Genomic DNA, 45607 nt, shown 5'->3' on the forward strand with positions numbered 1-45607 from the left:
CCATATCGTGCGCCCGCACCGCGGCCGGAGACCCGGCCGCCTGCCGCGCGGCGAGCTGACCCGCGGCCGCAAGCGCACGCACCTCCGCGACCTGCGCCGCCGTCAGCAACACCACCGCCGCCTCGACCTCACCCACGATCGACACCAGCGCGGCGACGTCTGCGTCGCTGCCCATCGACCCCGAATACTCGTCCATATCTTCGAGTGTATGGAGGGGGTCAGACATTGAGGGGCGTCGCGCAAAGTCAGCGATGAGCGGCCTCAGGACTGGTCGACAGCTGAGCCCGCGCGGTTCGCCTTCACCAACGAGATCGCGACGGTCCCGAAGAGGAGGACGACCACCGTCGCGGTGTAGCCGATCGCGACCGCGCCGCCGGTGACCAACGCGAGAAGCCCCGCGATCGCGACGAGCACCGACCAACGAGCCGGCCACCCCGCGCACCAGCGCCCGCAAACAGAACCGTCAGTCCGCGATCTCCTGATACGCGGCGAACAGCAGCGACTCGTCGGGCGCCTGCAGCACCGTCGGCTTGCCGATCTCGTCGAGCACGATGAACCGCAGCATCGAGCCGCGAGTCTTCTTGTCGCGCTGCATCGTCGCGAGCAGCTGCCGGAAGGCCCCGGCGCGGTAACTCGTCGGAAGCCCCAGCAGCTCGAGGATGTCGCGGTGGCGCTGCGCCGCGGCATCCGAGAGCCGTCCAGCCAGACGCGAGAGCTCCGCGGCGAACATCATGCCGACAGAGATGGCCGCACCGTGCCGCCACTGATAGCGCTCGGCGTGCTCGATCGCGTGCCCGAGCGTGTGCCCGTAGTTCAACACCTCGCGCAACCCCGCTTCGCGGAGGTCCTCGCCGACGACGCGCGCCTTCATCTGGATCGCCAGCTCGATGCACCGACGGAACGCGACGCTCTGCGGGTCGACCGCGGCTTCGGGGTCGGCCTCGATCAGATCGAGAATCTCGGGGTACCAGATGAACCCGGCCTTCACGACCTCGGCGAACCCGGCGACCCGCTCGTTGCGGCTCAGCGTGTCGAGCAGCGCGAGGTCGCAGATCACCGCGCGCGGCGGCCAGAACGCCCCCACGAGGTTCTTGCCTTCGTTGGTGTTGATGCCGGTCTTGCCGCCGACCGCGGCATCCACCATGCCGAGCACCGTCGTCGGCACCTGCACGACGGCGATGCCGCGCAGCCACGTGGCGGCGACGAAACCGGCGAGGTCGGTCACCGCTCCCCCGCCGAAGCCGACGACGACGTCGGTCCGCGTGAAATCGGCCTGCCCCATCACCTGCCAGCAGAACGCGGCGACCTCGACGCGCTTGCCCGTCTCGGCGTCGGGGATCTCGGCGAGCAGCACCTGCCGCTCCCCCGACTCCTGCAGCAGCATGCGCAGCTCCGCCGCCTGCGCGGCGAGGGTCGGCGGGTGAACGACGAGCACCTTGCGGGATGCCTCGGGCAGTGCCTCCCCCACGAGCGGCAGGATGCCTCGGCCGATCGTGATGTCGTACGGCTGCTCGCCGGCGACGGAGATGACGGTGGTCTCGCCGGACTGCTCGGGAGGCGTGGATGCGGGGGTCGGAGTGGTCATGCGGTCTCTTCCGTGGATGCCGGGGCGGACTCCTCGGCCCGCGCCCAGGCGACGATGGTCGCGACGACGTCGGACAGCGGTCCGGTCGAGGTGTCGAGGGCGAAGTCGGCGACGTCTTCGTAGACGCCGCGCCGCTCCTCGTAGATGCGGGTCCAGCGCGCGATGGGGTCCTCGCCGGCGAGCAGCGGACGTCCCCCGCCGCCGATGCGCGAGCCGACCGTGTGCGGCTGCACCGTCAGCAGCACGACGCGGTGCGCCCGCAGCCGCTCGCGGGTCTCGAGATCGAGCACGGCGCCGCCGCCGAGCGCGACGACGCCGCCCCGCCCGAGAGCCTCGGCCACGGCGTCGCGTTCGAGCGCGCGGAAATGCTCTTCACCGTGCCGTTCGAACAGGTCGGGGATCGGCCCGTGGTCGCGCGCGACGATCTTGTCGGTGTCGGCGAAGGGCACCTCGAGCGCGCGAGCGACCCGCCGCCCGACGCTCGTCTTGCCGGCCCCCATCGGGCCGATCAGCACGATCGCCCGCGCGCTCATGCGAGCGCGGCGTCGCTGTCCGCCGCCGTCTGCAGCTCCTCGGGAATGGCCGCGAGGTAGCTCTCGAGGTTCCGGCGCGTCTCGATAAGCGCATCGCCGCCGAACTTCTCCAGCACCGCCTCGGCGAGCACGATCGCGACCATCGCCTCGGCCACGACACCCGCGGCGGGCACCGCGCACACGTCGGAGCGCTGGTGGTGCGCGGTCGCCGCCTCGCCGGTCGAGACATCGATCGTGCGGAGGGCGTGCGGCACGGTCGCGATCGGCTTCATGCCCGCCCGCACGCGCAAGACGGTGCCGGTGGACATGCCGCCCTCGGTGCCGCCGGCGCGGTCGGAGGCGCGGGTGATGCCGCCGTCCGCGGCGAACAGCTCGTCGTGCGCGGCGGAGCCGCGGCGACGGGTGGTCTCGAAGCCGTCGCCGACCTCGACGCCCTTGATCGCCTGGATCGACATCAGCGCCTGCGCGAGGCGCCCGTCGAGCCGCCGGTCCCACTGCACGTGTGATCCGAGCCCGGGCGGCACGCCGTAGGCCAGCACCTCGACGATCCCGCCGAGCGTGTCGCCGTCCTTCTTCGCGTCGTCGACTTCGGCGACCATCGCCGCGGAGGTCGCGGCGTCGAAGCAGCGCAGCGGATCGGCATCCAGTGCGTCGACGTCGTCGGGGGTCGGCAGAGCGGCGCCGTCGGGCACCCGCACCGGTCCGATCGAGAGGGTGTGGCTCACGAGGCGGATGCCCAGCTCGCCGAGGAACGACCGGGCGATCGCGCCGAGGGCGACCCGGGCCGCCGTCTCGCGGGCGCTCGCGCGCTCGAGGATCGGCCGCGCCTCGTCGAATCCGTACTTCTGCATGCCGACGAGGTCGGCGTGCCCCGGCCGAGGCCGGGTGAGCGCAGCGCCCCGCCCGCGGGAGCGGTCAGTGAACTCGACGGGCTCGGCGCTCATCACCTCGGTCCACTTGGGCCATTCGGTGTTGCCGACGCGAAGCGCGATGGGGCTGCCGATCGACAGTCCGTGGCGCACACCGGCCGAGATCGTCAGCTCGTCCTCTTCGAACTTCATCCGCGACCCGCGGCCGTAGCCGAGCTTGCGGCGGGCGAGGTCCTGCTGGATGGCGGCGCGCGAGATCGGCACGCCGGCCGGCAGGCCCTCCATGAAGGCGACGAGTTCGGGGCCGTGCGATTCGCCGGCCGTGAGCACGCGGAGCATCTCTCTAGTCTTCCATGAGCGCGGAGCGCATGATGGCCACGACGTCTTGCTCCCGCGGCAGCGGTTCAGTGACCTCGCCGGTCGCGAACGCGCGGATCTGCCGCACCGCCTGCTGGAGCAGCATCCCGCGCCCGTCGACCGCCGGGGCGCCCGCGCGCTGCCAGGCATCCGCGAGCACCGTCGGCCAGTGGCCGTACACGACGTCGTACAGCAGCCCGCCGTCGCCCGCGAGGCGCGCCGCCGCGTCGGCGGGGAGCTCCGCCCCGCCCGGCAGCGTCGAGAGCGTGAGCGGGACCGGCCCCCCGTCGGACCCGAGCAGGGTGGCGACGGAGATCCCGACACCGAGACGCTCACCGAGGCCGACGAGCGGCGCCGCCGCCTCGGGTCGCCGGGCGAGCACCTCGACGCGGTCGGCGCCCAGGCGCGCGAGGGCCACGAGCGCGGAGGTCGCGGTCGCGCCCGCGCCGACGATCCGCGCCTCGGCGAGACCGGCCACGCCCTGCTCGGTCAGGTCGGCGACGAGGCCGTCGACGTCGGTGTTGAATCCGAGCCGCTCCCCGCCGCGCAGAACGAGCGTGTTCGCCGCCCCGGTCAGCACGGATGTCTCGTCGAGGCGCGTCGCCGCGGCGAACGCCTCGGCCTTCAGTGGGAACGTGATCGACAGCCCCCGGTAGGCGAGGCCCAGCCCGGCGATCTCGGCGGCGAACTCGTCCGCCGCCACCCGCCGACGCCCGTACTGCCACGCCCAGCCGAGCTCGCGATACGCCGCGGCGTGTAGGCGCGGCGAAAGGCTGTGCGCGATGGGGTCGCCCCACACCTCGAGGACGGATGCCTCCGCCCCGGGCGTTCCGGGCGCGTCAGCAGTCGTCGCTGTCATTGGCCGAGCACCACTCCTGCCACTGCGCCACGGCCTTCTCGTGTTCGGCGTAGGTCGTCGTGAAGACGGTCTCGCCGGTGTCGAGGTTGACGGTGACGAAGTACAGCCAGGGCCCGTCGGCGGGGTGCATCGCCGCATCGATGGCGACATCGCCCGGGTTCGCGATCGGCCCGATCGGCAGCCCGGGGTGGACGTATGTGTTCCACGGGTTGTCGTTCTCGAGTGCTTCGGCAGACGAGCTCGCGGTGCCCTTGTTGATCTCGTTGTACCCGTACTGGGCGGTCGAGTCCATCTGCAGGTAGCCGTGGGTCTCGTCGTTGTCCGGGGCGAGGCGGTTCTCGATGACGCGCGAGACCTTGTAGAAGTCGGCCGTGAACCGCGCCTCGCGCTGGATGATCGAGGCGACGGTCAGGATGCGCTCCCGCTGGTCGACGGGCACGCCGGCCGCGTCGAGCGACTGCACGGTGCGGTCGACCATCGTCTTGATCACCTCCTGCGGCGTCGTGTCGGGGTCGAACGTGTACGTCGCCGGGAAGAGCCATCCCTCGAGCGACGCGGCGGACACGCCGTAGACCGAGGGGTCGGCCGCGGCGGCCTGGAGGTCGGCGAGCGGGATGCCCGTGCCGTCGGAGACCCGGATGAGCGTCGACTCCATCGTGAGCCCCTCGGGCAGCTGCGCGGTGTTCTCGCGGCGGCTGCCCGGATCCTCGAGCATCGTCAGCGCGGCGGCCGAGGTCATCTTCTGCTTCAGCGTGTAGACACCCGGCTGGAACTCGGGGTTCTGCCCGGTCGAGATGAGGTAGTCGTAGAACGCCTCATCGGTCTTCGTGACCCCCGCCTGGTAGAGCGAGGTGGAGATGGATGCCCCGGTGTCGCCGGACACGATCGTCACGGTCGCCTCGCCTTCGGCGATCCCGTCCTCGTAGTCCTTCGGCTCTTCCCAGCCCATGAACGAGCGGATCTGGGATTCGTAGGTGTTCCACACCGCGAAGCCGCCGGCGACGATGCCCCCGAGGATCGCCAGCACCACGCCGAGGATCACCCAGGCAGCGATGCGCCCCTTGCGCCGCTCGCGGTGGTGACGTGCGGTCCGGGCGTGCTTGTCATCGTCGTGCGACGACTCGAACAGCGCGTCGAGGGTCTGCGGCGTGCGGCCTCCCGCCGCCGGGGCGGATGCCGCCGCCGCGGTGGGCAGCGGCGTCTTGGCCGGCGCCGGTTCTTCGGGCGCCGCGGCGGTGCGGCGTGCCGGACCGGCGGCGGGCGCCGCCGACACGGCGCGGGCGGGCTTCTCGGGGGGCGGCGCGGCCTGCGGGGCAGATGGGGCGCCGACCGCCGACGCGGCCGAGACGGGCGCCGGCGCGGCCTCCTGCGGCGCCGTCGCGGCGGGCTCCTGCGACTGGGGCGCTGCCGCCTCCCGCGGCGCCGTCGCGACGGACTCCTGCGACGCCGGTGCGGACTGATCGGCGGACGTCCGCTCCGCGGCCTGCGCGGCCTCACGCGCCGCGCGACGGGAGCGCGGCGCCGGGGCGGCGCGCTCGGCGGGGTCGGGCGAGGCGGACGCGGCAGCATCCGGAGAGCCGGCAGCGGTAGCCGCACCGCGCGCGGCGACGCGCTCACCGGCGGCGGGTGTGTCTTCACCCGCGCCAGGCGCGGTGTCAGCTCGCGCCGCGGCGCGCGGCGTGGCCGCCGCATCTCGCGACGGTGCGGTCGGCAAGCGGCTGAACAGCTCCGCGAACGGGTCGTCGTTCGGCGGCGTTTCGGGCATCAGGCGGGCTCCTGAGGGTCTGGCGAAGGTTCACCGGCCGGGGTACCGGTGCCCTTTTCGACGTCGATGGCCTGCTGGAGCAGCACCACTGCGGCGACTTGGTCGACAATCCTACGAGACGATCGCTGAGAGCGCCCGGCACCTCGCAGCGCCGCATGCGCCGTGACGGTGCTCAGCCGCTCGTCGACGAGGCGCACCGGAAGGCCCGACGCGGCTCCGAGCTCGGCCGCGAACGTGCGCGCGTCGTCGGTCGACGCGGTGTCGTTGCCCGTGAGACTCACCGGCAGACCGACGAGCAGCTCGAACGCGTCGTACTCCGACGCGAGCGCCGTGATGCGCGCGATGGATGCCTCGTTCCGCGGCACGGTCTCGACGGGAACCGCCAGCAGGCCGTCGGGGTCGCACCGCGCGACCCCGACGCGGGCCTTGCCGACGTCGATGCCGATCCGCACGCCGCGGCGGAAGCCGCTCACGCGCTCGCGGTCTCCAGTGCCGTGGCGACGGCCCGCAGCGCTGCGGGCAGCGCCGCGGCATCCGTACCACCGCCCTGAGCGACGTCGTCGCGTCCGCCTCCGCCGCCGCCGAGCGCGGCGGCCGCGGCCTTGGCGAGCACGCCCGCCTTGGCGCCGGCACCACGAGCCGCCTCGCCGGTGGCGACGACCACGACCGGGCGACCGGAGACCTCCGCGGCGAGGGCGATGACGGCGTCGGCGCCCACGCGCTCGCGCACCTGCAGCGCCAGCGTGCGCACGTCGTCTCCCGATGCCGCAGTGCCCACCGACTCGGTGACGACGCGGAACGGGCCGGAGGCAGTCGCCGCGGCGGCAAGGGCGGGGACGCGCCCCTCGAGGGCCTTGGCCTCGAACTGCGCGATCTTCTTCTCGGCGGCCTTCAGGTTCGCCGAGAGCTCGGCGATCCGCGCGGCGAGCTGGTCCTTCGGGGTCTTCAGCGACGAGGTCAGCTGCGCGACGATGGCGCGCTCGGTGGCGAGCTCGCGGAAGGCGTCCTGGCCGACGAGCGCCTCGACGCGACGGTTCGACGCGCCGACCGACGACTCGCCGATGACGTTGATGAGGCCGATCTCGGCACTGGAGGCGACGTGGATGCCACCGCACAGCTCGCGCGACCACGGCCCCCCGATGTCGACCATCCGCACCGTCTCGCCGTACTTCTCGCCGAACAGCGCCATCGCGCCGGCGGCCTTCGCCTCGTCGAGCGAGAGCACCCGGGTGGTCACCTCGAGGTTGTCGCGCACGGCGACGTTGGCGATCTCCTCGATCTCGCTCTTCGTGGCATCCGACAGCGCCTGACCCCACGAGAAGTCGAAGCGGAGGTAGCCGGCGCGGTTGAGCGAACCGGTCTGCGTCGCGCTCTTGCCGAGCGTGTCGCGCAGCGCCGCGTGCACGAGGTGCGTCGCGGAGTGCGCCTGCTGGGCGGCGCGGCGGTTCACCGCGTCGACGACGCTCGTCGCGGGCTGGTCGACGCCCACCTCGCCGCTCGTGACCTCGACGGTGTGGCTCACGAGGCCCGGCACGGGCCGCTGCACGTCGATGACCTCGAGCTCGTAGCCGGGGCCGACGATCACGCCCTTGTCGGCGACCTGTCCGCCGCTCTCGGCGTAGAGCGCCGTCTCGGCCAGGATGACCTCGACGATCTGTCCTGCCGACGCGCGCGTGACCGGCACCCCGTCGTGCAGGATGCCGAGCACCGTCGAGGCGGTCTCGAGGTCGGTGTACCCGGTGAAGACCGTCTCGCCCTGCGCGCGCAGGTCGCGGTAGACGCTCGTGTCGGCGAGCTGGCGCTTGCGCGAGCGCGCGTCGGCCTTGGCCCGCGCGCGCTGCTCCTGCATGAGCGTGTCGAACGCGTCGCGGTCGACGCGTAGCCCGGCCTCCTCGGCGATCTCCATCGTGAGGTCGATCGGGAAGCCGTAGGTGTCGTGCAGCAGGAAGGCCTCGGCACCGTCGATGCGCTCCCGGCCGGCGCCCTTCGCCGCGGCGATCGAGGCGTCGAGGTTCTCCGACCCGGCGGCGAGCGTGCGCAGGAACGTCGCCTCCTCGGCGAGGGCGTACTGCGAGATGCGCGGGTAGTCGATCTCGACGATCGGGTACGCCTCCTTCATCGCGTCGCGCGACGCGGCGAACAGCTCCGCGAACGTCGGGCCCTCGACGCCGAGCAGACGCATCGCGCGGATGACCCGGCGCATCAGGCGGCGAAGGATGTACCCCCGCCCCTCGTTGGAGGGCGTGACGCCGTCGCTCAGGAGCATCAGCGAGGAGCGCACGTGGTCGGCGACCACGCGGAAGCGCACGTCGTCGTCGTGGTTCGCGCCGTACGTCTTGCCGGAGAGCTCCACTGCCCGATCGAGCACGGGGCGCACCTGGTCGGTCTCGTACATGTTGTCGACGCCCTGCTTGAGGAAGGCGATGCGCTCGAGGCCCATGCCGGTGTCGACGTTGCGTGCGGGCAGCTCCCCCACGATCTCGAAGTCGTACTTCGAGCGCACGTTCGTGATCTCGTACTGCATGAACACGAGGTTCCAGATCTCGACGTACCGGTCGTCGTCGGTCGCCGGTCCTCCGTCGATGCCGTAGGCCGGGCCGCGGTCGAAGAAGATCTCCGAGCAGGGGCCGGCGGGGCCAGGAAGACCCGTCGACCAGTAGTTCGTGTCCTTGCCGAGCCGCTGGATGCGCTCCTCGGGAAGCCCGGCGATCTCGCGCCACAGGTCGTGGGCCTCGTCGTCCTCTTCGTACACCGTGACCCAGAGGTCCTTCGGGTCGAAGCCGAGGCCGCCGTCCGCTTCGGGGCTCGTCAGGAGCTCCCAGGCGTAGCGGATCGCACCCTCCTTGAAGTAGTCGCCGAACGACCAGTTGCCGAGCATCTGGAAGAAGGTGCCGTGGCGGGGCGTCTTGCCGACCTCTTCGATGTCGTTCGTGCGGATGCACTTCTGGTTGTCCGCGGCGCGCTTGTAGGGCGCCGGCACGTCACCGGAGAGGTAGGGGATGAACGGCACCATGCCGGCGATCACGAACATCAGCGCCGGGTCGTCGCTGACCAGCGGTGCGGAGGGCACGATCGTGTGCCCGTTCTTCTCGAAATAGGTCAGGTAGCGCTTCGCGATCTCGGCGGTCTTCATGAGTGGGTCCTCGGGCATGCGGCACCCGCGCCCCCCGTGGGGCGCGGCGATGTGCCGGGGTCAGTCGGTGAGCTGGGCGGCCGTCTTCTTGGCGGCGGAGGCGGCGGTGGATGCCGCGTCTCCCGCCGCGTCGATCGCGTCGGCGGCGGCGTCCTTCGCGGCGCCGAGGGCGTTCGCCGCGGCATCCTTCACCTCGGCGGCGATGCCGTCGATCTTCGCCTCCTGCGCGCGGTAGGCCTCGCCGATGCGGTCGGTGAACTCGGTGATGCGGGCGTCGACCTCCACGAGCGCTTCGTGGCCGCGCGGGTCCTTGTTCACGAGGTGGGCCGCGACGAAGCCCCCCACCAGTCCCAGCACGAACCACAGCAAGCTCTTCATGGCATCCATGTTAGGCCGTAAACGCCGGAAGGCGCCGGGGGTGAACCCCGACGCCTTCCGTGCACCTGTGCGGTGGAGCGGATCCGCTCAGCGCGCGGCGTAGTACTCGACGACGAGCTGCACGTCACACGTGACGGGCACCTCGGCGCGCTTGGGACGACGCACGAGCTTCGCGTGCAGCTTGTCGAGCTCGACCTCGAGGTAGCCGGGAACGTTCGGCAGCACCTCGGCGTGGCCACCGGCGGCGGCGACCTGGAAGGGCTCGAGCGCCTCGCTCTTCTCCTTGACGTGGATGAGCTGGCCCGGCTTCACACGGAAGGACGGACGGTCGACCAGCTGGCCGTCGACGAGGATGTGACGGTGCACGACGAGCTGGCGGGCCTGCGCGGTGGTGCGGGCGAAGCCGGCACGCAGCACGAGGGCGTCGAGACGCATCTCGAGCAGCTCGACGAGGTTCTCACCGGTCAGGCCGTCCTTGCGGCGGGCCTCGTTGAAGGTGTTGCGCATCTGCTTCTCGCGGATGCCGTACTGCTCGCGCAGACGCTGCTTCTCGCGAAGGCGGACGGCGAAGTCGCTGTCCTGCTTGCGCTTGGTGCGGCCGTGCTCACCCGGAGCGTACGGACGCTTCTCGAGGTATTTGGCGGCCTTCGGGGTGAGCGCGACGCCGAGGGCGCGCGACAGACGCACCTTGCGGCGGTCCTGAGACTTCGTAGCCACGAAGTGTTCCTTTCGTTACGCGGACGCGACTGTCGCGCCTCGCGGACGTATCGCCTCTCCTCGCCCTGTCCGGACTGCACGCCGGGGCATGCCGGAAGGTCGGTGAAGAAGAGAGGGGATGCCCGAAAACCGGTTTCGAGCCACCCCATGCTATCAGAGCGGGTCCCCGGGGCCTCAACCGGCGGTGGAGCGCAGCGCCGACCAGGCGAGGGTGAACAGCGGCACGTAGAGCAGCCCGATGAGAAGGGCGTGGGTCAGCACGAACCCGAACGCCTCGAGCGCCTTGCCGCGCTGTCCGAGGTGCGCGCGGAGCTTCCGCAGGAGCGAGCCCGGATGCCGCGCATCCCAGCTGTTCAGCCGCAGGTCGCGCCCGAGGTACACACCGACGGCGCCCAGCACGATGATCACGGCGGCGAAGACCCAGCTGCCGGCGGGGATCCCGCCCCCGGCCGCGTCGACCATCACGATGTACACGAGCTGCACCACGCCGAGGCTCAGTACGGCGTTGGCGATGCCGGAGAGCGTCAGGGCGAGGGTCTGCACGATGTCGTACCAGAGCGGCACGGGAGTGACCTCGGAGCGGTGACTGAAGTTCAGTTCGGTGATGAGGTACACCGAGTTCGGGAAGAGCAGCAGCCACACGACGGTCGCCGTCAGCAGGTACGCCCAGAGGAACACCGCGCCCGCTCCCGAGAGGCGTTCGGTGATCGCCCCGAACACCGGGGTCAGCACGATCAACCCCAGCCCGAACACGATCGCGAGCAGCACCGGCAGCGACGACAGCGCGACGTTCAGGAGCATCGGGCGGTACAGCGGCACGCCGTACACCCGCGATCGCAGCACGACGAGCACGACCGCGTAGAGGTTCAGCAGCACGACCGAGATCACGCCGAGAGCGAAGGCAGACACGCGGACAGCCTGACACACGCTCACCCGAGCAGGTCGAGCACTCCCACGGGGTACACGGACACGCCGCCGCGGCGGAGCGCGGCGAGGTCGTACCAGCCGACCGTCGTGTGGCTGTCCCGCACGGCGAGTCGATCCCCGCTCGGCAGGCCGGCGAGGTCCGCGCTCTCCACGGCGTAGACGTGCACGATCTCGTGGCCGCGCGCGCCCGCGCCGTCGAAGATGTTCTCCGTGACCGCGAGCGGTCGCACGTGCTCGAGCGTGGCATCCAGTTCCTCGGCGAACTCGCGGCGCAGCGCCTCCTCGGCCGACTCGCCGAAGTCGATCCCGCCGCCGGGCGCCCGGAGGAACTCGGCGTGCCGGTCGTTCGCCGGGTACGCCTCCAGCAGCACCTCATCGCCGCGGACGAGCACTCCGACGGAGATCGCGCGCACGCGGTCGGGCTTCGCCAGCTCTCCGGCGTAGGCGCCGACCGCCCGCTGGTAACGCGGCAGGCGCGGCGCCAGGGTCTGGAGCGCCACCCGCAGCGCGTCGACGGGCTTGTCGTCGGAGTGCAGGGCGAGGGCGAGGAACGCCCGCGCCGAGGCGATGAGCGGATCATCCCCCGGCACGTCGCGCAGCAGCGCAATCGCGCCGGACGCGTCGCCGACGTTCCGGAGCGTGCTGGCGAACTGGATCGTCGCCTGCGTGCGGAGGGCGGGTTCGAGGCCGCCCGCGAGCGCGGCGCGGTAGAGCGGCACCGCGGCATCCTCTTCGCCGAGCGAGTCGTGCAGCGACGCCCGCTCGTAGTCGATGCGCGCGGGGCGCGCCTCCGCGGCGCGGATCGTCTCCTCGAGGAGGGTACGGGCGGCATCCGCGTCGCTGAGGTCGACGTCACTCCAGAACGCATCGAACGGATCCCCGGCGTCAGTGTCCCCCGGCCGTTCGGTGGCGGGGTCGAGCAGTATGCGCACGCGCGCCTGCAGCGCGACGAGCGGCGGGTCAGTCAGCTCGGCGCGGGCGAACACGTGGAGGCCCCGCAGGGCGGCCCCGGCGTCGCTGAGCGCGCCGGAGAGCAGGTGCGGCACGAGGGCGGATGCCTCGAGCTCGCCGATCCTCCCGGTCTCGCCCGCTTCCCATCGGGGCTCGGCGACACGGCGGCATCCGGCGGCGATGACGACGGACTTCCGGCGGGTGGAGTTGGCGCCCGCCCATTCGCTGCCCGCGTCGAAGAGCGCTGCGGCCGCGAACCCCGTCTCTTCGAGGAGTTCGCGGGCGCCGGCCTCGAGCGCGTTCTCGCCGGGGTCGATCAGCCCGCCGGGCAGCTCGACGATCGGCCGGGCGGGGCCGACCCGGAACTGCTCGAAAACCAGCACGCTGGCCGCGGTGGTGAACGCGACGACCGCGACGGTGTCGCCCTGCTCGAGCACGTCCCAGTCCGACTCCGACCCGTCGGGGAGGCGGTAGGTGTCGTGCCGAACGCGCGTGTATCCGTCGAACATCGGGGTGCTGCCGAGGAGCTGCCAGTGCGGGATGCGAGCGTCGTCCATGGCATCGATCCTCGCACCGCGGCGCGCGTCGTCCCGTCTCGCCGGGCTCAGTCGCCGAGGATCTTGCGGATCTTCTCGACGCGCGCGGAGATGTCGCGCTCGAGGCCGCGCCCGGTCGGCTCGTAGTAGTGCCGTCCGCGCAGTTCGTCGGGCAGGTACTGCTGGGTGGCCACCCCGACCTCGAGGTCGTGCGGGTAGATGTACCCCTTGCCGTGCCCGAGCCGCTTGGCGCCGGGGTAGTGCGCATCGCGCAGCGGTGGGGGCACGCGGCCGAACCTGCCCGCACGCACATCGGCGATCGCCTTGTCGATCGCGACGTACGCCGCGTTCGACTTCGCGGTCGTCGCGAGGTACGCGGTCGCCTCGGCGAGCGGAATGCGCCCCTCCGGCATGCCGATGAACGCCACGGCGTCGGCCGCGGCCACCGCGATGACGAGGGCCTGCGGGTCGGCCAGGCCGATGTCCTCGGATGCCGAGATCACGAGTCGCCGTGCGATGAAGCGCGGGTCTTCGCCGGCTTCGATCATGCGCGCGAGGTAATGGATGGCCGCGTCGACGTCGGAGCCGCGGATCGACTTGATGAACGCGCTGATGACGTCGTAGTGCTCGTCGCCCTGCTTGTCGTAGCGCAGGAGCGCCCGATCGACGGCCTGCGCGACGACGTCGGCGGTGATCACCGGCCGATCCGTCGGGGCTCCTGCGGGGCTCTCGCCGTCCTCCGCGGCATCCGACGCCGGCGCGACCATCGCCGCCGCGGCCTCGAGCGAGGTGAGAGCCCGCCGGGCGTCGCCCGAGGCGAGCTGCACGATCGCGGAGCGCGCGGCAGGGTCGAGCGTCACCTCGCCGGCGAGCCCGCGTGGATCGCCGACGGCACGGTCGACGAGCGCGCCGAGGTCGTCGTCGGTGAGGGGCTGCAGGGTGAGCAGCAGCGAGCGGGAGAGCAGCGGCGAGATCACCGAGAACGACGGGTTCTCGGTCGTCGCGGCGATGAGGATCACCCAGCCGTTCTCCACCCCGGGCAGAAGGGCGTCCTGCTGGGCCTTCGTGAAGCGGTGGATCTCGTCGAGGAAGAGGATCGTCGACGCGCCGTAGAGGTCGCGCTGCGTCATGGCATCCTGCATCACCTCGCGCACGTCGCGGACGCCCGCCGTCACCGCCGACAGCTCCACGAAGCGCCGCCCCGACGTGCGCGCGATCGCCTGGGCGAGCGTCGTCTTCCCGGTGCCGGGCGGCCCCCAGAGGATCACCGAGACCGTGTTCTTCGAGGTGCCGGCCGGGTCGGCGAGAGCGACGAGCGGAGAGCCGGGCCGCAGCAGATGGCCCTGCCCGGCGACCTCGTCGAGCGAGGTGGGACGCATGCGCACGGCCAGCGGTGTCTGACCTTGGAAGAGCGCGGATGCCTGTGCCACCCGTCCAGGCTAACCGCGGGGGCCGACACCGGGCCGCACGGGCGACCGAGGCCCGCCGGGATAGGATTCATGCGGCTCCGACGACCGGGGCTGCGAGGAGGAATCCGTGGCGAACGGTGCAGGCAAGAAGCAGTCGCGCGACGAGCGGGAGCGCGCCCGCGCGTACCGTGCGCGTCAGGAGTTCCACGAGAGCCTGACCGCGCGCCGCCGCCGCGACAACCTCGTCGCGGGTGTCGCGGGCGGTGTGCTTCTCGTCGCGATCATCGCCGCGCAGGTCGCCTACTTCACCGTCGGCCCGGGCACCCCCGAGCCCACGCCCACGCCGTCGCCCACGTCGTCGACGACGCCGGCGCCCGAACCCACCACGACGGAGCTGCCGACTCCGACGCCGACACCCACGCCGTGATCGCGGCCCCCGCGGTGCGCGGGGCGCGCGACGTATAGGCTGTTGGCCGACCGAACTCCCGTGCCGACCGGACGGAGCACCTGCTGCGCCGCCCGTCGCTCGACCCCCACGCGGCGCGATCCGCGACGAGGTGCTACCTGTGACTGACGCCACTGCTCCCGCGAACGACGAAGCGGCCGCCGCCGAGCCCGTCGCACGCGAGTCCACCGACGACTCCGCCGCCGACGAGGCGCAGCCCGCGGCGACCGACACCTCCTCGACCGCGATCGACATCGTGCGCATCGAGGTCGTCGAGGGCGAGACCGAGGCCCCCGACGTCGTCGCCGAGGAGATCGTCGAGGGCGAGGTCGTCGAGCAGGCCGTCGAGCTCGAGGCCGCGCCGAGCCACGCCCCCGCGCCGGTGCCCGCACCTGCCCCGACCCCGGGTCGCGTTCCGGTCCCCCGCCCACCCGCACGCCGCGCTCCCGCGCCGCAGACGCCTGCCAGCGCGGAGCCCTTCGGCCGCGTCGACGACGAGGGCACAGTCTCGGTGCGCGAGGGCTCCGAATGGCGCGTCGTGGGCCAGTACCCCGACGGCACTCCTGACGAGGCCCTCGCCTACTTCGAGCGCAAGTTCGCCGATCTCGCCGGCGAGGTCACCCTGCTGGAGACCCGCCACCGTGCCGGCGGCGCCTCGGCGTCGGACCTCCGTGCGACCTCGCGCGCCGTGCGCGAGCGCGTCGTCGGTGCCGCCGCCGTCGGCGACCTCGCCGCACTCGAAGCCCGGCTCGCCGCGCTGGATGCCACGCTCTCGGAGGCCTCGGCGGAGGAGGCGCAGGCGCAGCGCGCCGCCGTCGACGCCGCCATCGCCGAGCGCACCGCGCTCGTCGAGCGCATCGAGGCGATCGCCGCGCGCGACCCGAAGTCGATCCAGTGGAAGCAGACGAGCGCCGAGGTGACGGCCCTGTTCGAGCAGTGGCAGGCCCACCAGGCATCCGGCCCGCGCCTGCCGAAGGCGACCGGCCAGCAGCTCTGGAAGCGGTTCCGCGACGCGCGGGCGACGCTCGACAAGCACCGCCGCGAGTTCTACGCCGGCCTCGACGAGCAGCACAAGTCGGCGCGCGACTCGAAGGCGCGTCTCGTCGAGCGCGCCGAGGCGCTCGCCAGCCGCGGCGAGGACGGCATCGGCGCCTACCGCACCCTGCTCGACGAGTGGAAGCTCTCGGGCCGCGCCGGCAAGAAGGCCGACGACGCACTCTGGGCGCGCTTCAAGGCGGCCGGCGACGCGCTCTACGCCGCCCGCGCCGGGCGCGAGCTCGCCGACGCCGAGGCGTCGAAGGAGAAGATCGAGGCCAAGCGGGCGCTCCTCGACGAGGCGGCCGCCGTCGGCGCCGAGAAGGACAACGCGAAGGCCCGCACGATCCTCACCGGCATCCAGCGGAAGTGGGACGAGATCGGCCGCGTCTACCCGCGCGAGGCCGAGCGTGCGCTCGACGACGACCTGCGCAAGATCGAGCAGGCGCTGAAGGCGCGCGAAGACGCCGCGTGGAAGAACAACAACCCGGAGACCACGGCGCGTCAGAACGATATGACGCAGCAGCTGCGCGATGCGATTTCGGGGCTCGAGGCCGATCTCGAGACGGCGAAGGCGTCGAAGAACGCCGCCGCCATCGCGAAGGCGACCGAGGCGCTCGAGGCCCGCAAGAGCTGGCTGAAGGCGCTCGGCGGCTGAGCGCTCGGCGCGCGTTCCTCCACAGATCCATCGCCGAGACCCTCTGGGCGCGCCCGCGGTGGCACACTGCCAGACATGTCCTGGCCGTTCCTGTATTTCGCCGATGACCCCCTGTCGCGTGCGGAGCTGACCGGCGCGCGCCTCGACGGCGACCTCGTCGAAGTCGGCGAGGCGTACATGCCCGCCGACGCCGTGGAGACCCGCGAGCTGCGTGCCGCGTCCCTGCGCCGGCTCATCCCGCCGTTCCTCACCGTCGTGCGCGCGAGCGCGGCGTGGGTGCACGGCGCGGTGATGGATGCCCCGACCCGGCACGCCGTGCAGCGCCGGTCCGCCGTGCGACCGCACCAGCTGCTCGACGCGCGGCTGGTGTACCACGACCATCCGCTCCCGCCCGGGGTCGACGAACGGGTCGGCGGCATCTGGGTGACCACGCCCGCCCAGACCCTCGCCGACCTCGCCCGCGCTCAGCACAGCGGCGAGGTCTCGGGCGCCCACGTCGACGCGCTGCTGCGCTGGCGCCCCGAGCTCGCCGCCGAGGCGGTGGCGGTGCTCGAACGCGCGGGCGCCGTGCACTTCAAGCGCGCCGCGCTGGCGATGCTGCGCGAGCGTGCGGACGCGGTGACTCCCGCGGCCTCCGAGACGGTCAGGACGACGTGACGCGGTAGACGTCGTAGACCGCGTCGATGCGGCGCACCGCGTTCAGCACCCGGTCGAGGTGCACGATGTCGCCCATCTCGAAGACGTAGCGACTGAGCGCCAGGCGGTCGTCGTTGGTCTGCACCGAGGCGGAGAGGATGTTGACGTGGTGCTCGCTCAGCACCCGCGTGATGTCGCTCAGCAGACCCGACCGATCGAGGGCCTCGACCTGGATGTGGACGAGGAAGACGCTCTTGGTGGTCGGCGCCCAGCTGACGTCGATCATCCGCTCGGAGTCGTCCATCAGCGAGCGCACGTTCGTGCAGTCGGCGCGGTGCACCGACACCCCGCTGCCGCGGGTGACGAAACCGACGATCTCATCGCCCGGCACCGGCGTGCAGCACTTGGCGAGCTTCACGAGGATGTCGGGCGCCCCGCGCACGAGCACGCCCGAGTCGCCGCCGCGCGGCGCCTTCGACCGCCCGACGTGCGGGATCTCGATGGGCCCCGTAGCGGTGTCCTCCTGCGAGCTGACGAGCGCGGTGACCTTCTCGATCACGGACTGCGTCGAGACGTGCCCCTCGCCGACCGCGGCGTACAGCGCGGTGACGTCTTCGTAGCGCAACTGGTGGGCGACGTCGGTGAACGAGTCCTGGTTCATCAGGCGCTGCAGGGGCAGGTTCTGCCGCCGCATCGCCCGCGCGATGGCATCCTTGCCCTGCTCGACCGCCTCTTCGCGGCGCTCCTTCGTGAACCAGCCGCGGATCTTGTTGCGCGCGCGCGTCGACTTGACGAACGTCAGCCAATCCTGGCTCGGGCCGGCGTCGGGGTTCTTCGAGGTGAACACCTCGACGACGTCACCGGAGTTCAGCGGCGTCTCGAGCGGCACGAGCCGGCCGTTGACCTTCGCCCCCATCGTGCGGTGCCCGACCTCGGTGTGCACGGCGTACGCGAAGTCGACCGGGGTGCCGCCGGCGGGAAGCCCGATGACGCGCCCCTTCGGCGTGAAGACGTAGACCTCTTTCGCGCCGATCTCGAAGCGCAGCGAGTCGAGAAACTCGCCCGGGTCGGCTGTCTCGGCCTGCCAGTCGGAGATGTGTGCGAGCCACGCCATGTCGGCATCGACCGACTTGGTGTGGGGCGTCTTCCCCGCCATCCGCTCCTTATACTTCCAGTGCGCCGCCACGCCGTACTCGGCCTGTTGGTGCATCTCGTTGGTGCGGATCTGGATCTCGACCGTGCGGCCGCCGGGGCCGATTACCGTCGTGTGCAACGACTGATAGAGGTTGAACTTCGGCGTCGCGATGTAGTCCTTGAACCGGCCGGGGATCGGCGTCCAGCGCGCGTGGATCGAACCGAGCACGGCGTAGCAGTCGCGGACGGTCGCCACCAGCACCCGGATGCCGATGAGGTCGTAGATGTCGTCGAACTCGCGCCCACGCACGACCATCTTCTGGTACACGGAGTACAGCTGCTTCGGCCGCCCCACGACCTTTCCACGGATGCGGAGATCGCGCAGGTCCGACTCGACCGCGTCGATGACGGTGTGCACGTACTCTTCGCGCTGCGGCGTGCGCTGCTTGACGAGGCTGTCGATCTCGGCGAAGAGCTTCGGGTGCAGGACCGCGAAGGAGAGGTCTTCGAGCTCGCTCTTGACGGCCTGGATGCCGAGGCGGTTGGCCAGCGGAGCGTAGATCTCCAGGGTCTCGGTCGCCTTCTTGGCGGCCTTCTCGGGCGGCACGAAGCCCCAGGTGCGCGCGTTGTGCAGCCGGTCGGCGAGCTTGATGAGGAGCACGCGGATGTCCTTGGACATCGCGACGATCATCTTGCGCACGGTCTCGGCCTGCGCGGCGTCGCCGTACTTGACCTTGTCGAGCTTGGTCACCCCGTCGACGAGCATCGCGACCTCGTCGCCGAAGTCGGCGGTCAGCTGCTCGAGGCTGTAGTCGGTGTCCTCCACCGTGTCGTGCAGGAGCGCGGCGGCGATCGCGCGCGGACCGAGCCCGAGGTCGGCGAGGATCTGGGCGACCGCGAGCGGGTGGGTGATGTACGGCTCGCCGCTCTGGCGCTTCTGACTCGCGTGCGCGCGGGAAGCAGTCTGATATGCGCGCTCGATGATCGCGACGTCGCCCTTGGGGTGGTGTGTGCGGACGATCCGCACGAGCTGCTCGACGCCGTTGCGCGAGGGCGTGCGCGAGAAGATCCGCGGCACGAGACGGCGAAGCGACGAGCCCTGCGGCGCGGGGGCGCTTCCCGGGGCGGCCGAAGCGGGCACGGGCACCGTCTCGGTCATCCGCTCACCTCCCCTTGCGATCCGACAATCCTATGCCCGGGCGAACGTCGGTCCGCTCACACCTCGACGGCGGCGCGCTCGCGCGCGGCGAGCACCCGTGCGTCGCGTTCCTTGATCGCCGGCTCGTTCTCGCGCAGCAGCGAGTAGAGCGGTGCCGCGACGAACAGCGTCGAGTACGCGGCGACGATCGTGCCGACGAAGATCGACAGCGAGATGTCGGTGAGGGTCTGCGCACCGAGCCACAGGGCGCCGATGAACAGGATCGCTCCGGTCGGGATCGCGGCGACCACCGTCGTGTTGATCGAGCGGATGAGAGTCTGGTTCACCGCGAGGTTCACCGACTCGCCGAAGGTGCGCCCCGACGATTCGCCGGCGCGGGTGTTCTCCCGGATCTTGTCGAACACAACGGTCGTGTCGTACAGCGAGTACGACAGGATCGTGAGGAAGCCGATCACCGCCGCCGGCGAGATCTCGAAGCCGAACAGCGCGTACACCCCGATCGTGATGACGAGCACGTCGATCAGGCCGATGATGGCGGCGACCGACATCTTCCAGGTGCGGAAGTACAGCGCGAGGATCACGAAGGTGAGCGCGAGGAAGATAGCGAGGCCCCAGAGCGACTGGCGCGTGACATCCTGCCCCCAGCTGGGGCCGATGAACGACGAACTGACCTCGTCGGCGGGCACCTGAAACGCCTCGGCGAGAGCCGCGCTGACCGCCCGCGTCTCGGCGTCGGTCATCTGGTCGGTCTGCACGCGGAGCGACTGCTCGCCCTCGGTCGTGCCGATCGTCGTGACCTTCGTGTTCGCGCCGGGAACGACCTCGCGCACCGCGTCGGTGGCGACGGTCTGATCGGGGCTCGACAGGCCGCTGACGGTGAACTGCGATCCGCCGGTGAACTCGATCGAGAACTGCACGGGGCGGATGAGCGGCACGAGGGCCGCACCGATCACGAGAACCGCGGCGATGATGAACCAGAGCTTCCGTCGCCCGACGAACGGGAAGGAGGTCTTGCCGGTGTAGAGGTCGTTGCCGAGCTCGTTCATGGAGCGCATCAGTCGTCCCCCTCCGTCGCCTTGCGACTACTGGCGGCGAGCTCCGCGTGCTTGCGTTCCGCGATGGTCTGGCGCCGCTCGGCCTCGCCGCGCGAGCGCCCCGCACGCCGTGCCGCGCCGCCGGTTCCGACGCCCGCCGCGACCGGCTGACGGAACTGCGCGCGACCGCGGTACACCGCGCCGAGCGCCTCCGGGTCGAGCCCCGAGAGCGGGTGACCGCCGCCGAAGAAGCGCGTGCGCGCGAGCAGCTGCATCACCGGGTGGGTGAACAGGATGAAGATGAGAATGTCGATCACCGTCGTGAGGCCGAGCGTGAACGCGAAGCCCTTCACCGTGGCATCCGCGAGGATGTAGAGCACCACGGCGGCGAGGATGTTGATCGACTTCGAGATGTAGATCGTGCGCTTGGCCCGACCCCAGCCGTCCTCGACCGCTGCCGTGATCGACTTGCCGTCGCGCAGCTCGTCTCGGATGCGTTCGAAGTAGACGATGAACGAGTCGGCCGTGAAGCCGATCGTGACGATGAGGCCCGCGACGCCGGCCAGCGACAGGCGGAAGCCCATGCGCCAGGCCAGGATGCACAGCGTGATGTAGGTCAGCACGCCCATCACCACGAGCGACGCGATGATCACGAAGCCGAGCGCGCGATAGACGATCAGCGAGTAGAGGGCGACGAGCGCCAGACCGATGAGGCCGGCGATGAGACCGATCTGCAGCTGCTGCGAGCCGAGGGTCGCCGAGATCGAGTTCGAGCTCTGCACCTCGAAGCTGAGCGGCAGCGCGCCGTACTTCAGCTGATCGGCGAGCACCTTCGCGCTGTCCTGGTCGAACGACCCGCTGATCTGCGGCTTGCCGTCGAGGATCACGCCGTTCATCGACGGGGCGGAGATCACGCTGCCGTCGAGCACGAACGCGAACTGGTTCTGCGGCGTGATGCCGGCCTGCGTGTAGGCGTACAGGCGCTGGCTGACCTCGCCGAAGGTCTTCGCGCCGTCCGCGTCGAACACCACGTTGACGACCCACTGGCCGTTCTGCGTGTTCATGCCCGCCGTGGCGTCGGTGATCGACGATCCGTCGAGCTCCACCGGCCCGAGGATGTATTTCTCGGTTCCTGCGGGGTTGCAGGCGATGAGCGGCTGGTCCTTGGGCTCGTTGCCCGGGTCGTTCGCCTCGTCGGCGCAGTCGTACGCGAGGAAGCGGGCCTGCAGGGCCGGCGTCACCCAGTTGAGGTCGCTGCCGTTGGTCGGCGACGCCGTCGGGGTCGACGCGAGTCCCGGGTCGGGGGTGGGGTACGGCGTCTGGTTGCCGTCCTCGCCCACGTACGACGTGCTCGCGGCGGTCGTGTAGAGCACGGCGCGCAGCTGCATCTGCGCCGAGGCGGTGATGCGGTCGCGGGTCTCGTCGTCGGCCTGGCCGGGGATCTGCACGACGATCTGGTTGCCCGCCTGCGTCGTGATGTCGGTCTCGCCGACACCCGAGGCATCCACGCGCTGCCGGATGATCGACGCGGCCTGATCCATCTGCTCCGACGTCGGGTTCGAGCCGTCGGGCGTCTTCGCCTCGAGGATGATCTGCGTGCCGCCCTGCAGGTCGAGGGCGAGGGACGGCAGCCACGAGCTCTTGCCGACGACGTACACTCCGATCGCGTTGATGCCGAACAGCACGACCACGATCGCGAGCAGCGCAGTCAGTGCGCGCCACGCGTGACGCACAGGGGTGGGAGTGGCCACGAAAGGCTCAGCTTTCTTCGGGGGGACGCCGCCGCGGCGGCGCGCGTCAGGACTGGGGCTTGTCGCGAGGGTCGACGTCGGAGGCGGTGAGGTCGCTCGCCGCCGCGTCGGTGGATGCCGAGGCATCCGCGCCCTTCGCGCGCTCGCGCTCCTGGTCGTCGCTCAGCGACGACAGACCGCCGTCGGCGACATCGGCCGCGTACTCGGCCTGGTCGGACTCCGCCTGCAGGTACTCGTCCTCGCTGACGGTCTCCTCGGTCTCGTCGACCACGCGGAGGATGGCCTGGCTGTGCACCTCGACCTCCATACCGGGGGCCAGCTCGACACGCGCCGACTTGGAGAGGTCCTCACCGTCGTACTCGACGAGCGTGCCGTACAGGCCGCCCTGGAGGAGCACCTTGACGCCGGGCACCATCGCCCGCGACTTCGCCTCCTGCTCGGCCTTCATCCGGGCCGCGCGACGGCGCGAGCTCCAGAACATGAAGACGAGCAGCGCCGCCATCGCGACGAGCAGGATCCAATCCATGGGAACGACCTTTCGAGTGCGCGCCGATCGGCGCGAAGAGGGCGGCAGAAGCCTTCAGCGATTATAGGTCATCGAAGATCGCGGCCTCGCCCGGCTGTGGCACGCGCAGGTGCGCGTAGGCCTCGGGCGTCGCGATGCGCCCGCGCGGGGTGCGGCCGAGGAATCCGATGCGCACGAGGTAGGGCTCGACCACCGACTCGATCGTCTCCGCCTCCTCGCCGACCGTGACGGCGAGGGTCGACAGGCCGACCGGGCCGCCGCGGAACCGGCGCACCACGGCGTCGAGCACGGCGCGGTCGAGCCGGTCGAGGCCGATCGCGTCGACGTCGTAGAGGTCGAGGGCCGCGTGCACGTCGCTCTCGGTCGCCGCCCTACCCCCTGCCGCTCCGCGCGTCGAGGTCGATGAGGTCGTCGACTGATCGCCGTGCACGATGACGTAGTCGCGCACGCGCCGGAGCAGGCGGTTCGCGATGCGGGGTGTGCCCCGCGAGCGTCGGGCGATCTCGTCACGCGCGGCGGGCGGCACCTCGACGCCCAGCACGTTCGCCGAGCGGGCGATCACCCGTTCGAGCTCGTCCGGCTCGTAATACTCGAGGTGCGCGGTGAAGCCGAAGCGGTCGCGGAGCGGGTTGGGCAGCAGCCCCGACCGCGTCGTCGCGCCCACCAGGGTGAACGGCGCCAGATCGAGCGGGATGCTCGTCGCGCCCGCGCCCTTTCCGACCATGATGTCGATGCGGAAGTCCTCCATCGCGAGGTACAGCATCTCCTCGGCGGAGCGCGCCATGCGGTGGATCTCGTCGATGAACAGCACCTCGCCGGGCACGAGGCTCGACAGGAGCGCCGCGAGGTCGCCGGCGTGCTGGATCGCGGGCCCCGACGAGAGCCGCAGCGGGCGGCCGCTCTCATAGGCGACGATCATCGCGAGGGTCGTCTTGCCGAGGCCGGGAGGTCCCGACAGCAGGATGTGGTCGGGCGGGCGCTGCTGGATGCGGGCGGCGTCGAGCAGCAGCTGCAGCTGCCCGCGCACCTTCTGCTGACCGACGAACTCGGCGAGCGAGCCCGGGCGGAGCGCCCCCTCGACGGCGAGCTCCGACTCGTCCTCGGGAGCGGCGGGGTCGTGCGGGGCGTCGCGGTCGGCGTTCCCGGGGAATGCGTCAGACACCCGTGCGCTCCGTCCTGCTCGGGCCCAGCTGAGCGAGGGCGAGCTTCAGCAGAGCGGGCACGGCGGCGCGCTCGGCCGCCGAGGCTCCGCCGACGATCTCGTGCACCGTCTCGGTGCTGACCCGCTCGCTCCAGCCGAGCGCGACGAGCGCGGCGACGACCTGCGCCGCGATCGCGGTGGGCGCGGCGCCGCCCGCATCGCCCCCGCCGCGCGGTGCGGCGTGCAGCTTTCCCGCCAACTGGACGACGATGAGCTTGGCCGTCTTCGGCCCGATGCCCGACACGCGCCGGAACGGCGCGTCGTCCTCTGCCGCGACCGCATCGGCGATCTGGTCGACCGACAGCGCCGACAGCACCCCGAGGGCCGATTTGGGTCCGACGCCAGACACGCTGAGCAGCAGCGCGAACGTCTCGAGCTCGCCGCGCTCAGCGAAGCCGAACAGGGAGAGCGCGTCGTCGCGGACGACGAGGTTCGTGTGCAGAAACGCCTCGTCGCCGACCCGCAGCGTGCGGGCCAGCGGGGCGGGCACGGCGACGGCGAACCCGACGCCACCCACCTCGACGATGGCCAACTCGGCATCCACATGCAGCACCGAGCCGCGCAGCGAGGAGATCATCCCGTCAGCCTACGACCCGGTTCGGACGTTTGTTCGAGCGACACGCGTCGGGGCGTCTCGAGGTGCAGGACTGACCGCATCGGAGCGCGTCCACCGCCACGATCATCGCCGGGCGGCCGCGCGCTCGGCGTCGGCCCACGCGCGCTGCGCGGGGGTGAGCGCGCCCGAGGCGACCGGCGTCGCAGAGCCGCGACGCCACGCGTGGCAGAGCGCGATGGCGAGGGCGTCGGCGGCGTCGGCCGGCTGCGGCAGCGCGTCGAGGCGCAGCACACGCGCGACCATCGTCTGCACCTGCAGCTTGTCCGCCGAGCCGTAGCCGGTGATCGCGGCCTTCACTTCGGAGGGCGTGTGGGTCGCCGCCGGCAGGCCGTGCTCGGCGGCGAGCAGCAGTGCGACCCCGCTCGCCTGGGCGGTGCCCATCACCGTGGCGCGGTTCTGCTGCGCGAACACGCGCTCCACGGCCACGACGTCGGGGCGGTGCGCGGCAAGCACCGATCGAAGGCCCGCCGCGATCACGGCCAGGCGTTCGCCGATCGGCAGCTCGGTGCCCGATCGCACGGCACCGACGTGCACGAGCGTCGCCGAGCGGTCGCGCGCGACGTCGACGACGCCGACGCCGCAACGGGTGAGGCCCGGGTCGATGCCGAGCACGCGAAGAGCGGATGCCACTCCCCCACGCTACGTGCGGGCGCGCCGCCTCGGCGGCGTGACGCGCCGCGGCGCAGCACGCCAGACGCGAGACGCGCCGCACCGGCGAGGTGCGGCGCGTCTGCGCATCAGGGTTGCGGCGTCAGCTCCTACTCGTCGTCCTCGAGCTCCGCCTGCACGTCGACGGAGAGGTCGAAGTTGCTGAAGACGTTCTGCACGTCGTCGCTGTCCTCCAGCGCGTCGATCAGGCGGAACACCTTGCGCGCGGTGTCGGCGTCGATCTCGACCTTGAGGTTCGGCACGAACTCGACATCGGCCGACTCGTACTCGATGCCCGCGTCCTGCAGCGCGGAGCGCACCGGCACGAGGTCGGTCGCCTCGGTGATGACCTCGAACCCGTCGGCGTGCGACTCGACCTCTTCGGCGCCGGCCTCGAGCACGGCGAGCATGACATCGTCCTCGGTGGTTCCCTCACCCGAGACGACGATGACGCCCTTGCGCGTGAAGTTGTAGGCGACCGAACCGGGATCGGCGAGCGTCCCGCCGTTGCGGCTGAGGGCGGTGCGCACCTCCGCGGCGGCGCGGTTCTTGTTGTCGGTCAGACACTCGATCATCAGGGCGACACCGTTCGGGCCGTATCCCTCGTACATGATCGAGGTGTACTCGACCGACTCGCCGCCGATGCCCGCGCCGCGCTTGATCGCGCGGTCGATGTTGTCTTTGGGGACCGAGGTCTTCTTCGCCTTCAGTACGGCGTCGTACAGGGTCGGGTTGCCGGCCAGGTCGGCGCCGCCGAGCTTCGCGGCGACTTCGATGTTCTTGATGAGCTTCGCCCACGACTTGGCACGGCGCGAGTCGATGACCGCCTTCTTGTGCTTGGTCGTGGCCCATTTGGAGTGTCCGGACATGACGCCCAGTTTACGGGCCCGCGGCCCTCGGCATCATCCGCCCGTCGTCGGCGTCACCCGACGATCTTGGCCAGCGTGCGAAGGTTCCGCGTGGTCGTCGTCTGCCGGTAGGCCGCTTTCGCGACGATCTTCCCGAACGGGCTGTCCACCGTGTGACCCTTCACCGGGCTCCAGTAGACGACGCCGAACCCGGCGCCGGTCGGATCCTCGGCGGGATCGACCGTCGCCGCGGCATCCATCAGCGCGTCCCGCACGCCGGCATCGGCGCAGAAGATGACATACGGCTGGCGGTCGGCGTCCGCGGCGTCGAACGGGAAACCCTCGAGCGCGGCAGCGAGCTCGTCGAGGGTGACGAGCACGATCCACGCGTCGTAGTCGAACCGGCGGCGCAGCGCGGCCTCGATCGACGCCTTCAGTGCGGAGCGATCGGCCGCCTCGGCCTGCGCCCTGAACCGGACATTCCCGCTCGCGAGTACGGTCACGACGTCCGCGTGCCCCTCGTCGCGGAACACCGCGGCGAGGTCGGCGTTCCGGATCGTCACGCCGTTGACGTTGACACCGCGCAGGAGCGCCACCCAGCTGGTCATGACTGCAGGCTAGCGGCCGCCGCCGACCTCACGCCCGCGGATGCGCGCGAGGAGCATCTCGTGGAACCGGGTGTCGCCCGACACCTCGGGGTGGAAGGCTGTGGCGAGGAGGTTCCCCTGCGCCACGGCCACGATGCCTCCGCCGGCCGACTCGGGCAGCGACGCCAGCACCTGGACGTCGGGACCCGTCTCGACGACGACCGGCGCGCGGATGAAGGTCGCGTGCACCGGCGCGTCGAAGCCGTGCGCGACGAGATCGGTCTCGAACGACTCGACCTGACCGCCGAACGCGTTCCGGCGGACGGTGACGTCGAGACCGCCGAAGCTCTCCTGCCCGACGATGGGGTTCGCGATGCGATCGGCGAGCAGGATGAGGCCCGCGCAGGTGCCGTAGACCGGCATCCCCTCCGCGATCGCCGCCCGGATCGGCTCCCGCATTCCGAATGCCCGTGCGAGCTTGTCGATGACGCTCGATTCGCCGCCGGGAAGGACCAGGCCCTGGGCGGCGTCGAGGTCGCCCGGTCGGCGCACCGGCACCGGCTCGACGCCGAGGGCCGCCAGCACGCGGGAGTGCTCGCGCACGTCGCCCTGCAGGGCGAGCACCCCGACGCGCACGGTCATCGCGGCCCGCCCCCGGTCATCATCCGTCGGACCGGCGGTGCGGGTGTCACCTGCCGCGCACCGCGCGTACACACCAACCCCACCTCTCCGACGCCTGATGACGCCACGCGCCGGAGCCGCCGGCAGAGCCGCCGCCGGGCGGTCACCATCCGCGCTCGGCGAGCCGGTGCGGGGCCGGCAGATCGGCGACGTTGATGCCCACCATCGCCTCGCCGAGACCGCGCGAGACCTCGGCGATGACCTTCGGGTCGTCGAAGAAGGTCGTCGCCTTGACGATCGCCGCCGCCCGGGCCGCCGGGTCGCCGCTCTTGAAGATGCCCGAGCCGACGAACACGCCGTCGGCGCCCAGCTGCATCATGAGGGCGGCGTCGGCCGGCGTCGCGACCCCGCCGGCGACGAACATGACGACCGGCAGCGCGCCGGCCGCCGCGACCTCCGCGACGAGCTCGTACGGCGCCTGCAGGTTCTTCGCGGCGACGTACAGCTCGTCCTTCGGGAGCGCCTGGAGCGCCGCGATCTCACCGCGGATCGTGCGGATGTGCTTCATCGCCTCGGAGACGTCGCCCGTGCCGGCCTCGCCCTTGGACCGGATCATCGCGGCGCCTTCGGTGATGCGCCGGAGCGCCTCGCCGAGGTTCGTCGCCCCGCAGACGAAGGGCACCGTGAAGTCCCACTTGTCGATGTGATTGACGTAGTCGGCGGGCGAGAGCACCTCCGACTCGTCGATGTAGTCGACGCCGAGCTCCTGCAGCACCTGCGCCTCGACGAAGTGTCCGATGCGCGCCTTCGCCATCACCGGGATAGACACGGCGGAGATGATCCCGTCGATCATGTCGGGGTCGCTCATCCGCGACACGCCGCCCTGCGCCCGGATGTCGGCGGGCACGCGCTCGAGCGCCATCACGGCGACCGCCCCGGCGTCCTCGGCGATCTTCGCCTGGTCGGGGGTGACGACGTCCATGATGACGCCGCCTTTCAGCATCTCGGCGAGGCCGCGCTTGACGCGCGAGGTGCCGGTGGTGGATGCAGACATGGATGCCTCTCTCAAAAGTCCGGATTATGACCTAGGCCAAAACGTAGCATGACCCGTGACATAGGCTGGGCGCATGATCCTCGACGTGCCCGCGCCCCCGATCGTGGGCCGCACCGCCGGCGAGATCGCGGAGAGCGTGCGCGAGCTCGCCGAGCGGGGGCAGCTCACCGCGGGCGACCCGCTCCCCTCTGTGCGCGCGCTCGCCGATGCGCTCGGCATCAACCGCAACACCGTCGTCGCCGCGTACCGCCAGCTCGCGCAGGCGGGCATCGTCGAGTCTCGCGGCCGCGCGGGCACCCGCCTCGCCGCGGTGCGCCGGATGCCGCAGGAGGGTTTCGCCGCGGGCAGCGTGCTCCGCGACGTCGGCACCGGCAACCCCGACCCGGCGCGGATCCCCGACCCCTCGCGAGCGCTCAGCCGCGCCGCCGGGCGGCCCGTGCTCTACGGCGAGCCGGTCATCGACCCGGACCTCGCCGCGTGGGCGACCGACTGGATGCGCGACGCCGTCGGCGGTGAGCGCGAGTTCGCGCTCACGATCACCGGGGGCGCGTCCGACGCGATCGACCGTCTGCTCTCGCAGGCGCTCACGCGCGAGGACGCCGTGGCCCTCGAAGACCCGTGCTTCCTGTCGAGCCTCAACACGGTGCGCCTCGGCGGCTACCGGCCCGTCGCCGTCCCCGTCGACGACGAGGGCATGACGGTCGAGGGCCTGCAGGCCGCACTCGACGCCGGGGTGCGCGCCGTCGTCTGCACCCCGCGCGCGCAGAACCCCACCGGAGCGAGCCTCACCGCAGAGCGCGCCGAGGCGCTGCGCGCGGTGCTCGCGAGGCATCCGTACGTCCTCGTCATCGAGGACGACCACTTCTCGCTGCTCTCCCCCGAGCCGTACCACTCCGTGATCGGTCCCACGCATCAGCGCTGGGCGCTCGTGCGCTCGGTGTCGAAGTTCCTGGGGCCCGACATGTGCCTCGCGGTCGCCGCGTCCGATCCCGACACCGCCGAGCGGCTGGCGCTCCGCCTCAGCCCGGGCACCACCTGGGTGAGCCACCTGCTGCAGCGCCTCGCCGTCGCGATGCTGACCGACGGCGACGTGACCGCGCAGATCCAGGCGGCCGGCGCGCACTACGCGGAACGCAACGCCGCGTTCGCCCGACGCCTGGACGCCGCCGGACTGCCGACCCGCGCGGGCGACGGACTGAGCCTCTGGCTCGACGTCGGCGCGCCCGCGCGCCTCGTCGCCGAGCAGCTCATGCGCCGCGGCTGGCTCGCGCGCGTCGGCGACGAATTCATGCTCGCGGGCGCCGCGGCCTCCCGGCACCTCCGCCTCACCGTGCACGACCTCGACGACGCCGACGCCGAACGCCTCGTCACCGACCTCGTCGCCGCCCGGACGGTCGCGGCCGCCGGGGCCGCGCCGTCCGCATCCGATCCCCGATCCCCCGAAAGCAGGGCGAACCCGTCATGAAGATTCTCTCCATCCAGTCGGCCGTGGCGTACGGCCACGTCGGAAACTCCGCGGCCGTCTTCCCGCTCCAGCGCATCGGCGTCGAGGTGCTGCCGGTGTACACCGTCACCTTCTCGAACCACACCGGATACGGGGCGTGGCGCGGGCCGCTGATCTCACCCGACGACGTGCGCGACGTGATCATCGGCATCGAGGAGCGCGGCGTGTTCGGCGAGATCGACGTCGTGCTCTCGGGCTATCAGGGCAGCGACGGCATCGGCGACGTGATCCTCGACGCGGTCGCGCGGGTGAAGTCGGCGAACCCGGATGCCGTGTACGCGTGCGATCCCGTGATGGGCAACGCGAAGAGCGGATGCTTCGTCGCCCCGGCGATCCCGGTGCTGCTGCGTGAGCGGGTCGTGCCGAACGCCGACATCGTCACGCCGAACCAGTTCGAGCTGGGCTTTCTCACCGAGACCGAGCCGACCGACCTCGACTCGACGCTCGCCTCCGTGGACGCCGCCCGCGCGATGGGCCCCTCGACGGTGCTCGTGACGAGCGTGGAGCGCCCCGACCGCCCGGAGGGCACGATCGAGATGCTCGCCGCCGACGCCGAGGGCGCGTGGATCGTGCAGACGCCGCACATCCCGATGAAGGCGAATGGGTCGGGAGACGTCACGGCCGCGCTGTTCACGGCGCACTACCGGGCGACCGGCGACGCGGCATCCGCACTCTCGAAGACCGTCTCGAGCGTGTTCGACCTGCTGCAGCTGACGTACGAGTCGGGTCAGCGCGAGCTGCAGCTCGTCGAGGCGCAGGAGTTCTACGCGCACCCGCGCGAGCAGTTCGCCGTCACGCGCGTGCGCTGAGCCGGCGCGGCGCGATCAGGCGGGCCAGGCGGATGCCACGGCCTCGCGCACCTCGCCGAGCAGCTGCGGCAGGGCCTTCGTGCGCGCGATGATCGGGAAGAAGTTCGCGTCGCTTGCCCACCGCGGCACGATGTGCTGGTGCAGGTGCTCGTCGACCCCGGCGCCCGCGACGGCACCCTGATTCATGCCGATGTTGAAGCCGTCGCAGTTGCTGACCTGGCGGAGCACCCGCATCGCGGTCTGGGTGATCGCGCCGATCTCGGCGACCTCTTCCTCGGTCGCCTGATCGTACGTCGCGACGTGGCGGTAGGGGCAGACGAGCAGGTGCCCGGAGTTGTACGGGAAGAGGTTCAGCAGCGCGTAGGACGTGACCCCGCGGTAGACGATCAGGCCGTCGGCATCCGACTTCTGCGGCGCCGCGCAGAAAGGGCATCCGTCGCCGCGGTTCACGTCGGCGCCGGCGTTGATGTACACCATGCGGTGCGGAGTCCACAGCCGCTGGAAGCCGTCGGGGACGCCGGCGAACTCGCTCGCCTGCTCGAGGCGCGCGTCGCCGGCATCCTCGACCGTCACGCCAGGTCTTCCGCGGTGTTGACGAGCGCGTGCGACACGATCGCGGCGACGATCTTCTCGATCGCCTCGTCGACGGGGATGCCGTTGGTCTGCGACCCGTCGCGGAAGCGGAACGACACCGTGCCCGCCGACCGGTCCTGCTCGCCCGCGATGAGCTGCAGCGGCACCTTCTGCGTGGTGTGCGTGCGGATCTTCTTCGGCATGCGGTCGGCGGAGTGGTCGACCTCGGCACGGACGCCCCGCTCGCGCAGCCGCGTCACGATCTCGTCGAGGTAGGGCGCGAAGTCATCCGCGACGGGGATGCCGACGACCTGCACCGGCGCCAGCCACACGGGGAAGGCGCCGGCGTAGTGCTCGAGCAGGATCGCGAAGAACCGCTCGACCGAGCCGAAGAGGGCACGGTGGATCATCACCGGGCGGTGCTTCTCGCCGTCGGGTCCGGTGTACTCGAGTTCGAAGCGCTCCGGCTGGTTGAAGTCGAGCTGAATGGTCGACATCTGCCAGGTGCGGCCGATCGCGTCACGCGCCTGCACGGAGATCTTCGGTCCGTAGAAGGCCGCGCCGCCCGGGTCCGGCACCAGCTCGAGGCCCGAGGCCTCGGCGACCTCGCGCAGCGTCTCGGTCGCCTCGGTCCACAGCGCGTCGGCGCCGATGAACTTCGGGTTGCCGTCTTCCTTGGTCGACAGCTCGAGGTAGAAGTCGTTGAGGCCGTAGTCGCGCAGGGTCTGCAGCACGAAGTCGAGGCTGTGGATGAGCTCGCCCTTGACCTGGTCGGCCGTCACGTAGATGTGGGTGTCGTCCTGGGTCATCCCCCGCACGCGGGTGAGGCCCGACAGCGTTCCGCTCTTCTCGTAGCGGTACACCGAACCGAACTCCGACAGGCGCAGCGGCAGCTCACGGTAGGAGCGTCCGCGCGAGCGGAAGATCAGGTTGTGGAAAGGGCAGTTCATGGGCTTCAGGTAGTACTCCTGGCCCTCGCGGCTGACGTGTCCGTCGGCATCCACGACCTCATCGAGCACCATCGGCGGGTACATGCCGTCGGCGTACCACTGCAGGTGGCCGCTCGTCATGAACAGGTCGCCCTTGGTGATGTGCGGCGTGTTGACGACGTCGTAACCGCTCGCGAGCAGGCGCTCGCGCATGTAGCGCTCGATCTCGTATCGGATGATGCCGCCCTTGGGGTGGAACACCGACAGGCCCGAACCGATCTCGTCGGGGAACGAGAACAGGTCGAGCTCCTTGCCGAGCTTGCGGTGGTCTCGCTTGGCAGCCTCTTCGAGGCGCGCCTGGTAGGCGCGCAGCTCGTCCTTCGTGGGCCATGCGGTGCCGTAGATGCGCTGCAGCTGCGGGTTCTTCTCGCTGCCGCGCCAGTACGCGCCCGCGATGCGGGTGAGGTCCCAGCCGTTTCCGACGAGGCGCGTCGAGGGCACGTGCGGTCCGCGGCAGAGGTCGCGCCAGGCCGTCTCGCCGTCCTTGGTGACGTTGTCGTAGATCGTGAGCTCGCCGGCGCCGATCTCCGCCGACGCTCCCTCGGCCACGTTCGCTCCCGATCCGGGCCCGCCGGCCAGGTCGATGAGCTCGAGCTTGAACGGCTCGTCGGCCATCTCGGCGCGCGCCTCGTCCTCGGTGACGACCCGGCGGACGAACCGCTGGCCCTCGCGGACGATGCGCTCCATCTCCTTCTTGATCGCCTTGAGGTCTTCGGGCGTGAAGGGATCGGCGACACCGAAGTCGTAGTAGAAGCCGTCGGTGATCGGCGGTCCGATGCCGAGGTTCGCCTGCGGGCGGATGCGCTGCACGGCCTGCGCGAGCACGTGCGCGGTCGAATGACGCAGGATCGACAGGCCGTCGGCACTGTCGACGGTGACGGGCTCGACCTCGTCGGAGGCGTGCACCGTCGTGGCGAGGTCTTTCAGCTCGCCGTTGACGCGCAGAGCGATGACGGAACGGTCGGGGAAGAGGGCGAAACCGTCGGCCGGGTAGGACACGTCGGCCGCGGGTGAGACGTCAGTCAAGGGGGCTTCTCCAGAAAAGTGGCTGCAGACCAGCGGATGGAACTCGGATGCTCAGCTTCGGGCGCTCGGCGCCCTGCCCGCTCAGGCGCCGGTCGTTCGCCGGTCGAGCGCGCCCGCGCCGGGCGTCCGCACGGCGGGTGTCCGGCGAGATTCCATACCCCGAGTCTATCGCCGCGGCACGGGCGCCGCGGAGGGTGCGGCGGAGGTCGTGGTGAAGGTTGCGATCGAAGGTGCGGGCGAGGGGTCCATGATGGATGCCGTGAAACTCGCCCTCGTCGGAGTCGCGCTGCTCCTCGCGGGCGGCGCTGCAGTCGCGTTCGGCGTGCTGCCCGTGGTCGACGCCCTCGCGATCGCCGACCGGGTGTGGCCGATCCTGCTCTTCGTCGTCGCCGTGACCGTCGTCGCCGAGCTCGCCGCGCGCGCCGGCGTGTTCGACCTCGTCGCGGCGCACCTGGCGCGTCGCGCCCGCGCCGCGGGTGAGCGACCCGGTCCTCCTCCGATGGGCGGCGGGGGTCCTCCTCGTCATGCTGCCGCTTCTCGTCAGCGGCATCCCGCCGTGGATGCCAGCGCTCGGCGCCGCCGTCGTGCTCACCGTCGTGTTCGCGGGGCGCTCGCCCGGAACGCTGCGCGTCGCACTGCTGTCCTGGCCGCTCGTCGTCTTCGCGTCGGGCCTCTTCCTCGCCGTCGGCGTGCTCGAGGCATGGGGGCTCCCGGCCGTGCTGAGTGCCGCGACGGGATCGGGCGAGACCCTCCCCGAGCTGTGGCGGCTCGCGGGCATCGGCGCGCTCGCCGCGAACGACGTGAACAACCTGCCCGCCTATCTGGCGCTGGAGCCCGTGGCCGACTCCCCCGTGCGTCTCGCTGCCCTGCTCATCGGGGTCGGCGCCGGGCCGCTCGTGACGCCGTGGGCGTCGCTCGCGACGCTGCTCTGGCACGAACGGCTGCGCGCGGTCGGCGTCGAGGTGCCTTGGGGCCGCTACGTCCTCGCGGGCCTCGTCGCGGCGCCCCTGATCGTCGCCGGCGCGGTCGTGCCCCTCGCCGTCCGGTGAGAGCTCGTCCACGGCCTGCAGCGCTCAGAGGTGCTTGGCCGCCTCGCGGACGCTCAACGGGCTGAGCTCGTGCGCGGCGACGAACGCGCGCACCCATTCCGGATCGGTGCGCGCCGCGTCGCGCAGGGCCCAGCCGATCGCCTTGCGGAGGAAGAACTCACGGTCATCCGCGTTCTGCTCGATCACGTCGGCGAGCAGGTCCCGGTCGAGGTCGGCGCGCCGCCCGAGCTGAGCGATGATCGCCAGCCGGCGGAGCCAGAGGTCGTCGTCGGTGCTCCAGTCGCGCACGAGCGCGCCGGTGCGCACGGGGTCGGCGTCCAGCAGGTCTGAGAGACGATGCGCCAGCTCGTCGGTGACGTCCCACGACCGCCCGGTGCGCACCATGTGCTCAATGAGCGGCACTGTCTGGGGGGTCGCCGCGCAACGCGTCGAGGCCGAGGAGCGCCTGCGCGGCATACCGCTCCTCGCGGTGCGACGCCTCGTCCCACAGCACGCGGGCCGCACCTTTGAGGACGTCGGGTGCCGCCTCGCGCCCCGCGGCGCGGGCGATCTGTCGGGTCGTCGGCACCGCGACACCGAGGAATGGCATCTCCGACTTCATATACGCCTGCTGCCCGGGGGCGCGCGCCGGATCGGCAGCCTCCCTCAGGCGTTCGCGAATCCGCGCGACGAGCGCGTCGACACTCACCCGATCGGCCTCGGCGCTCGTCACGAGACGGTGAGGTCGACCTGGATCTCGCCCGCGAGGGCTTCGAGGGCCGTCGTGATGGCTTCGGCATCCTCACCGCGCGGCACGCTCACCGATACGGATGCCTCGAACAGCGTGCCTCCGGCCATGGGCGCGTCGAGCGTGCGGCTGCGGAACCCGTCGATCGAGAGCGCGTGCTCGGCGATCGCCGCCGTGACGTCGCGCACGATCCCCGGCCGGTCGTTGCCGAGTACCGTGAACGAGAGCGTGGTGGGCGCGTCGGGCGCGGTCGAGGTCGGCGCGCCCGCCGTCGCGGCTCCGCTGTGGGCGGTGACGCGCAGCAGCCCGTCGAGTCCGTGGAGCGCGGTGCTCAACTCATCGACGCGCTCATCGGGCACGGTGACCAGCACGATGCCGGCGAACGCGCCGGCGAGCTCGGCGAGCTCGCTCTGCTCCCAGTTGCCGCCGGCGTCCGACACCGCCGCCGCGAGCGCCTGGACCAGTCCGACGCGATCGTCTCCGACGACAGTGAGCACGAGTTGGGCCATGTGCCGAGCCTAACGCCGCACCTCGCCCGGAAGGAGACCCGGGTTCGGGAGGAGGCCTGCACTCGGGAGGAGAACTGCACTCGGGAGGATGCCCGGGCGCGCCGCGTGCTCGCGAACGCAGATCTCCGCTGGAGCGCTATGGCCCCAACGAAGAAACCCCCGGAGATCCGGGGGAAGTGCTCGGCCTGCGGGTCGCGACATCCGAGACCGGAGCGGCATGGAACAGCTTCTTCGCCGACCTCGTCGCTCGCCGACCCGCTCGGGGTTGCCCTGGTCACCTCCGGCGCGCACGCCGGTCTCGTGGAGGCGATCGCTGCGAACCTGCCTGGCGCGGGATGGCAGAGATCACTCGTCAAGATGGGTAGTGGCGGGATCGTCCCGCTGGTTCATCCTCACCGTCGGGAGAGGACCTTGGCAGCGTGACCTTCGAGGTCCAGCGGCAGACCTGTCCCTCCCGGCGGTGGCGGATTCCGACTGGCTAGTGGGAGTCGTGCCCCGACAGCGGGAGCACCTGAGTGAGCGTCCAGAGGGGTCCGTCACGAGGCGGGCCTCGTCTTCGAAGGAGAAGCGCTCATGCCAGACCTCAACTTGCCAGCGTGGCCGGTATTCGCCGGCATCGACTGGGGCGGTGAGAACCACCAGCTCTGCGTTGTCGCGCCCGACGGGAAGCGGCTACTTGAGACACGTGTCAGTCACGACGTCGCCGGGCTCCACCAACTCGACCTGCATCTGAACGGCTTCGGGCGGCAGGTCCCGATCGCGATCGAACGCTCCGAAGGTCTCCTCGTCGAGCACCTTCAAGCGACCGGGCATGCGGTGTTCCCCGTGTCTCCGCGGATCTCCGCGAGGGCGCGGGAGCGTTACAAGGTCGCTGCGGTCAAGGACGACCGGTTCGACGCGTTCGTACTCGCCGACACGCTCCGCTTCGACCATGCGCACTGGCGCCCGCTGTCGGTCCCGTCACCGCTGCTCGCCGAGATCAAGGCACTCACACGCGACCGGGACCGGCTCCTCGAGACGCAGCAGGCGACGGAGAGTCAGTTGCGGATGATCCTCGAGGCCTACCACCCCGCACCCGTTCGGTTGTTCTCGTCCGTCGACCGGCAGATCACGCTGTCGTTCGTAACGGACTATCCGACACCGGCGAACGCGTCCCGGGTGAAGACCACCAGGATGGCAGGGTTCCTTTCCCGACACCACTACACCGGCAGAGTCCCCGCGCAGACCCTCGCGGACCGGATGAGACAGAACCTGCTCTCCGGCTCGCCAGGAACGGTCGCGGGCAAGAGCTTCTCCGCTCTCGCATTCACCCAGGTGCTGCAGCTTCTGAACACGCAGCTCGCCGAGTACGACGACGCAATCGCCGCAGCCACCGCGGAGCACCCGGACGCCCTGATCTTCGCCAGCTTTCCCGGCATCGGCCCCGTGCTCACTGCGGTGCTGCTCGCCGAGATCGGTGAAGACCGCGCAAGGTTCCCGCAACCTGAAGTGCTCCTCGCCGAAGCCGGCCTCGCCCCGGTCACCCGCTCGTCGGGCAGGTCCCGGTCGGTCAGGTTCCGCTACGCCGCGAACAGCCGCCTCCGAGAAGCAACCATGTGGTGGGCGTTCAACTCCATCAAGATGTCACCCTGGGCGGCCGCCGCGTTCCGCGACGCCCGGGACCAGAAAGGTCAGCGCTACCACCGCGCTCTCCGCGGACTCGCCGCACGCTGGACCCGCATCCTCTGGCGCTGCTGGACCAACCACGAAACCTACGACCCCGCCCGCCACGGCTCAGCCGCACTGATCACCGCCGCCTGACCGCGCGCTTTCGACACCCCCGCCCGACACTCGAGGCCGAGCGGCGCCTTCAGCGCGCCCACGCAAACACACCAAGATCTGCACCCAGTTGACAGTGGGAGTCTCGGTCGAGCACATCGGTAGCGGCCTGGAGCGGCGTTGCGGGCATGCCGAGAACGTTAGCGCGTCGGTGCGTGTCGATAGGTTCGGGTACATAAGCGATAGCTGGCCGGACGTGCCGACGAAACAGTCTTGGACGCCGCAGGCCTGCCCTCGCGGCCCTTCTGGCAGTGCGCTCAGTGCGGCGCGGTGCGCCTTCTATAGCGTCCATCTGAGGCTCGGCTGTGCGTCTGGCACGATGTGACCATGAGCACGACTGGGCCTGTGACGGAGCCGACTGCCCCCGGCTGGTGGCGACGCCTCGGCATCAAGATCGGTGACGGCCTCGGAGAATGGCTGGCGGAGCACCGAGCGGTGACTCTTCTCCTGACTGTGCTGGGCGGGGTATCCGCGGCCCTGTCGCCCTTCTTGTGGCTCAACATCCCCGAAGGCGGAACGGTCGTCTTCCTGTTCCCAAACGAAGCATGGTGGATCACGTTCCGGGTCATCTCGATAGCTGCGGGAGTGCTCGCTGTTCTCGCGGTCGTGGGCGACAAGGCGGCTGATGCATGGGAGGCCCGCACCTCTTCACGAACCATCGCAGAGGGTGAGCGAGCGGCTGAGAAGTCGATCTTGGATCTGAACGTGGTCCTCAATGAAGCCATCCGGACACTGTTCCTGAGCGGGAAGGCGCAAGCTCAGGCTGTCGAAGCGCTACGGCGCACCGTCGTTCAGATGGCGGCGCAGGCCGTGGGGCCAGGGACGCGAGCCACCTCGTACAACCTCCACCGCGAGAAGGACGACCGGCGTGTGCTGAAGGACGCCGTGCATGGAACCTGGGATCGACGCGACAAACCAAACAAACCCTTCTTCGAGCGTCTGCACCCCGACCTCATCATCTGGACGATGATGGATCGAGAAGACGACGAGCCTGAGGTGCACGACTACCCGGAGGAGATCCCGGGATTCGACTGGTCCACGAAGATCGAGCGATACAAGACGTTCTTCTCCGTGCCTGTCAAGGCAGGCTCCGTCCAGCTCGGGATGCTGAGCGTCAACAACCGCGATGTTGGCGCAATCGGTGGCGCACAGCGCGCGGTCATCATCGCGATGGCCAAGGCCCTCGCGCTGGCGACAGCGGCAGCAAACGGTGCGAAAATAATGAACGAAGCGACCGACAAGCAAACTGCGCGTGATGCGCTACAGCCAATGTCGGAGACTACCGCTAGCGTTACGGCAACAGAGGATGGGAGCACAACATGAGCATCAACAGCTACTCGCAAGCTGCCGCCCGTCGTGTGGATGAGCAAGTCGCTCGCAACAACGCGCGACTCAACGCCCGCTACTCGGACGCCTCGCCCGTCGCCCGTCAGGCACTTCAGTCTCGGGAGCGTTACCTACGCGCCCGGGCTCTGGGACGCTAAACCCGGGCTCCACGCAATCGCCGCCCGCAACAATCTCGTTGCGGGCGGCGATTCGCATGCCTACGGACCCGGGCGGGAACTAGGCTCCGGGTCAGTGCCAACTGAGCGCAGCGAACCCGGAGCCTAGTTCCCGCCCGGGTCGTCATAACTTTTTTCCAGGTCAGACGGCTTTTCTGTAGTCCTGGCCGCCGGGCTAGGAAACGGCCAGCACGCCCCGGGCGAGGTCGCTGAGACCTGGCACGAGCTGAACGCCCTCCGCGCCGCCCTGGCTCGTCGTACGCCGCCATGCGGCACGTGCCGTGTCAGCGACGTTGAGCTGTCGGCCCTTCGCGCCGTCAGACACGACCCGCCACCCCTTGCCCACAAGGTAGATGATGGGCGGCGCACTCATACCTCCTCGTGGCGGTTGGGAAGCTTCGCCCCCGGTTAGCCGTGGCGCTCCGAAACCATCGTTCCGAGATGGACAGCTCACGGCCAGGACCCGAGTCCGTAGAGCTTCCGCGATGTCTCGGCGCGCGTCCAGAGCGCCCTCATGGCAGTGTCTGCGCGGGGGTCGGCCTCTCCTCCCGCCAAGCGCCGTCGGTCGAGGAACGCGAACACGTCCGCAGCCTGCAAAGCTCGTGAGCGATGGCTGGGCGCGAAATGGATGGTGTCTATGACTCTTTGAAGGTCGGTTCGCATGTATGCGCCGGGAGTACCGATCAGCTTGAAGTCGCTGAACAGGTCGCGTATCTCTGCACTGTCGTGCCGTTCGTCCGCTATGACGAGCGTCGTCCGCTTACGTGCGACATGCTCGACACGCTGCAAGAGCTGGGTGAGGGCAACTCGCTCCGCGGAGTATACCCGTGGGTAGCTCTCGCGTGCCTGTCTTCGTCGCAGACGCTCGCGCGAGACTCCCCGTAACACGATGCGCTCACTCCGCGACAGCACCGCATCGAGCACCTTCCCGAAGATCTTGATGCTGTCTGTCGGCGTGATGCCCGCCCAATCATTCTTCATGTGAAAGAGGTCGTAGGCGTGAATCTCAGCCGACCGCGGCACACCTAGCTTGCGAGCTGCACGCGCGACAATGCGATCCAGATCCCGCGTCAGCTGTAGGACGCCTTTACCCTTCAAGACGACACCTGAGAAGACGAAGTACCCTCCTTCGTCGGACTCGTCGGCATAGCAGAGCAGCACTCTTCCATGTTCCCGAGCCTCGCGTCGATCAGCGCGCGACACGCCGGCACGGAGCGCGCATGTCCCACGCATGTCCCACGCGAGCAGGCTCACGCTCCCCCAGACAGCAAGAAACCCCCGTTGAGACGGGGGTTTCCGGTGGTGCGCGATACTGGGATCGAATTATTATCGTGCTAGCCTGAGGATCGTAGGAATACGGGCATATCCGCGGAATTACGCGGAACATGGACCGGAGATAGAGTCAGGGAAGGTCAGGATTCCCCACATCTGGGCACATGATATTCCCCATATATTCCCCGAAGGATCATGATGGCAGGGAAGCGGCGCAAGCGTCGTGAAGCGTTCGGCCGTGTCGAGAAGCGTGCCAGTGGGCGGTATCGCGCCGGCTACATCGGTCCGGACAACCTGCTTCATCGTGCATCGTCCACATTCGCGACGATGACGGATGCCCGGAACTGGCTCGCGGCGCGGCAGACAGAGATCGCATCGGGTGCGTGGGAGCCGCCGGAGGTTGTCGCTGCCAAACGTGCCCATTCCGCCCGCGAAGCGGCCCGACGAGACATCACTCTCGGCGACTATGCGGCGAAGTGGATCACCACCCGCACGAACTCCCGTGGCGAACCGTTGCGTCCCCGAACTGTCGAAGCGTACGAGAACCTGGTCAGGGCGACGGGTACGCGAGACAGTGACGACAAAGGCGGCCCGCTGGCGCCGCTTGTCGGACGCAAAATCATCGACATCACACCCGAGGCGGTGCGCGATTGGCGCGCAGAGCAAGTGGGCACGGGCAAGCTGACGCAGACGTCGCGGGCCTACGACCTCCTCAAGTCGATCCTCAAGACCGCTGTCGAGGACGACATCATCTCCGGGAACCCTTGCCGAGTGAAAGGTGGCTCGACCGCAACCACTGGCAAGAAGGTTGAGCCGCCGAGCGATCTCGAGCTGGCGACAATCCTCGACTCGATCGACACGCGCTATAGGGCACTCGTGATCCTCGCAGCTGTAGGCGGACTCCGGTGGGGCGAGGCGACAGAGCTGAGGGCGAAGGACATCGCGATCGAACGCGACGAGGACGGCTCAATCGACGGCGTGCGCATCGCCGTCGAGCGCCAGGTCGTCTACACGGTCAAGGGTGGACGCAAGACCGGTGATGTGAAGTCGTTGGCGGGAAAGCGCTCCGTTGCGATTTTCGGCGACGACGCGAAGGTTGTTGCCAAGCAGACCCGCGGCAAGATCGGCGACGCGCTGCTGTTCACGAGCGCGGACGGGACAAGCTGGCTCCCGCAGAGCGCGTTCTGGCGGCACTGGCACAAGGCAGTAGTCGCAGCCGACCGCGAAGACCTGCCCTTCCACGCACTGCGGCACTATGCCGGCACGCGGTACGCACAGACCGGCGCGACCGTGAAGGAGACCATGGCACGGCTCGGACACTCGTCGACGAAGGCCGCGATGCGCTACCAGCACGCGGGGAGCCGCGACGACGAGCTCGCCCGTCGCATGAGGCGCTGATGGCGCGGGCTCGCGGCGCCAACGTGCGAGCCGTCGAAGCTCGCCTATACGACGCAGGCCCAGTCGCCCGATGCGACCGGTTCTGACTGGTTCCCCATAAGGAAGGGGAACCAGGAACCGGTCTTCTCGTGTCTTCGCCGTCGACTGGTTCCCTACGTCGTGGAACCGCTGGGAACCAGGAACCGGTCGAGCCCGACTTTCCACGCGTCGGGCGCCCGCGCCACGCGGATCCGTCCGGCCAAGGTTGCTCAGCGGGAGGAGGATTCGATGTCTGATGCAGCGGTGCTGCAACAAGGTGCCTCCTCACAGCCACTACTCTCGCCGAGCATTCGACGGCAACGATGACCGACCGACTGCGAAGGTCGTCGACGTCGGTGCTCACACCTACACTGCAGAACGTGACCAGTGTAGAGAGTGCAAACCAGGCCTTCCGCGATGCGCGCGATGTATATCGCTCCGCTCGCAAAGAGCAGCGACGATTGATCGTCGACGCGCTCACGCGCGCAGGCTTCACAGTGAAGACCCGCGGGCACGCGGGGCGGGGGCTGACGACGTACAGCAGCGGAGGGCGCCTCGCGCCGCCATTCGACCTCTCAAACTGGATGTGGGTCGAAGGCGAGCGCGGTGAGCACCGGGTGGTGGTGCGCCTACAGGTGCTCGACCAGGATCCGAACTCAAAGAACATCCATGCACTGATCGACCGGCTCGGAATCTCCGTGTCTCGTTCGGGTGTCTCCGTGGATGACGGCAGCCCACTCTTCGAAGATGCAACGACCTCACTGGAGCTGCCCCTGAATGATGAAGACCTGGCTGAGATCGTTTCCATCATCGAGGAGAGGATCGCAGCGGCGTCATAGGACGCGAGCCAGTCGTCAGTCGCGAACAGCCCACCGAATCGTGAAGACGTGCTCGCGACGCTCGGTCCCTTCGAGGGCATCCTCGAGCATGCCGAGGTACTCATCGGCCTTGTCACGCAGACGGTCTCTCTCCTCTCGATAGTCGCTGTAGAGATCGTCGGCTCGACGCGAAAGCCTCTGCGCTTCCTTCCGTAGCTTGAGCCGCTCCGTGAGATCTTCTGCTCGGCGTTCCCGAGCGTTGATCTCCTCCTTTGCCCTTTCGAGCTTGCGCGCTTCCGCGTCGTACTTCGCCTTGTGGTCCTTGAGTCGCGACTCGACGAGGTCGCCCTGCTCAATGCTGAACTGTGCCGTGCGCGTCTGCACCTCACCGGTGAATGCTGCCGCCTGGGCATCTAGGGCCGCCTGAAGCGCGGTCGTGTCGGGCGTTGCGGTCTCGTTGTTCTCGACGCACCCAAGATCAAGCAAGTGCTCAACTTGTTCCGCATCGAGCACCGCACCACCATCCGTCAGCCCTGCGGCAAGCAAGTACGACTCGACAATTGTGTCGTTGCCCGCGCTGATCTCGAAGGTCAGGAGGTCGACAGTAAGGAGACCGCTGCTGCCCGAGAGCGCGCGTGCATCTGCAGACGCGCGCTCCGAGGCGCCGACGGAGAAGATCAGCTCACGCTCTGGTGTGTTCTCGCCGAGTGCCGCCCTGATCACAAACTGTCCAAGGTCGCTGTTGTAGCGATACTGATGGGCGCCCGGGATCGGGGTGGACTTGAAGAAGTAGCGACCCGTCGGGATGCCGCCTTCAGGAGCGTGCAGCAGCGTGAACGTTCGTTCGTCGTCGTCGAACTCGGCGAAGGTGTCGAGCTCGCGCCTGGTGACCTTGATCAGTAGCCGCTCGAAGGCGTTGAGGACGATGTCTGTCTGAGTGTCGTAGTTCTTGAGCTTGTCTTGGACGTTGGGGTCGAGATTGTCGAAGACCCGCGCTCGCGCCCTCTGCATCTCGTCGTTGATCTCCGCGGCGTACTGACGCTCGAGTTCATCGAATGCAGCGTTGATCTCCGCCGCGGTCTTGCACCGTTCGAGGATGCCGGCAATTGACTTCTCAAAGTCGAGACCGTCCTCGATGGTCCCGAGAACCTCGTCAGACGCGCCGAAGACGGACGTGAAGAGGTTGAACTTCTCAGTGAGCAGTTCGAGGATGCGCTCCTCAGCAAGGTTGCCCTGGTTCGAGAAGTTGACCACGATGACGTTGTGCGCTTGCCCGTAGCGGTGCACTCGCCCGATGCGCTGCTCCACGCGTTGCGGGTTCCATGGCAGGTCGTAGTTCACCAGCATGGAGCAGAACTGCAGATTGATGCCCTCGGCGGCGGCCTCGGTCGCGATCATGATGGTGCCCCGCTCGCGGAACTCATCGACCAGCGACTTCCGGCGATCGGCAGACGGGATGCCTGTGACGAGGTCTGATCCCTGGTTCTTCTTCAACCAGTCCTGGTGGATCCGCGTGGACTCCGCCGAGTTGTTGCTGCCGTTGAACAGCACGAGTCCGTCGCCGCGACCGGCCTCGCGAAGTGACGCCGCAAGGTACTCCTGTGTCTTCGTCGAGTCGGTGAAGATGATGGCCTTCTGCGGTGCGCCGATCTCTGCGAGCTTGGAAAAGCCCTGATCCAGCGCGTCGAGGAGCTTGACCGCCTTCTGGTTGACAGTGATCGACCGCGCGAGTTCTGCGTAGTCGCTTAGCTCCTGGACCTCAGCCAGCGCTTCCTGACGTCGCTCCTCGATCGCAGTCGAGTCCGGGATACCGATCGGCAAGGCGTCCGTTGCCTCGATTTCCTCATCAGTCATGTCGTCATCGATGAGGGTGCCGCTGTTGTCGCGCCGGTAGCCCGAGCGGAGTTCCGCCTCGAGCCGGTAGGCGATTCTCTCGAGCGTTGAGGCGACCGCTAACGTTGAGGAGCCCAGCCGTTTGCGAAGGATCAGCGCTGAGAGATGGCGCTGCGAACTCGCGAACGCTTACAGCACCGGTCGCTGCAGGTAGGCGTTCACCATGCTGTACAGCGCTTGTTCATCGGGCGAGGGCATGAATCCGAAGGTCATCGGCATGCGCTCGGTGAATCTGATGTACTTCTGTGCGTCGCGCCGCAGCGTGCGCTTGGCGACATGCGAGATGCGCATCGCGAGGTCGTCGTTGCCGTAGTCGTCGGGCCGATCGACGTACCGCTCCTTGAACCCTTCGATCGAGTGGAAGAAGTCGGGTTCGAACACCGACACGAGGCCGAACAGCTCCTCCAGACGGTTCTGAAGTGGCGTCGCCGTGAGGAGGAGCGACTTGCTGGCCGAGCTCATGACGGTGGCGACGGCATCGGCGATCTTCGCGTTGCCCTTCCAGTACGAGCGCAGGCGGTGTGCCTCGTCGGCAACGATCAGATCCCAGTGCCGATACAGGTCTTCCGTGTTGCGCTGGGCGAACTCGTACGAGCAGATCAGCACGAGCGGAACCCAGGTGAGATCCTTCTCCGTCCGCCGCGCGAAGCGTGCCGCCGCTGCGGTGCAGACAAACATCACGACGGCGACTCGGTAGTAGACGACGCCCGCGAGGTCGGCGCCTGACCAGTCGCAGCGAGGCGCACATGCGCCCCCGGCGAAGATCGTGCTCCCGACCCAGATCGCGGTCGTGATCGCGAAAGCGACGACCTGGATGACGGCGACGGCAAGAACGGATGCCGCGGCCCTCCTGCCTGACCTTGTGCTCATCGGCTCAGTTTGTCGTTCTCGGTCGACGCCACGCTCCAGTTGAACGCATCGATCGGGTCGCTCGCGCCGTCCCCGCCCGAACAGCAAGGGATGCCGGGCGACACGCCGCGGCATCCCTCACCCACCCCCGCGTGTCGACGGCGATCCCTTGCAGTTCGGCACCCGCCCCCACCCGCAACGCGACCGGCCGGATCAGTCCCCCGTGATCCAGACCGTCGTCTCCCCCGGCACGGTGTCGCCGTCGAGCGGAGTGCTCGACAGCACGACACGCTGACCCGGCATGAACGACAGCGCGAGCGGTGCGGAGCCGAACACCATCACCACCTCCCAGCCATCCGGGCGGCGGAAACGCAGCACATCGCCGCGGCCGGTCTCGACCCACTCCAGTCGCTCCAGCGCCAGGAGCTCGTGCCGCAGGGCGAGGGCACGGCGGTAGAGCGAGAGAGTGGATGCCGGATCGCCCTCCTCCGCCTGGACCGACGCGTCCGCGAACCACGACGGCTGCGGCAGGTGCGCACCCCCCGAACCGAAGCCGAACGAGGAGCCCTCGCGGGTCCACGGCAGCGGCACGCGGCATCCGTCACGTCCGTACTGCTCCTAGTGGGTGCGGAAGAAGGTCGGGTCCTGCCGCTGGTCGGCGGGGATCTCCGCCACCTCGTGCAGGCCGAGCTCCTCTCCCTGATAGAGATACGCCGATCCCGGCAGCCCCAGCAGGAAACAGCGACGCCGCCCGCCCGCGCCGACTGATCGCGCCGCTCCCCCCCTCCCCGTTACTTTCTTCGTGACCGTCTGGCGGAGGATGCTGGGCGGTGACGGCCTGCCGGGCCCGGCATGATTGCTGCCCCCTGTCCTTGATGATC

The 45607-nt window shown here is 69.9% G+C and carries 46 protein-coding genes and 2 pseudogenes; 11 read left to right on the forward strand and 37 right to left on the reverse strand.

All coding sequences use genetic code 11. The features are described from left to right. The 14 genes and pseudogenes from LOK55_RS11985 to LOK55_RS12055 form a co-directional block, all read right to left on the reverse strand. Window positions 1-196 (reverse strand): annotated as a pseudogene (locus LOK55_RS11985) (hypothetical protein); the annotation flags it as partial. A gap of 65 nt (window positions 197-261) precedes the next feature. Then, window positions 262-414 carry a hypothetical protein gene (locus LOK55_RS11990; RefSeq protein ID WP_229935545.1) on the reverse strand — a complete coding sequence of 51 codons (153 nt, stop codon included), beginning with the start codon at window positions 412-414 and terminating at the stop codon, window positions 262-264. A gap of 49 nt (window positions 415-463) precedes the next feature. After that, complete coding sequence (gene aroB, locus LOK55_RS11995) at window positions 464-1585, reverse strand: 3-dehydroquinate synthase (protein WP_229935546.1); 1122 nt, start codon at window positions 1583-1585, stop codon at window positions 464-466. After that, on the reverse strand, window positions 1582-2118 hold the full coding sequence (locus LOK55_RS12000) for a shikimate kinase (protein ID WP_141380679.1): 537 nt from the start codon (window positions 2116-2118) through the stop codon (window positions 1582-1584). The genes aroB and LOK55_RS12000 overlap by 4 nt, the downstream gene beginning before the upstream one ends. Next, the gene (gene aroC / locus LOK55_RS12005; RefSeq protein ID WP_229935547.1) at window positions 2115-3326 is read right to left on the reverse strand and encodes a chorismate synthase; all 1212 of its coding nucleotides are present in this window, start codon (window positions 3324-3326) and stop codon (window positions 2115-2117) included. The genes LOK55_RS12000 and aroC overlap by 4 nt, the downstream gene beginning before the upstream one ends. 4 nt (window positions 3327-3330) lie before the next feature. Further along, window positions 3331-4203 carry a shikimate dehydrogenase gene (locus tag LOK55_RS12010; RefSeq protein WP_229935548.1) on the reverse strand — a complete coding sequence of 291 codons (873 nt, stop codon included), beginning with the start codon at window positions 4201-4203 and terminating at the stop codon, window positions 3331-3333. Further along, window positions 4184-5968 (reverse strand): endolytic transglycosylase MltG, encoded by a 1785-nt coding sequence (gene mltG, locus LOK55_RS12015; RefSeq protein ID WP_229935549.1) that lies wholly within the window; start codon window positions 5966-5968, stop codon window positions 4184-4186. The genes LOK55_RS12010 and mltG overlap by 20 nt, the downstream gene beginning before the upstream one ends. Beyond that, on the reverse strand, window positions 5968-6441 hold the full coding sequence (ruvX, locus tag LOK55_RS12020; RefSeq protein ID WP_229935550.1) for a Holliday junction resolvase RuvX: 474 nt from the start codon (window positions 6439-6441) through the stop codon (window positions 5968-5970). Before ruvX ends, mltG begins: the two co-directional genes overlap by 1 nt. Continuing rightward, on the reverse strand, window positions 6438-9101 hold the full coding sequence (gene alaS / locus LOK55_RS12025; protein ID WP_229935551.1) for an alanine--tRNA ligase: 2664 nt from the start codon (window positions 9099-9101) through the stop codon (window positions 6438-6440). The genes ruvX and alaS overlap by 4 nt, the downstream gene beginning before the upstream one ends. Before the next feature lie 60 nt (window positions 9102-9161). Further along, the gene (locus LOK55_RS12030; RefSeq protein WP_229935552.1) at window positions 9162-9479 is read right to left on the reverse strand and encodes an ATPase; all 318 of its coding nucleotides are present in this window, start codon (window positions 9477-9479) and stop codon (window positions 9162-9164) included. Between the two features lie 87 nt (window positions 9480-9566). Beyond that, window positions 9567-10196, reverse strand: coding sequence for a 30S ribosomal protein S4 (gene rpsD / locus LOK55_RS12035; RefSeq protein ID WP_141380673.1), 630 nt, complete (start codon window positions 10194-10196; stop codon window positions 9567-9569). A 174-nt stretch (window positions 10197-10370) separates the two neighbouring features. Next, the gene (locus LOK55_RS12040; RefSeq protein WP_229935553.1) at window positions 10371-11105 is read right to left on the reverse strand and encodes a DUF1361 domain-containing protein; all 735 of its coding nucleotides are present in this window, start codon (window positions 11103-11105) and stop codon (window positions 10371-10373) included. Between the two features lie 20 nt (window positions 11106-11125). After that, the gene (locus LOK55_RS12045) at window positions 11126-12631 is read right to left on the reverse strand and encodes a tetratricopeptide repeat protein (protein WP_308066671.1); all 1506 of its coding nucleotides are present in this window, start codon (window positions 12629-12631) and stop codon (window positions 11126-11128) included. Window positions 12632-12678: 47 nt separating this feature from the next. Next, window positions 12679-13989: a replication-associated recombination protein A gene (locus LOK55_RS12055; protein ID WP_268252568.1), complete on the reverse strand. Its 1311-nt coding sequence runs from the start codon at window positions 13987-13989 to the stop codon at window positions 12679-12681. Window positions 13990-14146: 157 nt separating this feature from the next. Between LOK55_RS12055 and LOK55_RS12060 the strand changes: the two genes are divergently transcribed. The 3 genes from LOK55_RS12060 (at window position 14147) to LOK55_RS12070 (ending at window position 16814) form a co-directional block, all read left to right on the forward strand. After that, a complete protein-coding gene (locus tag LOK55_RS12060) occupies window positions 14147-14446 on the forward strand; it encodes a dioxygenase (RefSeq protein ID WP_141380670.1) in 300 nt (99 codons plus the stop codon). A gap of 139 nt (window positions 14447-14585) precedes the next feature. Continuing rightward, window positions 14586-16157 carry a DUF349 domain-containing protein gene (locus LOK55_RS12065; protein WP_308066672.1) on the forward strand — a complete coding sequence of 524 codons (1572 nt, stop codon included), beginning with the start codon at window positions 14586-14588 and terminating at the stop codon, window positions 16155-16157. A 75-nt stretch (window positions 16158-16232) separates the two neighbouring features. Further along, on the forward strand, window positions 16233-16814 hold the full coding sequence (locus LOK55_RS12070; RefSeq protein WP_141380669.1) for an SAM-dependent methyltransferase: 582 nt from the start codon (window positions 16233-16235) through the stop codon (window positions 16812-16814). On the opposite strand, the gene LOK55_RS12075 is transcribed toward LOK55_RS12070, so the two are convergent. The 11 genes from LOK55_RS12075 to pdxS form a co-directional block, all read right to left on the reverse strand. Continuing rightward, on the reverse strand, window positions 16801-19086 hold the full coding sequence (locus tag LOK55_RS12075) for a bifunctional (p)ppGpp synthetase/guanosine-3',5'-bis(diphosphate) 3'-pyrophosphohydrolase (protein WP_229935555.1): 2286 nt from the start codon (window positions 19084-19086) through the stop codon (window positions 16801-16803). The genes LOK55_RS12070 and LOK55_RS12075 overlap by 14 nt on opposite strands. Window positions 19087-19142: 56 nt before the next feature. Next, a complete protein-coding gene (gene secF / locus LOK55_RS12080; protein ID WP_141380667.1) occupies window positions 19143-20141 on the reverse strand; it encodes a protein translocase subunit SecF in 999 nt (332 codons plus the stop codon). Further along, window positions 20141-21871 carry a protein translocase subunit SecD gene (gene secD / locus LOK55_RS12085; RefSeq protein ID WP_229935556.1) on the reverse strand — a complete coding sequence of 577 codons (1731 nt, stop codon included), beginning with the start codon at window positions 21869-21871 and terminating at the stop codon, window positions 20141-20143. The genes secF and secD overlap by 1 nt, the downstream gene beginning before the upstream one ends. 46 nt (window positions 21872-21917) lie before the next feature. Beyond that, window positions 21918-22397: a preprotein translocase subunit YajC gene (gene yajC / locus LOK55_RS12090; protein WP_196324651.1), complete on the reverse strand. Its 480-nt coding sequence runs from the start codon at window positions 22395-22397 to the stop codon at window positions 21918-21920. Window positions 22398-22458: 61 nt separating this feature from the next. After that, window positions 22459-23559, reverse strand: coding sequence for a Holliday junction branch migration DNA helicase RuvB (gene ruvB / locus LOK55_RS12095; RefSeq protein WP_229935557.1), 1101 nt, complete (start codon window positions 23557-23559; stop codon window positions 22459-22461). Beyond that, entirely contained in the window at window positions 23552-24175 is a 624-nt protein-coding gene (gene ruvA / locus LOK55_RS12100) for a Holliday junction branch migration protein RuvA (RefSeq protein WP_229935558.1), read from the reverse strand. Before ruvA ends, ruvB begins: the two co-directional genes overlap by 8 nt. A 102-nt stretch (window positions 24176-24277) precedes the next feature. Further along, a complete protein-coding gene (gene ruvC / locus LOK55_RS12105) occupies window positions 24278-24844 on the reverse strand; it encodes a crossover junction endodeoxyribonuclease RuvC (protein ID WP_229935559.1) in 567 nt (188 codons plus the stop codon). 128 nt (window positions 24845-24972) lie between these two features. Next, window positions 24973-25731 (reverse strand): YebC/PmpR family DNA-binding transcriptional regulator, encoded by a 759-nt coding sequence (locus LOK55_RS12110; RefSeq protein WP_141380661.1) that lies wholly within the window; start codon window positions 25729-25731, stop codon window positions 24973-24975. 53 nt (window positions 25732-25784) lie between these two features. Beyond that, on the reverse strand, window positions 25785-26318 hold the full coding sequence (locus tag LOK55_RS12115; RefSeq protein ID WP_229935560.1) for a DUF1697 domain-containing protein: 534 nt from the start codon (window positions 26316-26318) through the stop codon (window positions 25785-25787). A 9-nt stretch (window positions 26319-26327) separates the two neighbouring features. After that, window positions 26328-26939, reverse strand: coding sequence for a pyridoxal 5'-phosphate synthase glutaminase subunit PdxT (gene pdxT, locus LOK55_RS12120; RefSeq protein ID WP_229935561.1), 612 nt, complete (start codon window positions 26937-26939; stop codon window positions 26328-26330). Between the two features lie 142 nt (window positions 26940-27081). Further along, a complete protein-coding gene (pdxS, locus tag LOK55_RS12125; RefSeq protein WP_196325015.1) occupies window positions 27082-27972 on the reverse strand; it encodes a pyridoxal 5'-phosphate synthase lyase subunit PdxS in 891 nt (296 codons plus the stop codon). A gap of 73 nt (window positions 27973-28045) precedes the next feature. Here pdxS and LOK55_RS12130 point away from each other — a divergent pair, with 73 nt between their 5' ends. Continuing rightward, window positions 28046-29437 (forward strand): aminotransferase class I/II-fold pyridoxal phosphate-dependent enzyme, encoded by a 1392-nt coding sequence (locus tag LOK55_RS12130; protein ID WP_229935562.1) that lies wholly within the window; start codon window positions 28046-28048, stop codon window positions 29435-29437. Beyond that, on the forward strand, window positions 29434-30285 hold the full coding sequence (gene pdxY, locus LOK55_RS12135) for a pyridoxal kinase PdxY (protein WP_141380656.1): 852 nt from the start codon (window positions 29434-29436) through the stop codon (window positions 30283-30285). The genes LOK55_RS12130 and pdxY overlap by 4 nt, the downstream gene beginning before the upstream one ends. Window positions 30286-30300: 15 nt before the next feature. Here pdxY and LOK55_RS12140 read toward each other — a convergent pair whose 3' ends face one another. The 3 genes from LOK55_RS12140 to LOK55_RS14305 are packed head-to-tail and all read right to left on the reverse strand — an operon-like array spanning window position 30301 to window position 33399. Then, window positions 30301-30858 carry an HIT domain-containing protein gene (locus LOK55_RS12140; RefSeq protein ID WP_170214240.1) on the reverse strand — a complete coding sequence of 186 codons (558 nt, stop codon included), beginning with the start codon at window positions 30856-30858 and terminating at the stop codon, window positions 30301-30303. Next, a complete protein-coding gene (thrS, locus tag LOK55_RS12145) occupies window positions 30855-32873 on the reverse strand; it encodes a threonine--tRNA ligase (RefSeq protein WP_229935563.1) in 2019 nt (672 codons plus the stop codon). Before thrS ends, LOK55_RS12140 begins: the two co-directional genes overlap by 4 nt. Next, on the reverse strand, window positions 32866-33399 hold the full coding sequence (locus tag LOK55_RS14305) for a hypothetical protein (protein ID WP_308066674.1): 534 nt from the start codon (window positions 33397-33399) through the stop codon (window positions 32866-32868). The genes thrS and LOK55_RS14305 overlap by 8 nt, the downstream gene beginning before the upstream one ends. Here LOK55_RS14305 and LOK55_RS12150 point away from each other — a divergent pair. After that, window positions 33398-33922, forward strand: a complete 525-nt coding sequence (locus LOK55_RS12150; RefSeq protein ID WP_308066675.1) for an ArsB/NhaD family transporter — start codon at window positions 33398-33400, stop codon at window positions 33920-33922. The two genes, LOK55_RS14305 and LOK55_RS12150, sit on opposite strands and share 2 nt — an antisense overlap. 24 nt (window positions 33923-33946) lie before the next feature. Here LOK55_RS12150 and LOK55_RS14310 read toward each other — a convergent pair whose 3' ends face one another. The 3 genes from LOK55_RS14310 to LOK55_RS12160 form a co-directional block, all read right to left on the reverse strand. Then, window positions 33947-34306 carry a DNA alkylation repair protein gene (locus tag LOK55_RS14310; RefSeq protein WP_308066677.1) on the reverse strand — a complete coding sequence of 120 codons (360 nt, stop codon included), beginning with the start codon at window positions 34304-34306 and terminating at the stop codon, window positions 33947-33949. A gap of 4 nt (window positions 34307-34310) precedes the next feature. Beyond that, window positions 34311-34523, reverse strand: a complete 213-nt coding sequence (locus tag LOK55_RS14315; protein WP_308066678.1) for a DNA alkylation repair protein — start codon at window positions 34521-34523, stop codon at window positions 34311-34313. 107 nt (window positions 34524-34630) lie between these two features. Beyond that, a complete protein-coding gene (locus tag LOK55_RS12160; RefSeq protein ID WP_229935564.1) occupies window positions 34631-35158 on the reverse strand; it encodes a glycine cleavage system protein R in 528 nt (175 codons plus the stop codon). A gap of 173 nt (window positions 35159-35331) precedes the next feature. On the opposite strand from LOK55_RS12160, the pseudogene LOK55_RS12165 reads away from it, so the two are divergent. The 3 genes and pseudogenes from LOK55_RS12165 to LOK55_RS12175 form a co-directional block, all read left to right on the forward strand. Beyond that, window positions 35332-35503: pseudogene (locus LOK55_RS12165) on the forward strand (transposase); the annotation flags it as partial. A 228-nt stretch (window positions 35504-35731) separates the two neighbouring features. After that, window positions 35732-36958, forward strand: coding sequence for an IS110 family transposase (locus LOK55_RS12170; RefSeq protein WP_005052857.1), 1227 nt, complete (start codon window positions 35732-35734; stop codon window positions 36956-36958). A 363-nt stretch (window positions 36959-37321) separates the two neighbouring features. Continuing rightward, window positions 37322-38299: a hypothetical protein gene (locus LOK55_RS12175; RefSeq protein ID WP_229935565.1), complete on the forward strand. Its 978-nt coding sequence runs from the start codon at window positions 37322-37324 to the stop codon at window positions 38297-38299. A gap of 354 nt (window positions 38300-38653) precedes the next feature. On the opposite strand, the gene LOK55_RS12180 is transcribed toward LOK55_RS12175, so the two are convergent. Together LOK55_RS12180 and LOK55_RS12185 are read right to left on the reverse strand one after the other, a co-directional pair. Further along, on the reverse strand, window positions 38654-38851 hold the full coding sequence (locus LOK55_RS12180) for a hypothetical protein (RefSeq protein ID WP_229935566.1): 198 nt from the start codon (window positions 38849-38851) through the stop codon (window positions 38654-38656). 77 nt (window positions 38852-38928) lie between these two features. Continuing rightward, window positions 38929-39639 (reverse strand): DUF3800 domain-containing protein, encoded by a 711-nt coding sequence (locus LOK55_RS12185; RefSeq protein ID WP_229935567.1) that lies wholly within the window; start codon window positions 39637-39639, stop codon window positions 38929-38931. Window positions 39640-39948: 309 nt separating this feature from the next. Between LOK55_RS12185 and LOK55_RS12190 the strand changes: the two genes are divergently transcribed. Then, window positions 39949-41148, forward strand: a complete 1200-nt coding sequence (locus LOK55_RS12190) for a tyrosine-type recombinase/integrase (RefSeq protein WP_229935568.1) — start codon at window positions 39949-39951, stop codon at window positions 41146-41148. 398 nt (window positions 41149-41546) lie between these two features. After that, on the forward strand, window positions 41547-42005 hold the full coding sequence (locus tag LOK55_RS12195) for a hypothetical protein (RefSeq protein WP_229935569.1): 459 nt from the start codon (window positions 41547-41549) through the stop codon (window positions 42003-42005). 15 nt (window positions 42006-42020) lie between these two features. Here LOK55_RS12195 and LOK55_RS12200 read toward each other — a convergent pair whose 3' ends face one another. From LOK55_RS12200 to LOK55_RS14425, 4 genes are all read right to left on the reverse strand, one after another. Further along, the gene (locus tag LOK55_RS12200) at window positions 42021-43838 is read right to left on the reverse strand and encodes a helicase-related protein (protein ID WP_229935570.1); all 1818 of its coding nucleotides are present in this window, start codon (window positions 43836-43838) and stop codon (window positions 42021-42023) included. Between the two features lie 168 nt (window positions 43839-44006). Continuing rightward, window positions 44007-44747 carry an SNF2-related protein gene (locus LOK55_RS12205; RefSeq protein ID WP_229935571.1) on the reverse strand — a complete coding sequence of 247 codons (741 nt, stop codon included), beginning with the start codon at window positions 44745-44747 and terminating at the stop codon, window positions 44007-44009. 192 nt (window positions 44748-44939) lie between these two features. Next, entirely contained in the window at window positions 44940-45317 is a 378-nt protein-coding gene (locus LOK55_RS12210) for a hypothetical protein (protein ID WP_374107655.1), read from the reverse strand. 27 nt (window positions 45318-45344) lie between these two features. Next, window positions 45345-45607, reverse strand: a 263-nt coding sequence (locus tag LOK55_RS14425) for a hypothetical protein (RefSeq protein WP_374107656.1), incomplete at its 5' end; no start/stop codon positions are given.

It is taken from the genome of Microbacterium sp. F2E, from assembly GCF_020905435.1.
GTDB classification, from domain to species: domain Bacteria; phylum Actinomycetota; class Actinomycetes; order Actinomycetales; family Microbacteriaceae; genus Microbacterium; species Microbacterium lacticum.

Coding starts and splice junctions, on each gene's coding strand:
- aroB (WP_229935546.1), bottom strand. CDS start 1,585: ATGACCACTCCGACCCCCGCATCCACGCCTCCCGAGCAGTCCGGCGAG.
- LOK55_RS12000 (WP_141380679.1), bottom strand. CDS start 2,118: ATGAGCGCGCGGGCGATCGTGCTGATCGGCCCGATGGGGGCCGGCAAG.
- aroC (WP_229935547.1), bottom strand. CDS start 3,326: ATGCTCCGCGTGCTCACGGCCGGCGAATCGCACGGCCCCGAACTCGTC.
- LOK55_RS12010 (WP_229935548.1), bottom strand. CDS start 4,203: ATGACAGCGACGACTGCTGACGCGCCCGGAACGCCCGGGGCGGAGGCA.
- mltG (WP_229935549.1), bottom strand. CDS start 5,968: ATGCCCGAAACGCCGCCGAACGACGACCCGTTCGCGGAGCTGTTCAGC.
- alaS (WP_229935551.1), bottom strand. CDS start 9,101: ATGAAGACCGCCGAGATCGCGAAGCGCTACCTGACCTATTTCGAGAAG.
- LOK55_RS12030 (WP_229935552.1), bottom strand. CDS start 9,479: ATGAAGAGCTTGCTGTGGTTCGTGCTGGGACTGGTGGGGGGCTTCGTC.
- LOK55_RS12045 (WP_308066671.1), bottom strand. CDS start 12,631: ATGGACGACGCTCGCATCCCGCACTGGCAGCTCCTCGGCAGCACCCCG.
- LOK55_RS12055 (WP_268252568.1), bottom strand. CDS start 13,989: ATGCGTCCCACCTCGCTCGACGAGGTCGCCGGGCAGGGCCATCTGCTG.
- LOK55_RS12070 (WP_141380669.1), top strand. CDS start 16,233: ATGTCCTGGCCGTTCCTGTATTTCGCCGATGACCCCCTGTCGCGTGCG.
- LOK55_RS12075 (WP_229935555.1), bottom strand. CDS start 19,086: ATGACCGAGACGGTGCCCGTGCCCGCTTCGGCCGCCCCGGGAAGCGCC.
- secF (WP_141380667.1), bottom strand. CDS start 20,141: ATGCGCTCCATGAACGAGCTCGGCAACGACCTCTACACCGGCAAGACC.
- yajC (WP_196324651.1), bottom strand. CDS start 22,397: ATGGATTGGATCCTGCTCGTCGCGATGGCGGCGCTGCTCGTCTTCATG.
- ruvA (WP_229935558.1), bottom strand. CDS start 24,175: ATGATCTCCTCGCTGCGCGGCTCGGTGCTGCATGTGGATGCCGAGTTG.
- LOK55_RS12110 (WP_141380661.1), bottom strand. CDS start 25,731: ATGTCCGGACACTCCAAATGGGCCACGACCAAGCACAAGAAGGCGGTC.
- LOK55_RS12115 (WP_229935560.1), bottom strand. CDS start 26,318: ATGACCAGCTGGGTGGCGCTCCTGCGCGGTGTCAACGTCAACGGCGTG.
- pdxT (WP_229935561.1), bottom strand. CDS start 26,939: ATGACCGTGCGCGTCGGGGTGCTCGCCCTGCAGGGCGACGTGCGCGAG.
- pdxS (WP_196325015.1), bottom strand. CDS start 27,972: ATGTCTGCATCCACCACCGGCACCTCGCGCGTCAAGCGCGGCCTCGCC.
- LOK55_RS12130 (WP_229935562.1), top strand. CDS start 28,046: ATGATCCTCGACGTGCCCGCGCCCCCGATCGTGGGCCGCACCGCCGGC.
- pdxY (WP_141380656.1), top strand. CDS start 29,434: ATGAAGATTCTCTCCATCCAGTCGGCCGTGGCGTACGGCCACGTCGGA.
- LOK55_RS12150 (WP_308066675.1), top strand. CDS start 33,398: ATGCTGCCGCTTCTCGTCAGCGGCATCCCGCCGTGGATGCCAGCGCTC.
- LOK55_RS14305 (WP_308066674.1), bottom strand. CDS start 33,399: ATGACGAGGAGGACCCCCGCCGCCCATCGGAGGAGGACCGGGTCGCTC.
- LOK55_RS14310 (WP_308066677.1), bottom strand. CDS start 34,306: ATGGTGCGCACCGGGCGGTCGTGGGACGTCACCGACGAGCTGGCGCAT.
- LOK55_RS14315 (WP_308066678.1), bottom strand. CDS start 34,523: ATGAAGTCGGAGATGCCATTCCTCGGTGTCGCGGTGCCGACGACCCGA.
- LOK55_RS12160 (WP_229935564.1), bottom strand. CDS start 35,158: ATGGCCCAACTCGTGCTCACTGTCGTCGGAGACGATCGCGTCGGACTG.
- LOK55_RS12170 (WP_005052857.1), top strand. CDS start 35,732: ATGCCAGACCTCAACTTGCCAGCGTGGCCGGTATTCGCCGGCATCGAC.
- LOK55_RS12180 (WP_229935566.1), bottom strand. CDS start 38,851: ATGAGTGCGCCGCCCATCATCTACCTTGTGGGCAAGGGGTGGCGGGTC.
- LOK55_RS12190 (WP_229935568.1), top strand. CDS start 39,949: ATGGCAGGGAAGCGGCGCAAGCGTCGTGAAGCGTTCGGCCGTGTCGAG.
- LOK55_RS12200 (WP_229935570.1), bottom strand. CDS start 43,838: ATGACTGATGAGGAAATCGAGGCAACGGACGCCTTGCCGATCGGTATC.
- LOK55_RS12205 (WP_229935571.1), bottom strand. CDS start 44,747: ATGAGCACAAGGTCAGGCAGGAGGGCCGCGGCATCCGTTCTTGCCGTC.